Here is a 52224-nt window from a genome sequence, read left to right on the forward strand (position 1 = left end):
GTCGGTGATGTCGTCCAGCGTCCGGGTGTGGATCCGGACCGCGCTGCCCTCCCGGTGGACCTGGACCCGGATGCCGTCCAGCTTCTCCTCCACCGCGCACGAGCCCAGCTTCTCGACCGCCTCGGCCACCGAGGAGGCGCTCTGCGCCAGCATCGGCAGCACCGGGCGGCCGACCGTGAGCCGGAACCGGTCCAGCGTCCCGGGCCCCTGTGCCAGCAGGGCCTGTGCCACCGTCTGCAGCGACCCGGCGAGCATCACCGCGCGCCGGACGTCCGCCGGATCCGCGCCGGTCGCCTGCGCCAGACCCTCCACGGCGACCGCGTCCAGCGCGCCCTGCCGCACCTCACCGGTGAGCAGGCCGCGCAGGAAGTGCTGCTCCGCCCCGGTGGCCGCGCCCATCAGCTCGCCGACGATGCGGGCCCGCTCCGCCTGGGAGCCGGCCCCGGACACCTTGCCCAGCCCGCCGAGCCGGGCGTCGACCTCCCGCACGGTCAGCGAGGGCTCGGCGGCCGGCGGGACCGGTCGGCTCAGCACCTTCCAGCCGACGCCGAGCCGCCCCTGCGGCAGCCGTCCGGCCAGGTAGGGGATGACGATCGGCACGTCGTCCGCCTCCGCTTCCCGGAACAGTTCCGCGAGCAGCGCGGTCTTACGGGACCGGGCGGCCGTCGCGGCGACCTCCCGGGACACCTCGGCGAGCCGGGACAGCAGCATGCAGTCATGGTTGCACCGCGGGTGCGGTCTCTACACCCGCACGGCCGCGTCGAGATCCGCGAAGAGCAGCTCGCCGTTGATCGCCGCCCCGGCCCGGTAGCCACGGCTCGCCGCGTTCACCACCTGCTCGGCGAAGCCGCCGGCGTTGCCCGCCGCCCACAGGCCCGGCACGGTCGTCAGGCCCCGCTCGTCGAGCACCGGGAAGCTGCCGAAGGGAGTCTCGCGCAGTTCCGCGCCCAGCCGCACGAGCAGGGCGTTCTGCGGAACGGCACGCGGCGCGACATACAGCACCTCGCGGTCGTGGACCATGCCGTCCGCGAGCCGTACTCCGGTGAGTCGGTCCTCCTCGGCGAGCACCTCCGCGACCGGACCGGGTACGACGGTGACCCCGGCGGCGGCCAGCCTGCGCCGGTCCTCGTCCGCCAGCTCCGTCTCGCGCACCTCGTGCAGGAAGAACCGCACGTCCTTCGACCACTGCGTCACCATCAGCGCCTGGTGCACGCTCGTCGGGCTGCTCGCGAGCACGCCGGTCGCCCGGTCGCGGGCCTCCCAGCCGTGGCAGTACGGGCAGTGGATCACGTCCCGGCCGAACCGCTCGGCGAGCCCCGGGACCGGCGGCAGCTCGTCCTTCAGGCCGGTGGCGACCACCAGCTGCCGCGCCCGTACGGTCCGGCCGCTCGCGAGCACCACGGTGAAGTCCTCGGCCCTGGTCGCGTCCACGGCCCGGTCCCGGACCAGCTCCACGCCGTACCGCGCGATCTCCTCGCGCCCCACGGCCAGGAACTCGGCGGGCGGCATGCCGTCCCGGGAGAGATAGCCCTGCAGGTGCGCGGACGGCTCGTTGCGCGGCTCGCCCGCGTCGACCACCAGCGTGCGCCGCCGGGCCCGGCCCAGCACCAGCGCGGCGGACAGGCCGGCCGGGCCGCCCCCGACCACCACCACTTCGTACGTCTCGGTCACGGTGACCACCTCCGCGTCCGACGGTCGCCCACCCGCTGCCGCATTGACAAACTTCTTTGCCGAATCTGCAATACGGGCATGAGTACCGAGAACACCGACGACGTCCTGGCGGGCGTGGGCCCGAGGCTCCGGCGGATCCGCAAGGAACGGGAGGTGACCCTGGCGGCGCTGTCCGAGGCGACCGGCATCTCCGTCAGCACCCTGTCCCGGCTGGAGTCCGGTCTGCGCAAACCGAGCCTGGAGCTGCTGCTGCCCATCGCCCAGGCCCATCAGGTGCCGCTGGACGAGCTGGTCGGCGCCCCGCCGGTCGGCGACCCCCGGGTGCGTGCGAAGCCCCTGGAGCGGCACGGCCGTACCTTCTGGCCGCTGACCCGCCAGCCCGGCGGCCTCCAGGCCTTCAAGGTCCGCGAACCCGAGCGCAGGCAGGAGCCGGAGCCGCGCACCCACGAGGGCTACGAGTGGCTGTACGTGCTCTCGGGCAGGCTCCGGCTGGTGCTCGGGGAGCACGACGTGGTGCTGTCGGCGGGGGAGGCGGCGGAGTTCGACACGCGGGTACCGCACTGGTTCGGGTCGACGGGAGAAGGGCCGGTGGAGTTCCTCAGCCTGTTCGGTCCGCAGGGGGAGCGGATGCACGTACGGGCGAGGCCGGCGCGCAAGTGACGTGCCCGGCCTGTTTCCCGAATGGCAAGCGACCGCTTAGTATGCGATCGGACCCGGTCAGACGAAGCAGTCCCGTGGAGGCCCCGCATGCAGGCATGGCAAGTGCACGAGAACGGTGAGCCGAGCGAGGTGATGCGCCTGACGGAGGTGGAGCGGCCCACGCCCGGCGAGGGCCAGGTGCTGCTGCGCGTGCGCGCCGCCAACATCAACTTCCCGGACGCCCTGATGTGCCGGGGGCAGTACCAGATACGGCCGCCGATGCCCTTCACACCCGGTGTGGAGATCTGCGCCGAGACCGAGGACGGCCGCCGGGTGATCGCCAACCCCGCGCTGCCGTACGGCGGCTTCGCCGAGTACGCGCTCGCCGACGCCCGCGCCCTGCTGCCCGCCCCCGAATCCCTGGACGACGCCGAGGCCGCCGCGCTGCACATCGGCTACCAGACGGGCTGGTTCGGCCTGCACCGCCGCGCCCGCCTGGAAGCGGGGGAGACCCTGCTCGTGCACGCCGCCGCCGGCGGGGTCGGCAGCGCGGCCGTACAGCTCGGCAAGGCGGCCGGAGCCACCGTGATCGGCGTGGTGGGTGGTGCCGACAAGGCCGCCGTCGCCCGGGAGCTGGGCTGTGACGTGGTCGTCGACCGCCGCACCGAGGACGTGGTCGCCGCCGTGAAGGAGGCCACCGGCGGCCGGGGCGCCGACGTGATCTACGACCCCGTCGGCGGCGCGGCCTACGCCCAGTCCGCCAAGGTCGTCGCCTTCGAGGGCCGGATCGTCGTGGTCGGCTTCGCCAGCGGCACCATCCCGAGCCCCGCGCTCAACCACGCGCTGGTGAAGAACTACTCGATCCTCGGCCTCCACTGGGGCCTGTACAACACCAAGAACCCGAAGCTGGTCCTGCACTGTCACGAGCAGCTCACCGAGCTGGCCGCACGGGGCGCGATCAAGCCGCTGGTGAGCGAGCGGGTACCGCTCGCCGACGCCGCCGCGGCCGTGCAGCGGGTCGCCGACGGGGTGACCACCGGCCGGGTGGCCGTGGTCATGGACAAGGGAGCCGCCGCGTGATCGACGCCGAAGAACTGCGCCGCCGTACACAGGAGTTGCTGGCCGCGCATCCGCCCGCTGCCACCGACCGCCTCGACTTCCTCAAGGCCCGCTTCGACGCGGGGCTGGCCTGGGTGCACTACCCGGGGGGCCTCGGCGGACTCGGTGTCCCGCGCTCCCTGCAGGTCGTCGTGGACGCCGAGCTGGAGGCGGCCGGCGCTCCCGACAACGACTCGCGCCGCAACGGCATCGGGCTCGGCATGGCCGCCCCGACGATCCTCAAGTACGGCACCGAGGAGCAGAAGCAGCGCTATCTGCGACCGCTGTGGATCGGCGAGGAGGTGTGGTGCCAGCTGTTCAGCGAGCCCGGCGCCGGCTCCGACCTCGCCGCGCTCGGCACCCGGGCCGTGCGGGAGGGCGACGAGTGGGTGGTCAACGGGCAGAAGGTGTGGACGTCCGGCGCGCACAACTCCCGCTGGGCCATCCTCATCGCCCGCACCGACCCGGACGTGCCCAAGCACGCGGGCATCACCTACTTCATCTGCGACATGACCGACCCGGGCGTCGACGTGCGGCCGCTGCGCCAGATCACCGGCGAGGCCGAGTTCAACGAGGTCTTCCTCACCGACGTCCGCATCCCCGACTCCCGGCGCCTCGGCGCGGTCGGCGACGGCTGGCGGGTCGCCCAGACCACGCTCAACAACGAGCGCGTCGCCATCGGCGGCATGCGCCTGCCCCGCGAGGGCGGCATGATCGGCCCGGTCTCCAGGACCTGGCGGGAACGCCCGGGACTGCGCACCCACGACCTGCACCAGCGGCTGCTGAAGCTCTGGGTCGACTCCGAGGTCGCCCGGTTCACCGCCGAGCGGCTGCGCCAGCAGCTCGTCGCGGGCCAGCCCGGCCCCGAGGGCGCCGGCATGAAGCTCGCCTTCGCCCGCCTCAACCAGGAGATCAGCGGTCTGGAGGTCGAACTCCGGGGCGAGGAGGGGCTCCTCTACGACGACTGGACGATGAGGCGCCCCGAACTGGTGGACTTCGTCGGCCGCGACGCCGGCTACCGCTACCTGCGTTCCAAGGGCAACAGCATCGAGGGCGGGACCAGCGAGGTCCTGCTGAACATCGTCGCCGAGCGCGTCCTGGGCCTGCCCGCCGAGCCGCGCACCGACAAGGACGTCGCATGGAAGGACCTGGCCCGATGAGCACACAGCCGGATCTGCTCTACTCCGAGGAGCAGGAGGCGCTGCGCGCCGCGGTCCGCGACCTGCTCACGGACCACTGCGACGCGGCCGGCGTGATCGCCCGCACCGAGTCGGACGCCCCGCACGACCTCGCCCTGTGGAAGTCCCTCGCCGACGGCATGGGCCTCGCCGGGCTGCTCGTGCCCGAGGCACAGGGCGGCCAGGGCGCCACCCACCGTGAAGTGGCCGTCGTCCTGGAGGAGCTGGGCCGGGCGGTCGCGCCCGTCCCGTACCTCACCAGCGCGGTGGTGGCCACCGAGGCCCTGCTGGCCTGCGCGGACGAGGAGCTGCTGGGCCGCCTGGCCTCCGGGCGCGCCATCGGCGCCCTCGCGGTCGGGCTGCACTCGGCCGCCGGCGCCGCCGTCAGGACCGTACGGCTGGAGAACGGCACCCTGCACGGGGAGCTGACGGGCATCGCGGACGCGGCCGCCGCCGACGTCCTGCTCGTCCCGGCCGACGACGGCGGGCTGTACGCGGTCTCCTCCGACGCCGTGACCGTCACCCCGCAGACCTCCCTGGATCTGACCCGCCCGCTCGCCACCGTCACCCTCGACGGCGCGCCCGGCCGCCGTATCGGCGACGCGGAACCCGCCGTACGACGGGCCCTGCGCAGCGCCGCCGGACTGCTCGCCTCCGAGCAACTCGGCGTCGCCGACTGGGCGCTGACCGAGACCGTCCGGTACCTGAAGGAGCGCAAGCAGTTCAACCGGCCGGTCGGCGGCTTCCAGGCGCTCAAGCACCGGCTCGCCCAGCTGTGGCTGGAGGTCGTCAACCTCCGGGCCGCCGCCCGCGCCGCCGCCGACGCGCTCTCCTCCGGCGACGACGCCGACGTCACGGTCGCCGTCGCCCAGGCGTACGCGGCGCCCGTCGCCGTCCACGCGGCCGAGGAGGCGGTGCAGCTCCACGCCGGTATCGGCATGACCTGGGAACATCCGATCCACCTGTACCTGAAGCGGGCCAAGGCGGACTCGATCGCCTACGGCACCGCGGGCGCCCACCGGGAGGCCCTGGCCGAACTGGTCGACCTCCGGGCGCCCTGACCCACGGCGCGTGAAGCCTGCCCCACCTGGGGCGGGCTTCTTCGGGCGCACCCCCACCGCCAAGTGAACAGAGGGCAGCGGTCCGGCCAACTCAGCGCAGGACAGGGCCATTTGAGCGGAGTGCGCACGCATACTCTCCCCGGTCCCCTCCGGCCCCTCAAGGGAGGCAGCGCATGGCCCTCATCACCCGTCGCAGAGCCCTCACCACCTTCGGCGCCGCCCTCGCGGGCGCGGGCGCCCTGCCCGCCGGCCAGGCCCGGGCGGGTGGCGGCGGCCGTGGCCCGCGCCCGTTGTGGCACGCGCACGCCCACAACGACTACGAGCACTCGCGGCCCCTGTTCGACGCCCTCGGTCACCGCTTCGGCAGCGTCGAGGCCGACATCTTCCTCGTCGGCGACCAGCTGCTCATCGGGCACGACAGCTCCGAGCTGGACCCGACCCGCACCCTCGAGTCCCTCTACCTCGACCCGCTCGCCGCCCGCGTCAAGGCCAACCACGGCTGTGTGTACCGGGGTTGGCGCAAGCCGCTGCAGCTCCTCATCGACATCAAGACCGAGGGTTCCTCGACGTACGTCGAACTCGACCGGCACCTGCGGCGCTACCCGCAGCTGTTCACCCGCTACGCGCACGGCCGGGTCCACCACGGTCCGGTCACCGCCGTCGTCTCCGGTGACCGCGCGGCCCGTGTCCCCATGGAGGCCCAGACCGGGCGCCGGGCCTTCTACGACGGCCGGCTCACCGACCTCGGCGGTCCGGCCCCCGCCTCCTTCGTCCCGCTGATCAGCGACAACTGGACGCTGAACTTCACCTGGCTGGGCGAGGGCCCGTTCCCGGACGCCGAGCGGGAGAAGCTGCGCGATATCACCGGTGCCGCCCACGCGCGAGGGCAGCGGATCAGGTTCTGGGCGACCCCGGACGCGGCGGGTGCTTCCCGGGACGCCCTGTGGACGGAACTGCTCGCCGGTGGCGTCGACCACCTCAACACCGACGACCTCACCGGTCTCGAGGTCTTCCTGGACGCACACCAGTCCGGGTAAGACCACTCGATCGGAGGACATGTCAGCCGCCCGGACGAACCCCCCGCTACGCCACACTTGCGGCCGAACGCCGCTCATGGGGCGTGGCGGAGGAGGTTCCCGATGGCCGTTTCCATCTCTGTGGTGCTGCTGCTCCTGATCATTGTCGTGATCTTCATGCGCAACGGCGCCCTGAAGATCTCGCACGGCCTGGTCTGCATGCTGCTCGGCTTCTACCTGGCCAGCACCAGCATGGCGCCCACGATCCACAGCGGCCTCACCGCGACCGCCGACCTGGTGGGCAGCCTGCGGCCTTAAGGCCTGTCCGGCAGGCCCTGGGGCCTGTGCGCCGTCGCGCTCAGGACGAGAAGACCCCGATGCCGTTCGGGACCGGGCGCTCGGCGCCGCCGCTCGGGTGGTTGCGGACCGTCACGCTGCTCGCTCCCGTGTCCCGGGTGGCCATCTCGGTCGAGCCGCCGCCGTCGAGGTTGAACGCGTCGGACGCGCCCAAGTCGGCCATGAGGTCGGCCTCTTCGGCGATGGTCATGCCCGTGCGGTAGGCCGCCGCCCCGTCCAGCGCGAGCAGCAGCATCCTGTGCCCGTCGTCCGCGAGGCCCACGACGGTGCGCACGGCCGAGGTGCTGTCGTCCAGGCCGGACAGCGGCCTGCCGTCCCGCAGGACCGGGTAGCCGCCGATCGCGAACCTGTACGGGACCTTGGCCGTGGCCGCCACCAGGTCGTGCGTGACGGTCACCTCGTCACCCACGGACAGCTTGCGCAGCTGCTGCGCGCCCTCCTCGCGCCCCACCAGGACCGTGGTGTCCGCGGGGATCGGGCCGCTGCCCGGGGCATCGGAGGCGGAGACCACCTCACCGTCCCGCACCTTCACCTCGTGGGTGTCCTTGCTGCACGCCCCCGCCCGGTCGGTGTCCGTGCCGCAGGTGGCACGCTCCCGGGAGACGCTGCCCCACCGTGAGGTGAAGGCGCCGACGGAGTTCTGCGGCAGCGCGTACTGATTGAGGCCCCTCAGCGGGATCCGCCCGTCCGGCGTGCCGACCGAGCCGCTGAGGGTGAGGCGGTCCAGCCGGGCCCGTCTGTCGGTGCCCACGCCGAGGACGTCCGTCGTGGTCGTCCCGGGCGGCAGCGAGGGCCCGAACCGCTGCCCCTTCGGCACCGCCGCCTTGAGCACCTGCCCGCCCGCGATCGCCGGTCCCACGGTCGCGCCCGTCGCCTCCACGCCCGGGTGCTGCGTCTCGCTGATGTTGAAGAAGTCGCCGTTGACCCCCGCGACCGCGCCGGCCGAGTCGGCCAGCTTGGAGACGGTCGCCCGGGCCGCCACCGACCCCGGGTACAACAGATCCAGTCGGACATGAGGATTGTTCAGATCGACGGTGAGCAGGTGGGCGTGTGCCTTGCCCGCCGCCTCCTCGATGTCGAACTGCCGGTAGGCGACACCGGGCGCGACCCGTCTGCCCAGCGGTACGGCACCGGCCGGTGCCGCCCCCGCCAGGGCCGCACCGGCCAGTACACCGAACGCCGTGAGAACCGTGAGAACCGATCTGCCTGCCGTCTTCTGCCGCCGATCGTGCGCCACTGCGCCCCCTGATGTCTCGTCAACTGTCCCAGAACTCAAGGGAAGTGCAGCAGACGGCGATGGCGCGCGGGGGAGCTAGGCGTCGACTACGCGAGAACGGGTGAGAAAACGCACCCCCTCGGGTGCCTCCAGCGAGAATCCACTCCCCCGTCCGGGTACCACGTCGACGATCAGCCGGGTGTGGCTCCACACCTCGTACTGGCTCCTCGACATCCAGAACGTCACGGGCTCCTCGACGCCCTCCACCGCCAGTTCCGCCAGCAGCACGTCGGAGTCGCCGGTGCGGAACTCGCCGTCCGGGTAGCACATGGGCGCGCTGCCGTCGCAGCAGCCGCCGGACTGGTGGAACATCAGCGGACCGTGCTCGGACCGCAGCCTGCGCACCAGCTCGGCGGCCTGCGGGGTGAGTTCGACGCGGGGGACTTCCACTTCCATGGTCACCGTCCTGGAGAGCCGGGGCGTCTCGGGTGCCCAGTCTCACGGCTCGTCAGCGGTGCGTCCAGCACGCGTTCTTCGAGCGGGCCGTGGGTCAGCCGCGGCCGGGGACCTCGTCGGTCCGGCCCCATCCGGGCGTCGGCGGCTGCGGCCACCGCGGGGGAGCGGGCAGGGTCGCCGGACCGTCAAGGACCAGGCCCGTGGCCGGAGTCCGCCCGCTGAGCCAGCCGAGCAGGAGGTGCCCGGGCCCGGCGACCGAGGGGCCGCCGGGGGACAGGCACCAGCGACGGCCCAGGTCGACCGCCTCGACACGGGAGAGGGGATGACCCTGGGTCTGCAGAGCGGCGAGGGTCTCGTCGAGCGCCCAGGACACGTACGACGTCGGCCAGTCGGCGGTTCCGTACCCCAGGCCCAGGTCGAGATGGTGGTGCTCCAGTTCCCGCTGACACCGCAGCAGGGTGTACCAGGCGGGGTGCCGCCAGCCCGCGAGTGCCGACACCAGCGTGTCCCACCTGGCTGCGGGCATCTCCCGGGCCTCCGCCACGACCAGATCCAGGGCCCGCAGGGTCCGGTCGGCCAGGGCGCCGGCGGGCAGGGCGGCGGTCCGCCCGGCCGCCTCGGCCAGGGCGGCCGCATCCTGCCGGGGTCCCGGCGCGGAACCCGTACGTGCCAGCCGCAGCAGCCACACGTAGGCGTCCGCACCGCCCGCGATGTGCGCGAGCACCTGGCCCCGGCTCCAGGGAGCGAGTCCGGAGGGCGCCCGGTACTCGGCGTCGCCGAGGCCGTCCACGGTCTGCGCGAGCCGGGCCGCCGAGCGGACGACGCCATCGATCAGGGCGTCGACGCCGGCCGCGCCCATCGCGGGGGAAACGTTCATGCACACTCCAGGGCCCAGACGTCCGCCAAGGGCATCCTAGACATGGGGAGATGCCGGGTGGGCGGGTGCCTGGGAGAGGATGCCCCCATGCGCTACCACTCGCCCTTCGACCGGCCCGAACCGCGCCTCGTGCACGCCGGTGAACACCCTCTCTGGGACGAGGCCCTGGCGGCGGTCAACCGCGACCTGGCGGTGACGCTGCCGGAGCAACGGCCCCTGTGCCTCTTCGCCATACCCTGGGAGGAGGGTGAACCGGACCAGGTCTACGTCGCCCTCGCCAACGGCGAGTGGCACGGGAACCCCCTGTGGGCCGACCCGCGAACCGCCGCCGACGTCCTGGTGTCCGTGGCCGAGGCCGCGCAGGAGACGGTCTCGGAACTCCTGTGGCAGGCGTGGCCGGTCTGCTCCGTGCACGACCTGGGGATGCACGTACGCGAGGTGTCCGGCCGGCCCTCGTGGTGGTGCGCCGGTACGACGGACCCGCAGGACCCGCCGCACATCCGTGCGGCCGTGGGCGAGTTGGACACGCTCCGGCGCCCGCACCGGCCGAACCGGAAGCGCCGCGGGAACAGCGGTCGGGGCTGACCGGGGGGCGGCCGGGGCCAGGCTCCCCGGGCGTGCCATGATCCCCGGATGCGCGAGATCGACGAACTGGCCCAGGTGGACGACCCGGCCTGGCCGGAGCTCCAGGAACAGCTCGCGGCCAGTGCCGTGCCGGTCCGTGTGCTGCCGGGCGACCCCGGCGAAGGCCGCCGGTGCCTGCTGCAGATGCAGGTCACCGCGCGCTCCACGCTCGGCGCGCTCGCGTTGAACTGCGGTGGGCTCGTCCTGGACGACGGGTGGCTGCGGGTGTACGGCGGCGGCTCGTCGGCGACGGGCGGTCTGCCCGGTCTGGGCCGGGTCAACGGCTTCCCGCAGGAATTCGATCCCGCCTGGCGCCCCGCCTCGGGTCTGGTCGTCGGGCACGACGTGCTCGGCGGGGTGTTCGCGCTCAACGGCCACGACCCCGCCGGAGCGGGCCGCCCGGGCGATCCCGGCCAGATGACGTACTTCGCTCCCGACACCCTGGAGTGGGAGGCCCTGGACATGGGCCACTCCACCTGGGTGTGGTGGCTCCTGTCCGGTCGGCTGGAGACGTTCTACGAGGGGTTGCGCCCGCCGGGCTGGCGCGAGGAGGCCGCCGCCCTGGACCTCTCGCAGGGCATCACCGTCTACCCGTTCCTGTGGTCCGAGGAGGCGCAGGACGACCTCGCGGCCACGACCCGGCGGGCCGTGGCGATGCGCGAAGTCCTGGGGGTGGCGGCGGACTTCGCCCGGCAGCTGGGCCCGGCCGATCCGGGCTTCCTCGGCGAGGTCTGAGACACCGCCACCCGACCGCTCACCCCGGCCGGCGCAGGGCGCGCATCGACACCGCGTACACCCCGGAAGCCATCAGAAGCCCCACGGGCAGGGCGAGGTCGATTCCGCCCAGGGCGGCGGCCACCGGCTCGCTGTACACGGTGTCGGCGCACGCGGCGGAGGCGGCGACGCCCGCCGCGAGGGCCGGCGCGCCGGACCGGTTGACCCCGCCGGTGTACCAGAAGGGGCTGCTGGTCGAGGCCGTCGTACCCCGGCCCACCGGGGCCGAGGTACGGGCCCGCACCGCGGAGGTCCTGAACGCCATGGCGGCGGCGGGCCTCACCGGCGGCCACGCCATGGACGCCAACGGGGAGAGCCTGTCCGTGTACGCCGCTCTGGAGGCCGAGGGCGCCCTGCCTCCGCACGGGCCCGGCCAGGCCCTCACCGCGCTGCAGGGCATCACCGTCAACGCGGCCTGGGCCGCCGGGGAGGAGCACCTCGCCGGCCGGCTCGCCGTCGGCCGGCGCGCCGACCTGACGGTGCCGGCCGAGAACCCGCTGGAGGTCCCCGACACCGAGCCGGCCCGTCTGCCGGTCGTCCGCACGGTGCTGGCCGGCCGGCCCACGCACCGGGCCGCCGGCCTGTAGCCGACGGCCGGGGTGCCCTTCGGGTCAGCGCTGGGGAACGGGCGCCGCCTGTCCGGGCGGGCCCGCCGCCGCGGACGCCGACTTGATCACGTCGACGTCACTCGCCCGGACATAGGCGAGCCGGTGGCCGATCTGGATCTCGTAGTACTCCTCCTGGCCCTGCACCACGGGGGACGGGGAGTCGTCGGAGGAAGGTTTCTGCAGGTAGGAACCGAGGACGCGGGACTGCGTCACGTACCGCTGGCCCGCACGGATGGTGTATGGGAGCGGCGACTCCTCGGGCTGTTCGTCCGTCCCCTCCGGATAGGCGTCCTCCTCCGGCAGGGCGCGGCCGAACACCTCGACCTCCCTCAGACCCTCCTTCGGGGTCACCATCCGGCCGCGCGCACCGACCGCCGTCGGGTGACTCTTCGGGTTCCTGAACCAGGCCTTGTGCCCCTGGAACCAGATCGCCGTCCAGTCGCCGCTGCGGCCGGCGACCGCGAAGGTCTGGCCCGCGGAGACCCGCGACCCCAGGTCGTTCACGTCCACGGTGGAGTCCGCGCCGTCGGGGTGCCGGCCCGGGTCCTGGATCAGCGGAGCGTTGTCGTACGGGTCGGTCCGCAGGCGCACCGCGCTGGAGCCGTGCGGCGCGCACTTCACACCGCTCTTGGTGCAGCCGGTGAACAGCGGGTTGTGCGTGGGGTAGTCCGGCAGGATCATCACGACGTCGCTGTCCGGCCCGGCCGTCGCCTTCAGCGGCGCGCCGAGCAGGTCGAAGTAGTGCCGCCAGTCCCAGAAGGGGCCCGGGTCGTCGTGCATGTCAGGGATGGAGTCCTCGGTCGGCGCCGGCACGTTGTCATGGCCGAAGATGTGCTGCCGGTCGAGCGGAACCCCGTACTTCTTCGCCAGGTACTTCACCAGGCGGGCCGAGGACCGGTACATCGTCTCCGTGTACCAGGCATCGGGATGCCGCAGGAATCCCTCGTGCTCGATCCCGATCGAGCGGGCGTTCACGAACTGGCTGCCCGAGTGCCAGGCCGCGTCCTTGATCTTGATGTGCTGGGTGATGTGGCCGTCCCGGGAGCGGATGGAGTAGTGCCACGACGCCTCCTCCGGATCCTGGATCGTCTGCAGCATCGACGCCAGCGGCGCCTCGGTGTCGTGGATGACGATGTAGTCGATCCGCTGGTCCTTGGGCCGGTCGGCCAGCTGGTGGTTGCCGTACTCGTCGTCGTCGATCCGGACGTACGGCGCGCTGAGCCAGGAGCAGGCCAGCTCCGGCGGGCAGTCGACCTCCTTGGGGTGCGGCGCGCCGGTGGTGGCGGGGCGGTGCGGTCGGACACGGGGGCTCGCCGCGAGGGTGACCCGCTGGCCCACGTCGGTGATGCGGTGCGCGCCCCGGCGGATCACGTCGAAGACGTCGTCCGCAAAGGTCTCCGCCGAGGCCCGGTCGGCGGCCCCCGGGAAGGTGGACACGGTCTCCCACCAGTCCGCGGGATTGGGGCTGAGCGGCTTGCCGAGCTGTCGCTGGGTGGCCGCGAGGAGCGCCGCCCCGCCGCGTACGTTGGCCGCGTCGTCCGTCCGCAGCTCCTCGGCCGGAAGCCCGGTCAGGCGTGCGGCCCGGCGCAGGTCCGCCGCGGGGGCCTGCGTGCGCGAGGAGGACGATCCCGCCGTCCCCGCGCGCTGCCGTGCCTTCTTGGGCTGCGCTGTCTGCGGGGGCTGGGGCGCGTCCACCAGGTGCATCGGACCGTAGCCGCCGACGACGCTCGGCGCGCCCTGGTGCGAGTCCCACCTCGACTGCAGGTAGGAGACGCCCATGAGCACGCTCCGGGGGACGTGGTACTCGTTCGCGGCGGCCTTGTAGTCGTCCTGCAGACGTTGGTCGGACGGAGCCACATCCCCTGAGCGGTCGATCAGTAACGGCACCAGCAGCGCCGCCGAAGCGGTCACGCAGATGATCCGCCGGTGCCCGCGTACGGCACTGGAGACGCGGGGGGCGACGCGTTTTTTCATGAAGGTGCCTCCGACGAGGTTCAGCGTGGTGGCCAGGACAGATGCGACCAGGGCACAGTGGACTGCCCTTCAGGGCAAAGGGGGTTGCCCTTCGCGTCACCCCTTGTACGTTTCCGTGCCTCGCGCGCCGCGTCGCGCCGAGCGTCACCGGCGTGGACCAGCCGTCGGGCACAGGCCACCCGGTCGGCGGCACCCTGCCCGCCCCTGCGGAGGGCTCAGTCCTCGACCGGGTCCGCCTGCCAGTCGGGGTGTCCCGGCATGGGCGGCGTGTGCGGCCCGTACAGCCAAGGCGTCAGAAAGGGCGTCAGATCCTCGCCGGCCACGCGGGACGCGAGCCCGACGAAGTCCGCGGTACCGGCGGCCCGGCCCCGGTACGTCGTCACCCAGGAGCGTTCGATCCGGTCGAACGTGTCCTCGCCCACCTTCTCCCGCAGCGCGTAGAGCACCAGCGCCGAGCCGTCGTAGCGCATCTGGCGGAACAGGGTGGAAGCGGTGGGCTCGGCCGGTGCGCCGTCGTCGTGCCGCCACCGGTCGTGCTGTTCGTAGGCGGCACGCATCATGCCCTCCAGATCGATGCCGCCGTGCGTGTCGGAGTAGAGCAGCTCGTAGAAACGGGCGTGTCCCTCACTCAGCCACAGGTCGGACCACCGCCTGATCGCGACGCTGTCGCCGGTCCAGTGGTGGGCGAGCTCGTGCACGAGGTTGCGCTCGGCGCCGACCTGATCCCCCGACAGATCGGCACTCGGAACGACGGACAGCGACTGGGTCTCCAGGGCCACCGGCAGGTCGGTGTCCCCGACCAGCACGCCGTAGCGGCGGAAGGGGTAGGGGCCGAGCCGCTGTTCCAGCCAGGCCAGGTGCTCAGGGGTCAGGGACCGGTACGCCTCGGTGTCCGTGACCAGGTCCTCGGGGACCACGTCCCGGACGGGCAGTCCGCGCGGACCCGTGCCGTCCACGACGGAGAACCTCCCGATGGCCAGCTGGACCAGCTGGGCCGCGACCGGTTCCTCGGAGTCATAGGTCCACCGGGTGCGTCCGTCGGGTTGCCGCACGTGCCCGACGAGCCGGCCGTTGGCCACCGCGGTCAGCCCCGGCGGGGTGGTGATCCGGAAGGTGAACGGGGCCCGCACGCTGGGGTGGTCGTCGGCCGGGAAGACCATCCTGGCGCCGTCGGGCTGGAGCGACAGCAGGGTGCCGTCGGCCGTGGGTACCCAGCCGTAGTCCTGGATCGCGTCGTCGCGGTGGCGTCGCTGCGTCGGATCGGCCGTGTAGGCGACCCGGACGGTGAACGCACCTCCGCGGGCGATCGGCTTCGCCGGGGTGACGACCAGTTCGTCGCCGTCGCGCACGGCCTTCGCCGGTGTGCCGTCGACGGTGACCGCGTGGAGTGCGTTGCCCGCGAAGTCGAGGTCGAAGCGGGACAGGGCCTGCGTGGCGGTGGCCCGGACGGTGGTGGTCGCGGCGAAGGGCGTGCGGGGTGCGCGCCAGTCGAAGTCGAGGGTGTAGCGGCGGACCGTGTAGCCGCCGTTGCCGTCGAGGGGCGCGAGCGGGTCGCCGAGTCCGCGGGCACCGGGGGAGGGGACTTCGCCCCCCGCGCCGGGGGATGCGCCGGGGGCGGGGCGTCCGGCGCGGTCCGGTGCGCGGTGCTCCCCGTTGAGGAGGACGACGGTGAGGACGGCGGCACCCGCGATGCCGACGGCACCGGCCACGGCGAGGGCCGCACGGTGGGTACGGAGGCGGCGTCGGGTGCCGGCAGTCGTGATGTCCATGGCGACACTATGTCAGTAAGAGATTATTAATGCGCTATGTCCATTAATTCCGACATAGGCACATATCGCTTGGTATAAAGATCACATCAAGGTGTGGCCGTCCCCTCCCGGTGGCCGTGCGGCCACGCCTGTTGTCCGAGATCGGGCCTTCTGAAGGTCGGGCCTTCTGAAGATCGGGCTTTCGAAGGAGAGGCATGCGGCCGTTCAGAATCGCGGCATCCCGACAGGTGCCGGTTCCCATGCCGCGCCGGCCCGGCCAACCGGAGGGCGCCCAGGCGCGCTGGTACCGGCCCTTGTCCGTCTGCGCGGATCTGGTCGGCGCGGCGCTGCCCGTCGCGGCCGCGATCGTGGAGGTCCACGAGCCCCATCCGCTGCGGCTGGCGGCCGTGGCAGTCGTGCTGTGGCCGCTGATCAGAGTGGCCGGCAAGCGCTACACGCTCGCTGCCTGGGGTGACGGGGGCGGCCTGCGGGCCGTCCTCAGGGACTGGCTGGTGCTGGTCGGCGCCCTGGCGACGCTGCGCGTGGTGTGCGGACTGGGCAGCGTGCCGGCCGAGGCGTTCACGGCGCTGATCCCCGCCCTCGTCCTCACCGCGGCCTGCCAGAAGGTGATTCACCGTCATCTGCGGGCCGCCCGCCGCAGGGGCCAGGCACTGCGCCACGTCCTGGTGATCGGCGAGGGCCCTACGGTCGACGCGGTGGTCGAACAGCTCGCCCAGCGCACCGACCACGAATACGTGATCGTCGGAACCTGCCCGATCGGGGAGGACGATGTGCTCTCCGGCGTACCCGTGGATCTGAGGCTGCCCTGCGCGGCGCCCGAAATCCCCGAGCAGGACGCCGAGGTGGTGCTCGGGGCGGCCGACAGACTCTCGGCCGACCTGGTCTTCGTGGTGCCGGGCCCGCACATGTCGGGCGAGCGGCTGCGCCGGCTGGCCTGGGCGCTGCACGACCGCGGGTGCGCGCTCGTCGTGCTGCCCGGCATCGTCGACGTCACCCGCCGGCGGGTTCGGCTCACCTCGGCGGCCGGACTCACCATGCTGCACATCGTGCCGCCGCTGCGCCGGGGCACGCCGACGCTGCTCAAGTCCGTCCTGGACCGCGCGGGCGCCCTGCTGCTCGTCGTCGTGCTCGCGCCGCTGCTGCTCCTGCTGGCCCTGGCCGTCCGGCTCGGCTCGCCCGGACCGGCCTTCTACCGCCAGACGCGGGTGGGCCGGAACAACACTCCGTTCCCCATGTGGAAGTTCCGCACGATGGTGGTCGACGCGGACCGGCTCAAGGGCGAGCTGGAGGCCGCGAACGAGAACGACGGCCACATGTTCAAGATGCGCCGCGACCCCCGGGTCACCCCCCTGGGGCGCATCCTGCGCCGCTACTCCCTGGACGAGCTGCCCCAGTTGTTCAACGTCCTCCTCGGCCACATGTCCCTGGTCGGCCCACGCCCTCCGGTGCCCGAGGAGGTCGTCAAGTACAACCCGGTCGAGATGCGCCGGCTCAGCGTCAAGCCGGGCCTGACCGGGCTGTGGCAGGTGAGCGGACGGTCGGACCTGTCCTGGCACGAGACGATCGCCCTCGACCTGCGCTACGTCGACAACTGGTCCCTTGCCGTGGACATGAACGTGCTCGCCCGCACCGTACGGGCCGTGCTGAACGGCCAGGGCGCCTACTGATCCGCCATCCGGGCAGGCCTGCCGTCAACACGCCGTGATCGCGGGCGACGCGGCTCCCGGGACGGGAAGGATCGCGACCATGGCCTGAGTCCTCGGGAAGGGACACTCTCATGGCGCAGACCGTCGTCGCGCGATCCCTGCGCGGCTTCACCGGTGCCGGATACGACAAGGGGCGGCCCCTGCTCGTCCAGGCCGCCTGGTTCGCCGCCCTCCATCTGCTCTTCGTCAAGTGGTGGTTCCCGGCCCGCTGGCGGCCCGTGCTGCTGCGCGCGTTCGGAGCCCGGGTCGGGGAACGGGTGCTGATCCGGCACGGAGTGCGGGTGCACTGGCCGTGGAAGCTGGAGATCGGCGACGACGCGTGGATCGGCGAGGGCGCCTGGATCCTCAACCTGGAACCGGTCACGATCGGCAGCGACTGCTGTGTGTCCCAGAGCGCGCTGCTGTGCACGGGCAGCCATCGCCGCCGTTCCGCCACCTTCGAGTTCGACAACGGCCCGATCCGGCTGGAGCCGGGCAGCTGGGTGGCGGCCCGTGCTGTGGTCCTGCGCGGCGTCACCGTCGGCCGGGGCGGCGTGGTGGGCGCGGGTGTGGTGGCCCACCGGGACCTCCCGGCCGGCGCGGTCCTGACGACGAAGGGGGTCTCCGTATGAGACTGCTCCACGTGGTCACGCTCGTCAGCGACGACGGTGCCTTCGGCGGCCCGCCGAGCGTGGCCCTCGCCCAGGCCGAGGAACTGGTCGCACGCGGACACGACGTCACGCTGATGTCGCTGTGGCGGGGCAGCGGCCGGGGCCCGGACCGCATCGGCCCCGTCCGGCTCCGCTCCCGTCCGGCCCGCACGCTGCTCCCGGGACAGGGCTTCATCGGCCTGCTGCATCCCCTGCTCGTACGCGACCTGTGGCGGGCCATGGGCGACGCCGACGTCGTGCATGTGCACGCCGGACGCGATCTGGTCTCCCTCGCCGCGCTCGCCGTCGCCGCCCTGCGCCGCGTCCCGTGCGTGGCGCAGACCCACGGCATGGTCGAGCCGCGCAGCGCGCTCCCCGTCCGCCTGTTCGACCGGCTCTACCTGCCGTTGCTGCGCCGGACACGCACCTGCTTCGTCCTGACCGGGCAGGAGCGCCGGCTGGTGGCGGATGTGCTCGGGCCGGACGGCCCGCCGCTGCGGATCCTGCCCAACGGCATCCGGCCGGGCCCGCCCGAACCGGGTCCGCGGCGGCAGCGCGACCCGCATGTGCTGTTCCTGGCCCGGCTGCACCCGCGCAAGCGCCCGGAGGCCTTCGTGGAGATGGCCGCGCTGGTCCACAAGGAGCTGCCCGAGGCCCGGTTCACGCTGTACGGCCCGGACGACGGATCGCTCCCCGCCGTACGCCGGCTCATCGCCGACGGGCTGTCGGACGTGGTCCGCTACGGCGGGGCGCTCGATCCCGCCGACGCGCGCGAGGCCTACCGGACGGCGGCCGTCCATGTGCTGGCCAGTGTGAACGAGCCGTTCGGCATGACCGTCATCGAGGCGCTGGCCGAAGGTACGCCCGTCGTCCTCACCGACACCTGCGGCATCGCCGACGAGCTGGCGCGCCGGGGTGCCGCGGTCGTCACCGATGGCAGCCCCGAGGCCATGGCGGAGGCGGTCCGCCGACTGCTGGGCGCCCCGGACCTCTGCGCCGAACTGGCGGAGGCCGGCCGCCGCGTGGTCGAGGACGTGTACTCCATCGGCGCCGTGGTGGACCGGCTGGAGGAGAACTACCGGCGGAGCGGCGCCGGTTCGGATCGGACCGACCACGCCCGACGGGAGACGGAGCCGGCCCCTTCGAGGCCGGCCGTCTGATCGCCGGCTGTCCGATCGTCCACCGTCGGATTGCCGACGGTCTGATCGCGGGCCGTCTGATCGTCGGCCGTCGGACTGTCGGCTGTCTGATCGTCGGCCGTCGGATTCCCGGCCGTCCGATGGCGGTCCTCCGATCGCGGGTCGTCCGATCGCGGCCCAGGGCCGCGCCGCGTATGGACAGCGGCGCGGCCCTGGGCATTCGGCGCGGGTACCTGCACGGCCGGCTCAGCGGGCCGAGGCGGCGCTCACCCTCCGGAGGATGTCCTCGAAGCGGGAGGCGCAGTCCTCCAGGGCGAACTCGCGCTCGGCCAGGGCTCGGCTCTCCTTGCCCAGGCGCTCGGCATGGGCCGGGTCGGCCAGGACCGTCCGGACCCAGGAGGCAGCACCGTCGAGCGCGGACTCCTCCGGCGGCAGGACCGCCGACCCCGCCTGGTGGAGCAGTTGCGCGGCGAGGTTGTCGGCGGGCATCAGACCGAGCACCGGCCGTCCGGCACAGAGATATGACAGGGTCTTGGACGGGACCGAGAACTCTCCCGCGTCCGGCCCCAGGAGGACCACGAGGACATCGCCCGTGCCCAGCACCTCGGGCAGTCGCTCGTAAGGTTGGAAGGGCAGCAGGGTCAACTCGACCCCGCGGGCCGCGGCGGCCTCCCTGAGGACGGGCACGGCGGGGCCGTCGTTGACGACGACGAGCCGTACCGGATCACCCCGCTCCCGCAGCCGCTCGGCCAGCTGCACCAGCAGCACCGGGTTGTGTTTCAGGCCCAGCGTGCCGGAGTACAGCACCGTCCGGACGTCGTTCAGACCGTGCTCCGTCGACCATGCGTTGGTCCGTGCCACCGGGACGATCTCGTCCAGCGGCGCCCAGTTGGGGATGACGGTGACCTTGCCGGCGGTACCCCACCGTTCGTGGACCCGCACGAAGGAGTCGGCGATCACGACGACGGCCGAGGCCTGGCGAGCCGACCACTTCTCGCCCGCCCCGAAGACCTTGGCGGCGAGGCCCATCGACTTCGCGACCCGCGCGGCGGCGAAGGTCTTCAACGCGACCGTGGTGACGTCCTGATGCCACAGCACCCAGGGGATGCGCAGCCTCCCCAGGACGGCCGCGGTCACGACCAGCACCGGGATCGGCAGGTTGGACAGCAGCACCACGTCGGGCTTCTCGCGCCGTACCTGCCGGGCCAGTTCGAGGCCCAGCCGGGTCTCCTGGTGCAGCCGGTGGAAGTAGGCCTCCTTCCTCAGCCGGGTGGTGTCCCCGATGGTGGCGAAGCGGAGGCCGGGGGAGTCTCCGGCGAGGTTGCCCTTGCCGGAGACGTAGGCCGTACACGTCGAGTGGACGACATCGTGGCCACGGCGCGCCAACTCCCGGCTCAGCTGGGCCTGGAAGGGGTGGCCGCTGTAGTCGTGGACGAGGATCCTCATCGGCTCTTCGTGTCCTCGCACGTGGTCGGGGCTCACTGGTGGGAGCGCTTGACCTGGTCGTAGACCCAGGCGTAGGTCTTCTCCAGGCCGTCGGCCAAGGAGATCGACGGTTCCCAGCCGTGGATCTCGCGGATCAGGGTGTTGTCGGAGTTGCGGCCCCGCACGCCCTGCGGAGCGTCGAGCCGGTGGCTGCGCTCGCAGCGGACACCCGCGATCTCCTCGACGATGTCGACGAGTTGATTGATGGTCACCAGCTCCGAGGAGCCGAGGTTGACCGGTACGTCGCTGCTCCCGTTCATGATCATCTGAGTGCCGTGCAGGCAGTCGTCGATGTACATGAAGGAACGGGTCTGCAGACCGTCGCCCCAGATCTCGATGCTGTGGTCCCCGGAGAGCACCGCCTCGGCGATCTTCCGGCAGACCGCTGCCGGTGCCTTCTCGCGGCCGCCGTCCCATGTGCCGTGCGGGCCGTACACGTTGTGGTAGCGGGCGATGCGCGAGAGGAACCCGTAGTCCTCCGCGAAGTGGCGGCACATGCGCTCGGAGAAGAGCTTCTCCCAGCCGTAGCCGTCCTCCGGCTGCGCCGGATAGGCGTCCTCCTCCCGCAGCGCGGTGACGTTCGGGTCGGTCTGCTTGCCGGCGGCGTAGACGCAGGCGGAGGACGAGTAGAAGTACCGTTCCACACCCTGCTCGTGCGCGGCCTTCAGCATGTGCGTGCTGGTCAGCACCGACATCATGCAGGCGGCCTTGTTGTTCTCGATGAAGCCCATGCCGCCCATGTCGGCGGCGAGCATGTACACCTGCCGCGCGCCCCGGACGCCCGCGCGCGCGTTCTCCAGGAGCGATAGGTCGGCGATCACATTCTCCGCGGCGTCGTGGACCTGGTACCACTCCTGCCGGGGCTTGATGTCGATGGAGCGGACGGTCAGCCCCTGGTACAGCAGGGCGCCCACTAGATGGCCGCCGATGAATCCCCCGCCACCGGCAACGACGACGTCCACCTGCTTGCTCATCGGCAACTCCTCTGTCCCGGATTCTGGTCGGATAAGCAATACACATTTGTCACGATTTGCGGTAAATGGCGCGCCGCTCCGAATGCCCTCGTCACCCGATGACTGGGCTCGCGCACGGCTTTGCGGAGCCGTCGATTCGCGCGCGCCTGTGAGGAATACGGGGAAATGAGCGTTATAAAGCTGTTGATGAAGGTTCAGTTGAAATGTGCGAGCGACGCAGAAGTCGGGACGGGGGGCGCCGACGTGCGCAGCGTGGCTGCGGTCGCGCTCTGGACCGTGGCGCTGGTCGTCCTGCTGCCGGGCCTGATCCTCCAGTCGTACGGGGCGCATCTGTCGGCGGCCCTCGGCCTGCAGGCCGTCGTCGTGACGCACACCGGTGTGACGCTCACCCGCGTGCTCACCGCGACCACGGTGCGCCTCGTCGCCCTCGGCTTCTGGGTGTTCGCCTACATCTGGCTCGGCCTGGCACCCCTGGCCATGCTCGCCACCGACACCTACCCGTGGGCCTACCGGGCCGGTGAAGGCACCGCCCTCACGGCCGTGGCCGTCATCGAACTCGGGCTTCTCGCCCACACCGCGGGAACGGCCTTCGCCGCCCGCCGGGAGCGCTCGCTCGCCGCCCGTCCGGAGGTCACCTCACCAGGCGTGGTGGAACGACTGCTGTCCCGCCGCCTGGCGCCCTGGCGCCTCATCGCGCTCTGCGGACTCGCCCTCGTTCTCGCGGCGCTGCTGGTCCCGGCCCAACCAGGCGGTCTGAACGCCTATTTCACGAGCCGTCAGGCGCTGCGCGAAGCCGGCGCCATGGACAACGCGCAGGACGCCTTTGTGATGGCCCTGCGCAACTGGTCGCTGTCCGTAACCGCGTTCTGGGCCCTGCTGGGTCTGCTGCACGTGCCCCGGCTGCGGGGCGGCGACCGACTGCTGCGAGGTGTCCGCCGGCTGCTGCTGCCGCTGCTCCTGGCCCTGAACGTCGTCGTCAACAACCCTGTCAGCAAGCCGAGGTTCTGGGCCGGCACGGTGGTGCTGACCCTGCTGTTCACCGTGCCCCGGCTGTGCCGGCCCCGCGCCTTCCGCGCCGTCGCGGCGACCCTCATGACGGCCGTGCTGCTCGTCTTCCCCTACAGCGACTACTTCCGCTACAGCGACCGGGAACAGATCGCCGTCGTCTCCCTCGCCGAGCAGTTCACCACCAACGGCGACTACGACGCCTTCCAGCAGGTGCAGACCGGCATCGACTACGCACGGGGAAAGGGGTTCTCGCCCCAGAGCGCGCTGGGGCCCCCGCTGTTCCTGGTCCCGCGCTCGGTGTGGCCGGACAAGCCGGAGGACACCGGAATCACCCTGGCCCAGTACGCGGGCTACGACTTCCTCAATCTCTCCGCGCCGTTGTGGATTGAGAGCTACCTGTGGGCCGGACCGCCCGCGGTGGCCGTCGTGTTCTTCCTGCTCGGCGCGGCCGGCCGCCGGATGGACGACGTACGGCACCGGCTCCGCGACCGGCCGGGCACCCTCGCGGCGCTGCTGGTCCCGGCCTTCGCCTTCTACCAGATGGTCTTCCTGCGCGGCAGCCTGCTCGGCATCGTGGGCCCGCTGATGCTGCTGATGACCATTCCACTGCTCATCACCACCCCCACGGCCCGGGCATCCCGATTCCGCTCAGCGGCGATGTCGACCGCGCCCACCCGTCACGCATCGATTCCCGGAACAGGAGGGCACTCGTGACCGGCCCCTTCCACTTCGACGACCGGTACGACGAGCCGGACCAGCTACGCGACCAACTGCGCCGACTCCTGCGCCACCGCGCCGTCATCGCGTTGGGGATCGTCCTGGGACTGCTCGGCGGAGCGGCCCTGGCGCAGGCCCGCGCCCACACCTACACCTCCACCAGCGAAGTCCTCGTGCGCTCCACCACCGACCCCTTCGGCACGGTCGCCGTGGCCGCGGACAACCAGGTCAGCATGGGCACCGAGCAGCAGATCGCCGCCAGTGCCGCGGTCGCCATCCGCGCGGCGCACACCCTGGGACAGCCCGCGAGCCATGCGGGCGCGCTCCAGGACCGGCTGCGGGTCACCAACCCGGCCAAGTCCCAGGTCCTCCGCTTCGAGTTCACCGCCAACAGCCCCGGGCGCGCGGCGCGCGGCGCGAACGCCTTCGCCGACGCCTACCTGGCCGACCGCAAGGGCCGTAACGACGCCGCCGTGCAGCGGGCCACCCAGGGCGTGGAGCAGCAGATCGCCGCGGTGACCAAGCAGGCCAAGAAGCAGACCGACGACGGCGAGTCCACCGACTCCGCCGCACAGAGCGAGATCACCACTCTGCACAAGCGGGTCTCCGACATCAACTCCCGGGACACCACCGGGGGTGACATCGTCCGCAGCGGCGAGGCCCCCACCAGGCCCTCGGGGCCGGGCATGTCTACCCTGCTCGTGCTCGGACTGGCGAGCGGTCTCGCCCTCGGCATCCTGCTGGCCTGGCTGCGCTCCGCCCTCGACTCCCGGGTCCGCTCGGCCGACGAGGTCAGGGCCGCGCTGCGCGCTCCGGTCCTGGGCATGCTGCCCACCAGGGCCCGCGGGGACGCCCTGCTGACGGTCGGCCGCACCAGTAGTGACCGCACAGAGGCCTACCGCGCCCTGGCCTACCGGCTGCGCCGGACCGGGCTCCCGTCCGGCGCCGGCCGCCTGCTCGTCGTGGCCCCCCGGCGCGGTGCGGCCACCGGGGAGGTCGCCGTGAACCTGGCCGCGGCCCTCGCCGAGTGCGGCGACGAGGTGCTGTTGGTGGACGCCGACCCCGGCACGCCCGGCCTGGCGACCCGAATGCCGCTCGTGCCGGACGATGCCCGCACGACCGAGGAGGAGGCCCTGCCCGAAGGGAGCCTCGTCGTCGATGCCGGAACCGCCGGGCGGTTCGTCTGCCGCTCCGGCGGCAGCACCGGTTCGCAGGTCCAGGCGGGCGTGTCCGCCGCTATCCACCGGGTACTGCCCGCTGCCGATTCCGGCTCCGGCTCCGTGGTCGTCGTCACCCGGCCGCTCCTGGAGCACGCGGACGCCCTCGCGGTCGCCCAGCGGGTCGACGGCGTCCTCCTGGTCACCGACCTCGACGCCACCCGGCGCGACGACCTCAAGCGGGCGCACGAGCTGATCGACTGCTCGGGCGGGAACCTCCTCGGCGCCGTCCTCGACTGCCGCGCACGCGGCCGCCTCCGCGCCGCCCTGCGCCGTCGTCCCGAGCGCCGTCCCGCGGTGGAGCCCGCGATGCCGATCGTGGAGCTCCCCGCACAGGACGACACCCTCACGGTCTCCCGCGGGTGACCGCCTCCGATGCGACCGCTCCCACCCCCGCCGGGGCCACCGCCCCGAGCGGGGTCGCCGCTGCCGCACGGGGCGGCTGGTGGGGTGTGGCGGGTTCCGCCGCGAACGCCGTCTTCGCCTTCCTCCTCGTCGGCCTGATCACCCGCTCCGCCGGAGCGCACGGCGCGGGAGCGGTCTTCACGGGCGTGGCCTTGTTCACGATCCTCAGCAACACCTGCAAGCTCGGCTCCGACACCGGGCTCGTGCGCTACGTCTCGCGCGACCTCGCCGTCAACGGCGGCCGATCGGTGGGCGCCCTGCTGCGTGCCGCCGTCGTGCCGGCGGCCCTGGCCAGTACCGCGGCCGCCCTGCCACTGCTGCTGTTCCCGGCGGTGGCCACCACCCTCCTGCCCCACCTGCGGCCGGCCGACGCGGTCACGCTGGTCCGGCTCTTCGCGCTGTTCCTGCCCGTCGCCACCGTCGGACTGGTCCTGCTCGGAGCCACTCAGGGGCACGGCACGGTGGTGCCGTTCGTCGGCGTCGAGCAGATCGGCAAGCCCGTGCTGCGGGTGCTGATCGCCGTCCCGGTGGCGTACTACGCCCCCGGGATGCTGCCCCTGGCCGTGGCCTGGCTGCTGCCCGCGCCGGCCGGCACCGTGGCCGCCTGGCTGTCGCTGCGCCGCTGCCGTGCCCTGCGCGGCGGCGCCCTGCGCGGCGCGGAACATCGCGCAGGGCACGGGGCCGCGCCCTGGCGTTCCTTCTGGAGCTTCGCGGCACCCCGCGCGGTCTCCTCCGTCTTCGACATCAGTGCTGTCTGGGTCGGTGTCATCCTGCTGTCGGCCCTGGCCACCAGCAACGAGGCGGGCATCTACACCGCCATCGGCCGCGTGGTCACCGCGGGCACCCTGCTGCAACTCGCCGTCCGGCTCGCCGTGGCACCCGAGATCAGCCGGCTGCTCGCCGTCGACCAGGTCTCCGAGGCCCGCCATCTGCACCGCGTCTCGACCTGCTGGATCGTGCTCTTCTCCTGGCCGCTGTTCGTCCTCGTCGCCGGCTTCCCCCGGACCGTCCTCTCGGTCTTCGGACCGGAGTTCGTCGACGGCGCACCCGCCCTGGTCGTGCTGTGCGTGGCCTCGTTGATCAACGTCGCGGTCGGTAACGCCCAGACCGTGCTCCTCATGGCCGGCAAGAGCTCCTGGCACCTGGCCGTCACCGCCCTGGCGTTCATGGTGCAGCTGACGGTCGGCATTCTCGCCGTGCCGCTGTGGGGCGTCCTCGGTGCAGCCGTGTCCTGGGGTGCGGCCATCATCGTGGAGAACCTCTCGGCCGCCCTGCTCATCCGTCTGTGCCTCGGTTTCAGGACCGTCGACCGCGGCTACACCACCGCCCTCGGTGTCGCCCTGGTCGTCTCGGTGGTGCTGGCGGCCGTGCGCATGCTGGGTGGTGACACTCCGTCAGGACTCGCCGTGGGGATGATCTTTGGAATGTGCGCATTCAGTACTACTTTGTGGTGGTATCGAAGATCGCTGGGAGTGAGCGAGCTGGTCGGAGTGCTGCGCCGTCGCGCCGCATGAGCCCAGGCAGGGTCGAACGGTCCGGGCTCGCGAAGCCACGCCCCATTCCCCGCGTGCCGCCCACAGCACTGCTATCCGGGGTGTCCCTTGCGCCTGAGAAAGCTCCCGACCAAGGCGGCCACCAGGGCTGTCGCCGTCACGATCTGCTGCTCCACCGCCCTGCTCGACCCCTCCTTCGCCGTGGCCGCCGGCAGAGCGCCCAAGCCCGCGTTCAGCGCCGATCCGCTGACCACCTGGCAGACGAACGGCATCGTCTGGTCACTGGCCTCCGTGGGCCGTGTCGTCTACGCCGGGGGAACCTTCACCTCGGTACGGCCGCCCGGTGCCGCACCCGGAACCAAAGAGGTCCGGCGCCGCAACTTCGCCGCCTTCGACGCGGTCACCGGGGCCCTGCTGCCCTGCGCGCCGTCGTTCACCGGCGGCGAGGGAACCGTACGCGCCCTCAAGGCCTCGCCCGATGGCCGAGTGCTGTACGTGGGCGGCTCCTTCAGTCATGTCGGGGCCACCGGTGTGGCGAGCGCCGTAGCCCTGAACACGGCGGGCTGCACCCTGCGCAAGGACTTCCGGCCGGCGGTGTCCTCGACCGTCCGGGCGATCGACACCACGAACCGGACGGTGTACCTCGGCGGTGACTTCGATGTGGTCGACGGCCGGACCAGGAAGCATGTCGCGGCCTTCACGCCCGGGGGCACCCTGTTGCCGTTCGAGGCGGACATCGATGCTCCGGTGCGCGCCCTGTCGGTCGTACCCGCACACCAAAAGCTCTACGTCGGAGGCGAGTTCGAGCGCGTCGACAACCAGTTGGTCCACTCGCTGGCCGCTCTGAACCCCACCACCGGCGAACTGACGCACACCTATCCGTTCTGGCTGCCGCCCAAGTCCGCGGTGAAGTCGATCGCGCACGACGGCACCAACTTCTACGTGGCCGCCGAAGGCAGCGGCCAAGGCGTCTTCGACGGCCGCATCGCGGCCCGGCTCAGTGACGACACCATGGTGTGGAAGGACACCTGCTTCGGCGCGACTCAGGCCGTCCTGCCCTACAAGGGCGTCCTCTACAGCGCCTCGCACGCGCACAACTGCGCCGCCACGCCCGGTGGCTTCCCCGAGCGGCACGACCGGCAGCACCTGCTGGCCCAGTCGCCGAAGGACAGCACGATCCTGCACTGGTTCCCCGACACCGACGAAGGGGCGGGGAAGGGCGTGGCGGGGGTCGGGCCCCGAGCCCTGGCGGTCGCGCGCGGAATCCTCTGGGTGGGCGGCGAGTTCGGCCAGGTCAACGACCGGCCGCAGCAGAGTCTCACCCGCTTCGGGGCCGGTCCCGGCACCGTCGCGCCGGAGACACCCGCCCTCTCGGCCTTCGCCGAGAGCCCCGGAACGGTCACCCTCCGCTGGCAGGCCTCCTGGGACCGGACCACCGCGGCGCTGACCTACCGGCTCTACCGGGACGGACGGATCGTCTCGCGGCGGACGTCGTCGTCGACCTACTGGAACCGTCCGTGGATGAGCTACACCGACTCCGTGGCCGCCGGTACGAGTCACCGGTACCGGATCGAGGTCACGGACGGGACGAACACCTCGCCGAAGTCCCACTCCCTGAAAGTGACCGTCCCCGCGAAGGCCGAGACCAGGGCGGCGGGTGACGCGCGCACATGACACGCATCGGATACGCGCCCGGCGTCTACGACCTGTTCCACATCGGGCACCTCAACCTGCTGCGGAATGCGCGCCGGCACTGTGACCACCTCGTCGCGGGAGTCACCTCCGACGACCTGACCATGCGTCTCAAGGGCAGGTCGCCGGTCATCCCGGTCTCCGAACGCGTGGCGATCGTGCGCAGCCTGCGCTGCGTCGACGCGGCCGTCGTAGAGCTGGAGGAGGACAAGCTGGAGGTGTGGAAGCGGATCGGCTTCCACGTCATCTTCAAAGGCGACGACTGGCGGGGAACGCCCAAGTGGGAAGTGCTCGAGCGGCGCTTCGCGCAGGTCGGCGTGGAAGTCGTCTACTTCCCGTACACCATGCACACCTCCAGCACCCTGCTGCGTGGTGCCCTGGAACTGCTCACCGCGAAGCCGCCGCCCGCGATCCCCTCAGCGCAGCTCGCGAAACCACTTGACCAGGAAGGCTGCCATGAACAGGACATGGGCCAGCAGCAGAGTGCAGTACACCGCAAGGAAGATGTGCTGACTTCCCAGGAATAGGAAGCTGATGCAGGTCACGCCGTAGTCGACCGGCAGGAGCAACACGGACCACAGTGCCCGGGCCGGCCTCGGCGGTCCCGGGTCCGCCGTCCGCAGCTTGAGCTTCTCCGTCAGGATCCCGGCGAAGAAGATCACCACGGCTGCCAGCTGGAAGATCATCGGCGCCAGCAGGAAGGCCGGACCGGGCAGCGTGAAGAACCGGTAGAACGACACCAGCACCACGAGGTGCAGGGTGACGAGCTTGACGCAGTCCAGCACATGGTCCAGCCACTCGCCGGACGCACTGCCCGAACACTGGCCGCGCGCGAGCTGACCGTCCGCCGCGTCCAGGGCGAACCCGAAGGCCATGGCCGTACCGACACAGGCCGCCATCACCGGAGCCGGCGGCAGCAGAGCCACGGCGGCCAGGGCCGGAAAGGTGAACAGGGCGCCGAGCACCGTCAGCTGATTCGGCGTCGCCCCGATCCGGTAGGCCACAGCGGCCAGTACCCGGCCGGCCGGACGGTTGACGAACTCGGTGTAGACCGACGTTCCCTTCGTGGGCTTCTGTGCCGACGACAACTGCCTGAGCACTTGGGCGAACTCGGTCATTTCCCACCTTGTTGGTGTAAGTACTTGGAAAGAAGGAGATTATGACAGAAACGGGTGGCGAAAGACCCCGTGTCAGCCGTCGGCATCTCCTGCGTGGCGGAGCGTCGGTGCTGGCCGCGACGGCTCTGTCCACCCCCACCCCACCCGCCGTCGCCGGCCCGCGGGGCAGGGCCGAGGCGACCGCCTCCGGCGCCCTTCCGGGGCGCGGACGTTCCAGGTCCGACACGGCGACCGTGGTCAACGTGGCCGACCTCGGCGCGGTGGGTGACGGGCGGACCGACGACAGTGCGGCGTTCGAGGTCGCCTACTCCTTGGCCGCCGCGCGCGTTTCCCAGGGTGTCGGCCGCGTGGTGATCGAGATCCCCGCCGGCGACTTCCTCATCACGCGTCCTGACGCACTGCTGAACGGCGTCGCTCCGCCGCGGCCCGCGAACGGCCTGCGCTTCGCCGGAGCGGGCAAGCGGATGACGACCCTCGTGTTCCGCCCGGACACCGGCCCCGGCTCCTATCTCTGCCGCAACGAGGACGCCTGGTCGAATCTCTCCTTCGAACGCATGCAGTTCCGCTCGGACACGCCCGGCGCCTCCTTCTTCAGCTCGTACTCGACCGGGCAGGCGCAGGACTACCGGTTCTCCGAGTGCGAATGGATGGGGGAATGGGAGTACGGGCTCGCCCTGGACGGCACGGACACCAACTCGGAGATGCGGTGGGAGGCGTGCCGGGTCGGCGGCAGCTATCGCCGGGCATTTCTGTATTCCGGACTCTCGGAGCGCGGGAAAGGCCATCCGAACGACCAGGACCAGTTCCTCAACTACTGGTTCACCGACATGAAGGTCGAATACGACTGGGGCAACTTCCTGGAGTTTCCCTACGGAGGTTCGATCACCTGCCGCGGCGGTTCGTACATCATCACCGGCAAACGCCCCGAGAGCACCCCGGAATACGGCACCACCAGTACGTTCTTCCGCTTTCCCGTCAACGTGCACCATGACTCCGTGCAGCGGTTCCACGCCGAGGACATCCGCTTCGAGGTGCGCAATCCCGATGTGCGGGTCATCGACTGCCTGTGGAACAGCGGAACGGTCCACTTCAGTGACTGCGACGACACCGCCTTCGGCTACCGGGACTTCTCCGCCGAAGTCCGCGCGCACCGTTACGCGGTGGGTCCGCGGGGACCGCTGATCCGTTACGACTCCTGCCAGTTGGTGGGCCGCCACGAGTACCGGACCACCGCCTCGCAGGACACCCTCCCGCCACTCGCGCGTTACGACATGTGCCTGCTCCGCAGTCACGCGGCCGGTGACTTCGCGGTGCCCGCCGACGGCACCGAGCGGCCCCGTTTCGTGCGCTTCGTCGACTGCGTCGACCATCTCGACGCGGGTGACTCGCCCCGGCCGGCATCCCCCACGACCGCGCCGCCCTGCATCGGCCCGACCTCCTCCCCGGCCCCCTCTCCGACCTCGTCCCCGAGCCCGACGCCCACCGCGACGCCCGAGCCGAGCCCCGCGGCGACTCCTTCGGAGACTCCTGCGTCCCCGCACTCCCCGGCCCGTTCCGACAGCGACCCGGCCGGCTGCGCCAAAAGGTAGATCCGGCTGCGGCGGCTTAGGCAGCCCCGCCACCTGCCATGACGACGGGTCACCCGTGGGAGGGACTTTACGGACCTTCAGCAGGATGGGGGGATCCGGGTGGCCAGAGATTCCGTGAGCGTCTGATACTCCAGAAAGGAGTCATTGCCACGCTTCGGTCCCGCCCTTTTCACCGGGTTCACCACGCTGCGGCGCAGTAATGAGCACCACCCCGTGTATCGCAGTCGGGCGCGCCGTTCTCCGTGGGCAATCACGCGGTCGCGTCCCACGACAGGAAAGGCATGTGGATGTCACGCTTGGCGCATTCGGCGCTGCATCGGGTCCGTCCGGGCCTGGTCGCGATCACCGCTGTCGCCGCTGCGGCGGCTGTCGGCGTGGGCCAGTCGACCGCGACCGCCGCGGTACCGCCGTCCGTCCCCCGTGCGCAGGAAGGCGGATCCGGCGCGCACCGTCAGGGCGCGGCACCGTCGGGTATCAGCACGCTCTCGGACAAGCTGACGACCCCCTGGGGGATCTCGTTCCTGCCGGGCAGGAACTCCGCGCTGGTGACCGAACGCGACACCGGAGCGGTCTGGAAGGTCGCCCTGGACGGGTCCAAGAAGAAGGTCGGCACGGTCCCGAAGGCGGTGTGGAGCCAGGCGACCCAGGACAAGGGCGGCCTGCTGGGTGTCGCCGCGTCACCCGGGTGGAACGGGACCACGGACAAGGCCGTGTTCTTCATGGAGACCACGTCCGTCGACAACCGCGTGGTCCGGATGAACTTCAACGGCACCTCGCTGAGCGGCTACACCCCGATTCTCACCGGAATCGTCAGGGACACGCAGCACAACGGCGGAAAGATCGCCTTCGGTCCGGACGGCTACCTCTACGTCACCACCGGCGACGCGCAGCAGTCGCAGCTGGCCCAGGACAAGAAGTCGCTCAACGGAAAGATCCTGCGGATCACCAAAACCGGTGCCGCCGCTCCCGGAAACCCGTTCGGAACCCGCGTCTACAGCTACGGCCACCGCAACCCCCAGGGCCTGGCCTGGGACCGCAACGGCCGCTTGTGGGAGACCGAGATCGGCCAGGACGCCTGGGACGAACTCAACCTCATCAAGCCGGGCGGGAACTACGGCTGGCCCAAGTGCGAGGGCAACTGCTCCGTCGCGGGCATGAAGAACCCCAAGATGGTCTGGAGGCCGGACCAGGGCGGCGTGCCCGCCCAGATCGCGATCGTCAAGAACGTCATCTACGCCGCGACGCTCAGCGGCAAGAGGCTGTGGCGCATCCCGATCGACTCCACCGGCGAAGGCGTCCTGCCGGCGACGGCGTACTACAACGGCGCCTACGGCCGGTTGCGGGCGCTGGCCAAGGTACCCGGCGCCGACCAGCTCTGGCTGGGCACGAGCGACCGAGGCATCGCGAAGGACCTCCTCCTCAAAGTGACCATCAAGTGACGACCCCCTCCTGAACGAAGGGGGCGAACTCACCTCTGCCGAAAGGAAGGCACACACCATGAACGAAGCCGTCGAACACATCGAACAGCCGGCCACGACCACCACCGAGGAAGCCGGCCGGACCGAGTGGCAGACGCCCGGGTACACGATCGTCGACACCGCGCTCGAGGTCACCGCCTACTCGCTCAGCGTCCGCTAACCGCCGGCATGCTGCTGCAGGTACTCGGCACCGCCGCCGGCGGCGGCATCCCCCAGTGGAACTGCGCGTGCCCCGGGTGCTCCGGGGCACGCGCCCACTGTGTGCGGCGCCGCAGGCACGCCTCGCTGGCCGTCCGTGCCGACGAGGGCCGCTGGTACCTCGTCAACGCCACCCCCGACATCGGTGACCAGATCGAGGCCCACCCGGCCCTCCACCCCGGGCCCGGACCCCGGCAGACGCCGATCGCCGGAGTGGTCCTCACCGACGCCGAACTCGACCACACGCTGGGCATCTGGCGGCTGCGCGAGGCGGAGGGCCTGGAACTCCTGACGACCGCTCCGGTCCGCCGGGCACTCGAGGACCGCCTGCACCTCGGCGAGGTGCTCGCCCCCTACACCACCCTGACCTGGTGGGAACTGGAACCCCGGGGCGCGCAGCCGCTGCGCGCCGACGCCGCGGGCCCGTCCGCATCCGGTGTACGGATCAGTGCCGTACCCGTCTCGGACAAGCGTCCGAGATACGCCGCCGACGACCCCGCGCACGACGCCTGGGTCGTCGCGCTGCGCCTGTACGACTCCGCCACCGGCAGGTCGGCCCTCTACGCCCCCGCCGTGGCGACCTGGTCCGACGCCCTGCACAGCGCCGCCGCCGAGGCCGACTGCGTCATCGTCGACGGCACCTTCTGGGACGACGAGGAGCCCCGCCGTACCGGCATCTCGGCCCGCACCGCGACGGGCATGGGCCACCTGCCCGTCGACGGACCGGACGGCACCGCCGGCATCCTCGCCACGCTGTCCGCCCGCTGTCTCTACACGCACCTCAACAACACGAACCCCCTCGTCGACCCCGCCGCGCCGCAGCACAAGCAGCTCGCCCGGCTGGGCATCGAGGTGGCCGACGACGGAATGGTGATCGAGCTGTGACCACGACACTTGCCCCGCTGACGGAACCCTGGAGCCCCGCCGAGTTCGAGGCCCGCCTGCGCGCGGTGGGTGAGGCGCGCTACCACGACCGCCATCCCTTCAACGTCCGTATGCACCAGGGCGACCTGACCCGGGCCGAGGTGCGCTCCTGGATCACCAACCGCTTCCACTACCAGCGCCACATCCCGGTCAAGGACGCCCTGATCACCGCCAAGCTGGACTCGCCGCGGCTGCGGCGCATGTGGCTGCGGCGGATCGAGGACCACGACGGACGCAGCGAGGGCGAGGGCGGCATCGAGCGCTGGCTGCGGCTCGGCGAGGCGGCCGGCCTGGACCGCCGGACCCTCCTGTCGGGCGAGGACGTGCTGCCCGGCGTACGGATGGCGGTGGACGGCTACGTCAACTTCTGCCGTCTCCGCCCGACCCTGGAGGCCGTCGCCGCCTCGCTCACCGAACTGACCGCCCCGGACCTCATGCGCCGGCGCATCGAGGCGTTCGAGCGGCACTACCCCTGGATCTCGGCGGAGGGGCTCGGCTACTTCCGCACCCGCGTCGACCAGGGCCGGCGCGACAGCACCGAGGCGCTCGACCTGGTTCTCCAGTGGGCCCGCACCCGCACGGACCAGGAGAAGGCGCTGGCCGCGCTCTCCTTCAAGTGCGACGTGCTGTGGTCCCTGCTCGACGCCGTGCAGCACGCGGGACGGTCCGAGCAGGCGGGCGGCCCCGGCCGGCTCGGGCAGGACGACCGACGGGAGCCGAAGTGATCCCGGAGCCCGAGAACACCTGGTGCCCCGCGCTCGCCCCCTCGCTGATGCTGCGGCACGACACCGTGCGCGGCGCCGACCTGCTGGTCCTGCCGGAACGCGTGGTCGTCCTGGAGGGCCACGCCGGCATGGTCGTCGGCCTGTGCGACGGCACCCGCACCGTGCCCGGCATCGTCGACGAGCTGGTCGAGCGGTTCCCCGGCGCCCCGGTGGCCACCACCGTCCCCTCCTTCCTCGGCCGGCTGCGACAGGAGGGCTGGCTCAAGTGACCGGTGCCACGAATCCCGCCCGCCCCTGGGCCCTGCTCGCCGAACTCACCCACGCCTGCCCGCTGCACTGCCCGTACTGCTCCAACCCGCTGGAGCTCGCCCGCCGTTCGAGCGAGCTGAGCGGCGAGGAGTGGGCGGACGTGCTGCGTCAGGCCGCCGGGCTGGGCGTCGTACACACGCACCTCTCCGGTGGCGAGCCCCTGCTGCGAACCGACCTGGAGCAGATCGTCGCCGCCGCGGAGTCGGCCGGGATCTACACCCAGCTGGTGACGAGCGGCACCGGCCTCGACGAGGCCCGGCTGGCCGCGCTCACCACGGCCGGGCTGCGCAGTGTCCAGCTCTCCGTCCAGCACGCCGACCCGCGGGCCAACGACCGGATCGCCGGCCGCCGGTCCTCGTTCGCCGCGAAGGAACGGGCCGCGGCCCTCGTCCGCCGGGCCGGGCTCCCGCTCGGCCTCAACGTCGTGCTGCACCGCGACAACCTCGACGCCCTCGACGCCCTCGTCGAACTGGGCGTGGACTGGGGTGTCGACCGCATCGAGCTGGCCAACACGCAGTTCTACGGCTGGGGCCTGCTCAACCGCACCGCGCTGCTGCCCACCCGCGAGCAGCTCGCCCGCGCCCGGGAGTCCCTCGAACAATGGCGGGAGCGGCTCGCCGGCCGCGTCGACCTGGTCTGGGTCGTGCCCGACTACTTCGACGGCGTCGCCAAGCCCTGCATGGGCGGCTGGGGAGCGGTCTCGCTCACCGTCGCACCCGACGGCACCGCCCTGCCCTGCCCGGCGGCCGCCTCCCTGCCCGACCTGGACCCGCCCAACGTCCGTGACCACCCACTGGCCTGGATCTGGGAGCAGTCCCCGGCCTTCGACCGCTTCCGCGGCACCGAGTGGATGACGGGCCCCTGCAGCGGCTGTCCCCGCCAGGAGGAGGACTTCGGAGGCTGCCGCTGCCAGGCGTTCGCGCTCACTGGCGACGCCGCCCGCACCGACCCGGCGTGCGCGCTGTCGCCGGACCACCACCTCGTCCGCGAGCTGGCCGACGGCGGCACGGTGGAGCCGCCGCCGTACGTCTACCGGCGGCCCGGGGCGGCACCCGCACGTGCGGGGCTCCCAGGACCGGGCTCCGGCGAAAACCTGCCGACCTGCTCCCACTAGGGAGGTACGGGGCGTAAACCGACCGGACGGGGGAAGAGGGTCATACGGCAAGCCGCGGGGAGTGGTCTGCCGTGCCCGGGATGCCGGGCCTGGGTTCGGGGGGAGGCACCAGGCATGGGCGGGCAGCCCCTGTTTCTCCGTCCGCGGCTGGAACCACGGCTGCGGTCACTGGCGGACTCCGGCGAGCTGCTGCACACGCTCGTCGGCGCGCTCGGGTCGCCGCTGCACGCGGTCGTTCCCGACCAGATCGCCGCGAATCTGGAGCGGTTCCGATCGGTGTACCGCAGCCACCACCTCTCCGGCCAGGTCTTCTTCGCCCACAAGGCCAACGGGTCCAGCGCCCTGCTGAGGCGGCTGGCCGCCACGGACGCGGGCGTGGACGTCGCCTCCCTGGGCGAGCTTCAGCACGCGCTCGGCGCCGGATTCACCCCCGAGCGCATCACCGCCACCGGACCGAAGAACAGGGAGTTCCTCTGGCTGGCCGCCCGAACGTCGGTCACCGTCAGCGTCGACAGCCGTGACGAGCTGGAGCAGCTCGCCGCCCTCGTACGCCGGCACGCCCTGCCACGGGCTCGTGTCCTGCTGCGGCTGTCGGGGTTCGAGACCGCCGGGGTGCGGGTGCTGAGCCGGCGCAGCCGGTTCGGCTCACCCGTGCGGGAGCTGGATCCGCTGCTGAAGGCGGTCGAGCGGCACCACGACGTCGTCGACCCGGTAGGAGTGGCGTACCACCTGGACACCACCAGCCTCGACGAGAAGGCCACGGCGCTCGTTGGCTGCCTGCGCGTACTGGAGGAGTGCCGGGAGCGGGGACTGCGGCCGACGGCCGTGGACATCGGCGGCGGATTCGGTGTCAACTACCTTGCCGAGCACGAGCAGTGGGAGCGGTACACGACCGAACTGACCGCCGCGGTCCTCGGCACCCGGGCACCCCTGACCTGGGGCGGGCACGGCTACGGGCTGCGCAACGAGGCCGGCACCCTGCGTGGCGCGCTCGGGCTCTACCCCGCGCACCGGTCGGTCGCCGGGGCGCGGTACCTGGACGAACTCCTCGCGCACCCGGCCGCGCCCTTCGACGGCCGCCCGCTTGCCGACCTGCTGCTGGAGCACCTCTACGACCTGCACACCGAACCCGGTCGGGCGCTGCTGGACCAGTGCGGGCTGACGCTCGCGACGGTGCTGGAGGTCCGCACCCAGGAGGCCGGCGGCGAGCTTCTCGTACGGCTGGAGGCGAAGGCCGACGACATCGCCCTGGAGGAGCACGGGGTCCTCATGGACCCCCTGGTCCTCCCGCGGGACCCGGCCCGCGCCGGCCCCGCCGCGGAGCCGGTCGCCGCCCATCTCTTCGGCAGCCTGTGCCTGGAGGCCGACCTGATCACCCGGCGGACGGTGTTCCTGCCCCGCCGCCCCGAACCGGGCGACCTGCTGGCCTTCGTCAACACCGCCGCCTACTGCATGGACTTCCACGCCACCCGCGCCCAGCGCCGGCCCGTCGCCCGCAAGGTCGCCGCCTGGCAGGACGGCGGTTCGTGGCGCTGGTGCCTGGACGATCAGTACTGGCCGACCACCTCCGTGGGAGGAGCGCAGTGAGGTACGACAGCATCACCGAGGCCATCGGCAACACTCCGCTCGTGCGCATCGACCCGGCCGTACACGGTCTCGCCCACATCGACCTGTACGCCAAGCTGGAACTGCTCAACCCGTTCGGATCGGTCAAGGACCGGGCCGCCTGGAACATGGCGCGCCCCCACCTGCGGGCCGCTGCCGCGAACGGCAGGCAGATCGTGGAGCTGTCCAGCGGCAACACCGCCAAGGCGCTGGCCGTGCTCGCGGGGATGCACGGCCTGACCTTCAGGAGCGTCACCAACCGGATGCGCATCCCGGAGATCAAGGACCTCCTGCTGCTGCTCGGCGCCGAGATCGAGGAGCTGCCCGGCCAGAGCGAGTGCCTGGACCCGACCGCCACCGACGACCCGCTCACCCTCTTTCACCGGACGCTGTCCGAACCCGGCGGCGCCTTCCTGCACACCGACCAGTACTTCAACCCGCGCAACACCGAGGCCCATCTCACCGGCACCGGCCCGGAGATCGTCAAGGACCTGGACGGCCGGGCCCCGGACTGGTTCATCGCCTGTGTGGGCACGGCCGGTTCCTCCACCGGCGTCGCCCGCGCACTGCGCGAACACGACCCCGCCGTACGGGTCGTCGGACTGGTCGCGGACAAGTCCGACTTCATCCCCGGCATCCGCACCATCGACGAGGCGCGCGAGGTCGGGCTGTTCGATCCGGGCACCTACGACGCGATCGAGGCGGTGAGCGCCGACGACGCGATCGAGGGCATGCTGACGCTGAACCGCCGGTGCGGCATCCTGGCCGGCCCCACCGGCGGAGCCGCCTACTTCGGTGCCCTGCGCCGACTGCGGTCAGCCGACGAGGAACTGACGGGACGTCAGTCCGCGGTCTTCATCGTCTGCGACCGCGTCGAAAGCTACCTGAGTTACGTCCGCCGGCGCCGCCCGGACCTGTTCGGCCGCCCCAGCCGCAGGAACGCACCGGCCGATGTGTCCGACACAGAGGTGCACGAGGCTCCGGCCATCGGCGTCGCCGAGGCCCAGGCATGGATCGCCACCGGCCGGCCTCTCGTGGTCGACCTGCGCAGCCCTTCCGCCTATGCCGCCCTGCACATCGACGGCTCGGTCAACATCGTCGACGAGCTGTTCGAGGAACTGGTCCATGGCGGCCTGCCCTTCAGTCGCAACCGCCCGGTGCTGCTCGCCTGCCCGGTCGGTGAGAAGTCCGCCCGCTACGCCGCGCTGCTGACCCGTATGGGGCACCCGGAGGTCCGCAGTCTGACCGGCGGCATCATCGCCTGGCGCGACGCCGGCGCACCCCTGGTACGGGACTGAGCGGCATGACGGCGCCCGGGATCGTGCCTCAAGGGGAGTCGGGCAGTGCGGAGTTGAGCGCCCTGCGCGCCCAGTTCCCCATCATCGCGGGGCACCCGGAGCTGGCCTACCTGGACAGCGCGGCCACCGCGCAGAAGCCACAGGCCGTACTCGACGCGGTCCAGGCCTACCTGACCACGACCAACGCCAACGCCGGGCGCGGCACCTACACCTGGGCCAACCGGACCACGGCCCTGGTCGAGGAGACCCGGGACCGGGTCAAACGGTTCCTCGGCGACCCGGATCCGGCGGAGTCCGCCGTGCACTTCACGAGCGGCACCACCGAGGGACTGCGAGCGGTCGCCCGCGACTGGCTTCCCCGGCTCCTCGCCGACGGCGACGAGATCGTGGTCCCGGTCGCCGACCACCAGGCCAACATCTCGCCCTGGCTGGAGGCCCGGCAGCAGCTGTCCGGCCAGGGCGTGCGGGTCCGCGTCCTGCCGATGCCGTACCAGCAGGCATCCGGGGACTACGACCACACGGCGCTGGCCTCCCTCGCCGGGCCGCACACCCGGTTCGTCGCCGTGACCCATGTGCACCACGTCTACGGCGGGAACATGAACATCCACCGCATCCGCGAGGCGGTCGGCCCGGACGCCGTCATCTGCCTGGACGCGGCCCAGAGTGTCGGTCATCTGCCGGTGTCCGTGGCCGAGCTGGACGTCGACTTCGTCGTCTTCTCCGGTCACAAGGCGATGGCCCTGCCCGGCTCGGGGGCCCTCTGGGCGCGCCAGGCACGCGGACCGGCGTTCGCCCCCGGCGGCTGGCCGGGTACGCCCAACACCGTCGGCATCGCCTCCCTGCACGCGGCGCTGGACTGGCTGGAGGCGGCCGGGCCCGACCGGATCGAGCGGTGGACCGTGGCCCTGGCGGCCCGGCTCACCGACCGGCTGCGCCACCTGGACGCCTACGAGATCCTCGGCTGCCGGACGAGCGTCGCCGCCGGCTCACCCGTGCAGCAGCGCCAGGGCATCGTCACTTTCCGGCACCGTGACATCGACTCGGGAGACCTGGGGTTCATCCTCTTCAGCCACGGCTTCATGGTCCGCTCCGACAGTCACTGCCAGGGCGGGGCGGGGGAGAAGGCCGACTCGGTACGGGTGAGCCTGCACGTCTACAACAGCATGGAGGAGATCGACAGACTCCTGTCGGTCCTTGCCACCCTCGGGTGATACCGGCCCCCGATCAGGGAATGGAAACCGTTGTCAGCTGTAGCCTCGGCGAAGGAACCAGGGGCGAGACGGCAAGGTGGCACGACCGTATGGGGCTGAGTCTGGCAACGGCCGAGCGATGGGTGGAGCGGTGGGAGCGGCAGCAGGAGCGGTACGCCGTCGACCGTGAGGAGCGCTTCACGGTGATCGCCGACATGGTCGAGCACATCGCCGCGAGCGCCGCCCACCGGCCGCTGATCGTCGACCTCGGCTGCGGCCCCGGATCGCTGGCGGCCCGCCTGGCCCGGCGGCTCCCGGAAGCGGACATCGTGGCGGTGGACCGGGACCCGCTCCTGCTGGAGCTGGCCCGCGCCCACCACGCGGACGCGGCGCGCTACGTGGACACGGTCATCGGCGAGCACGGCTGGACCGAGGCTCTCGGCCTCGACCGCCCGCTCGACGCGGCCGTCTCGACGACGGCCCTGCACTACCTGACCCCGGAGAACCTGCGCCGCACCTACGGCCGGCTGGCCTCGCTCCTGCGCCCCGGCGGCATCCTCGTCAACGGCGACCACCTGCCCCAGGACGACGCCCGACTCGCCGAGATCGCCGGACACATCGGACACCGCCGGGCGGAACGCCGGCGGGCATTCGCCCACGAGGACTGGTCCTCCTGGTGGACGGCGATCGCCGAGGACCCCGAGATGGCCGACCTCTACACCGAACACCGGGCCCGTCGTCCCCCGACGGGAACGGACAGCGCCGCCCGGCTCTCCCTGTCCGCGCACCTGCGACTCCTGGGCCAGGCGGGCTTCGGCCACGCCGGGCCCGTCTGGCAGTACGGCGACAGCTATGTGGTCGTGGCGATCCGCTGATCAGTCCGGTCCGGCTTGACTTCGAGTGTGCTCCAATTCGTAGCGTTTCGGGCATGAGCACTGCACAGCACAAGATCGGTTCGGGTTTCGGGGCCGACAGCACGGCCGACGACGTTCTCGAAGGCATCGGCCTCGGCGGAAAGCTCGCGATCGTCACCGGTGGCTACTCGGGGCTCGGGCTGGAGACCACCCGGGCGCTCACCAGGGCGGGGGCCGAGGTCGTCGTGCCGGCGCGGCGTCCGGACAGCGCGCGGGAGGCGCTCGCGGGTCTGGACGGGGTGGAGGTGGACCAGCTCGATCTGGGCGACCTGGACAGCGTGCGGGCGTTCGCCGAGCGGTTCCTCGACTCCGGACGCACCGTCGACTTCATGATCAACAACGCCGGGATCATGGCCTGCCCCGAGACCCGGGTCGGACCCGGCTGGGAGGCGCAGTTCGCCACCAACCACCTCGGCCACTACGCCCTGGTCAACCGCCTGTGGCCGGCGATCGAACCCGGCGGCGCCCGCGTGGTCTCCGTCTCCTCCCGCGGCCACCACTTCTCCGGCATCCGTTGGGACGACGTCCACTGGCAGCGGGGTTACGACAAGTGGGAGGCCTACGGCCAGGCCAAGACCGCGAACGTCCTGTTCGCCGTCCACCTGGACAGGCTCGGCAGGGGGCAGGGGGTGCGCGCCTTCGCACTCCACCCCGGCGGCATCCTCACCCCGCTCCAGCGGCACCTGCCCAAGGCGGAGATGGTGGAGCGCGGCTGGATCGACGAGCAGGGCAACGCGCTCAACCCCGAGGGCTTCAAGTCCCCGCAGCAGGGTGCGGCCACCCAGGTGTGGGCGGCGACCTCGCCCCAGCTCGAGGGCCTGGGCGGCGTCTACCTCGAGGACTGCGACATCGCCGAGCCCGCCCCCGAGGGCGAGCGCCTGGGCGTGCGGGACTGGGCGACGGACCCGGAGCAGGCGGCCCGTCTGTGGGCCCTTTCGGCGGAGCTGACGGGCGTCGACGCGTTCGCGGCCTAGATCCCTAGCGGGCCCGCCTCGCGGTCGCCACCGGACCGGTCAGGAATGGAGAAGCGCCGGTCGCGGAGCCGCGGCTACCGTGGCCGCCACGGGTGCCGTCCGAGGCAGGAAAATCGGACGTTACGCTCGAAGCCGGTCGGATCCGGCCAGGCGGCACCGGTGGAGACCGTGAAGGCGGGCCCGCCCGAGGGATGGAGTGACGAGAAGCATGACCAAGAGGACGGACACGCAGTCGCCTGCGCCGCACGTTGCCGACAGCCACGAACTGATCCGCGTGCACGGCGCGCGCGAGAACAATCTCAAGGACATCACCGTCGAGATCCCCAAGCGCCGGCTGACCGTCTTCACCGGCGTCAGCGGCTCGGGCAAGAGCTCCCTGGTGTTCGACACGATCGCCGCCGAGTCGCAGCGGCTGATCAACGAGACCTACAGCACCTTCGTGCAGGGCTTCATGCCCACGCTGGCCCGCCCCGACGTCGACGTACTGGAAGGGCTGACGACCGCGATCATCGTCGACCAGCAGCGGATGGGCTCCGACCCCCGCTCCACGGTCGGCACCGCCACCGACGCCAACGCGATGCTGCGCATCCTCTTCAGCCGGCTCGGGCAGCCGCACATCGGTTCGTCCCGGGCGTTCTCCTTCAACATCCCCTCGATCAGCGGCGCGGGCGCGGTCACGGTCGAGCGCGGCGGCAAGACCGTCAAGGAGCGGCGCAGCTTCAGCATCACCGGCGGCATGTGCCCGCGCTGCGAGGGCCGGGGCACGGTCACCGACATCGACCTGACCCAGCTGTACGACGACAGCAAGTCGCTCAGCGAGGGGGCGCTGACGATCCCCGGCTACAGCATGGACGGCTGGTACGGCCGCATCTTCAAGGGCTGCGGCTTCTTCGACCCGGACAAGCCGATCCGCAGGTTCACCAAGAAGGAGCTGCACGACCTCCTGTACAAGGAGCCCACCAAGATCAAGGTCGAGGGCATCAACCTGACGTACGAGGGTCTGATCCCCAAGATCCAGAAGTCGATGCTGTCCAAGGACGTCGACTCACTGCAGCCGCACATCCGCGCCTTCGTCGAGCGGGCGATGACGTTCACCACCTGCCCCGACTGCGACGGCACCCGACTCAGCGAGGGAGCCCGGTCCTCGAAGATCGAGGGGATCAGCATCGCCGACGCCTGCACGATGCAGATCAGCGACCTGGCCGCATGGGTCCGTGGTCTCGACGAACCCTCGGTCAAGCCGCTGCTGGCGGCGCTGGGGGAGACCCTGGACTCGTTCGTGCAGATCGGCCTCGGCTACCTCTCGCTGGACCGGCCTTCGGGCACGCTGTCGGGCGGCGAGGCCCAGCGCGTCAAGATGATCCGCCACCTCGGCTCCTCGCTCACCGACGTCACGTACGTCTTCGACGAGCCCACGACGGGCCTGCACCCCCATGACATCCAGCGGATGAACGACCTGCTGCTGAGCCTGCGGGACAAGGGCAACACCGTGCTCGTCGTGGAGCACAAGCCCGAGGTGATCGCGATCGCCGACCACGTCGTCGACCTCGGCCCCGGCGCCGGCACGGCGGGCGGCACCGTCTGCTTCGAGGGCACCGTCGAGGGGCTGCGGGCCGGCGGCACCGTCACCGGCCGCCACTTCGACGACCGGGCCGCCGTCAAGGACACGGTGCGCGCGGCCACCGGCACGCTGCGGATCCGCGGCGCGCGGGCGAACAACCTGCAGGACGTCGACGTCGACATCCCGCTCGGGGTGCTGACGGTCATCACCGGCGTCGCCGGCTCCGGCAAGAGCTCGCTCGTGCACGGGTCGATCCCGGCCACCGAGGGTGTCGTGTCGGTCGACCAGGGCGCGATCCGCGGCTCGCGGCGCAGCAACCCGGCGACGTACACCGGGCTGCTCGACCCGATCCGCAAGGCGTTCGCCAAGGCCAACGGCGTCAAGCCGGCCCTGTTCAGCGCCAACTCCGAGGGCGCCTGCCCCACCTGCAAGGGCGCCGGCGTCATCTACACCGACCTGGCGATCATGGCCGGCATCGCCACCACCTGCGAGGAGTGCGAAGGACGGCGGTTCGACGCCTCGGTGCTCGAGTACCGCCTCGGCGACCGGGACATCAGCGAGGTGCTGGCGATGCCGGTGACCGAGGCCGCCGAGTTCTTCGCGGACGGCGAGGCCCGTACGCCGGCGGCGCACCGCATCCTCGGCCGGCTCGCCGACGTCGGCCTCGGCTACCTCACCCTCGGCCAGCCGCTGACGACCCTCTCCGGCGGCGAACGGCAGCGGCTCAAGCTGGCCACCCACATGGCCGAGAAGGGCGGTGTCTACGTCCTCGACGAGCCGACCACCGGCCTCCACCTCGCCGACGTCGAGCAACTCCTCGGCCTCCTCGACCGGTTGGTCGACTCGGGCAAGTCGGTGATCGTCATCGAGCACCACCAGGCGGTCATGGCGCACGCCGACTGGATCATCGACCTCGGCCCCGGAGCGGGCCACGACGGCGGCCGGATCGTCTTCGAGGGCACCCCGGCCGACCTCGTCGCAGCCCGCTCCACCCTCACCGGCGAACACCTCGCGGCCTACATCGGAGCCTGACCGACGCGTGCGCCCCGGGGCTTTGCGCGGCCCGGTTGCGGTCCTGTGTGCCGGGCACGGCCGCCGTGTACGACGTCGTGAAACGCGCCTACGGACCTGGTCCGTAGGCGCGTTCGCGGCGCCGCGCGGGGTACCGGCGGAACGCCTTGGCGCGCCCTCGACGGTCCGCTGCCCGTGGCCCCGACGACATGGACGCCTACGATGTCCGCGACGGAGAGACCGTGGCCCGCGCCGTCCTCGGACGAAGCTTCGGCGCCGGCCGTCTGCACGAGAGCAGCTGCTGCGCGCGGTCCAGGAGCGCTGCCACCACGAACCGGGCGAGCTGCGTGTGATCGTTTCCCAAGTCCCAGCCGATGCGACGGCAGTGCCGGCACTGCCGCCCGTGGACGGCCACAGGGCCGATCGAGGAGGGCGGTGCGACCGTCACTCACATGACGGTCCGCGAGCCCTGGCCTGCCGAGCACGAGCCGGCCGTCCCCGTACGCCGGCACGGCGCGGCGGCGACTCCCGCACCGGCGGCGGCTCATGAGTGAGGCGATCGTGGTGGGCGCCGGCCCGAACGGGCTGGCCGCCGCCGTCACCCTGGCCCGGTACGGGCTGCGGGTCACCGTCCTGGAGGCCGCCGACGAGATCGGCGGCGGCACCCGCAGCGGCGAGGCCGTCCTGCCCGGACTGCTGCACGACCACTGCTCCGCGGTGCATCCCATGGCGGTGGGATCGCCGTTCCTGCGCGAGCTGGACCTGGGCCGCTACGGCCTTCGGTGGCGGCTCCCGGACATCGACTGCGCGCATCCGCTCGACGGCGGGGCGGCCGGTGTCCTGTACCGCTCCGTCAGCGACACCGCGGCCGCGCTGGGACGCGACGGAGCGCGGTGGCGGCGGCTGTTCGACGGACCCTCCGCCGCCTTCGACATCCTGGCCGAGGACGTCATGGGTCCGCTGCTCCGGATGCCGCGGCACCCGGTCCGGCTCGCCCGGTTCGGGCTGCCGGCCCTGCTTCCCGCCGCGGCGCTGGCCCGCACGTTCGCGACGGAGGAGGCCCGCGCGCTGTTCGGCGGAGTGGCGGCCCACGCCTTCCAGCCGCTGCACCACCCGATGAGCTCCAGCATCGGCCTCGGCATCCTGACCGCCGGGCACCGGCACGGCTGGGCGGTCGCGGCGGGCGGCTCCCGTGCCATCACCGACGCCCTCGCGGCCCTGCTGGCCGATCTCGGCGGCAAGATCGAGACCGGGGTGCGGGTCCGGTCGGCCACGGACCTTCCGCCCGCCGACGTGACCATGTTCGATCTCGCGCCCGGGGCGGTGGCCGACATCCTCGGCGACCGCCTGCCGCCGCGCGTCGCCCGCGCCTACCGGCGGTTCCGGCACGGCCCGGGCGCCTTCAAGGTGGACTTCGCGGTCGAGGGCGGGGTGCCCTGGTCCGCCCTGCCGGCACGCCGGGCGGGCACGGTGCACGTCGGCGGCCCCTTCTCCGAAGTGGCCTTCACGGAACGGGAGATCACCGCCGGACGGATGCCCGAGCGGCCGTTCGTCCTGGTGGGCCAGCAGTACCTGGCCGACCCGCAGCGCTCCGTCGGCGACGTGCACCCCGTCTGGACCTACGCGCATGTGCCGCACGGCTACGACGGCGACGCCACCGAGGCGATCATCGCCCAGATCGAGCGGTTCGCCCCCGGGTTCCGGGACCGCGTGATCGGCATGAGTACCCGCCCCACCTCAGCGTTCCCCGCCCACAACCCGAACTACGTCGGCGGTGACATCCTCACCGGCGCCAAGAACATCCCCCAACTCGTCTTCGGCCCCCGCCTCGGCCTCGATCCGTACGCCACCGGGCTCCCCGGTCACTACCTCTGCTCGGCGGCGACCCCGCCGGGCCCCGGGGCGCACGGCATGTGCGGCCATCACGCCGCCAGACGCGCCATGCACGACGTCATCGGCCACGCATGACGCCATCGCCAATACATGACGCCGCATGTCAGGTATTGCCCTGAGACTGGGCTCCTCCGAACGGCAGTCCCACGGCTTCAGGAGGGCCCATGAACAGTCACCCGACGCTCTTTTCCACCGAGGGCGAAGACCTCTCGCGCAACGCGTCCGGCTCGCCCGGGCGGGCCTGGCTCGGCGTGGTGTCCGCCGAGCACGCCCGGCATGCGAGCAGGCACGGCTGGATCCAGCTCAACCACGGCGACCGCCGCAATCTCGCCCGGATGCGCCGGGGCGACGGATTCGTCTTCTACTCGCCCACCGAGCGCATGGGCGACAGGGCGAGACTGCGCGCCTTCACGGCGCTCGGAGTCATCGCCGACGACGAGCCCCATCTCGCCGACGAGGTCATGAACATGGGCGCCAGAGGGACCGTACGGCCATGGCGCCGAACCGTCGACTTCGAGGACGTGCACGCCGCCGACCTGCGCACCGTCGCCGCCGACCTGCTCCTGACCCGGCAGCCGAACTGGGGATACGGACTGCGTCTCGGCCTGGTTCCGCTGGCCGTCGAGGACTTCGAGCTGCTCCGCGTCGCGATGGGGCGATGAGGGCGAGGGCCCGCAGGACCCCGCACGGCGGCCCGGGCTCGTCCCACGGCGCAGCCGGTCCGTCCGGCGGCCACCCTGGTGAGTAGCAGCATCCGGCAGGGTCCGCAGCGCGGCCCGGTGGCCGAGCCCCCTCCGGTCACCCGATCGGCGCTGTCCCGGCCCGCTGATGCACGGCCGTGGAGACGGCACCGGAGACCACCACCCGCCCCCTCGTCTGTGGCCGGCGAACGCAAAAGGCCTGTTGAGGAGCTGTCCGGGCCGAAGGCTCGGGCAGCCCCTGCGCCCCTTTGGCGGTTGCCCGGCCGCCCCGCATCCTTCCTTCGGGCGACTCGTGCGGCAATCGGCCCATCCGAACGCGATCCTCGTGCCCGGGCTGGCTACAGCAAGGACGTGAACAAGACTTCAAGGAAAATCGGATGAGTCTCGATTCACCTGAGACCATCGCGACCCAGATCCCGCCGACGATCGCCCGGCAGACAGCTCCTCGGTCCGGGCAGACCGGCAACCACGTACTCCCACAACCCCCGGACGACAAGGAGAAGTACTCCTACGTCCGTCGTCACCTCTGGGTGCTCACGACCGCCTCGCTCATCAGCATGGGCTGTCTCGTCTACAGCCAGTTCAGACTGCTCCACTCCTCGCTCTGGCTGATCGTCCTGCTGCCGTGCCTGGGCTTCACCGTCCTGTACTACGTCACCTCGATGCGGGTGAACGCCTTCACCGCAGACTTCGACCTGAAGGCCCACCGCCGGCTCGTCCAGGGCTGGCGTCCGAAGGCACACCCGACGGTCGCGGTCTTCCTGCCCGTGTGCGGTGAGCCCGTGGAGGTACTGGAGAACACCTGGACGCACGTGCGCCGGCTCGCCGACCGCTACCCCGGCAGGGCCACCGCGTACGTGCTCGACGACTCCGCGAACCCGGAACTCGCCTACCTGGCCGAGAGGTTCGGCTTCGTCTACGGGAGCCGGCCCAACCGTGGCTGGTTCAAGAAGGCCGGCAACCTGCACTACGGGCTGGGCATCTCCGACGAGGAGTACATTCTCATCCTCGACGCCGACTTCGCCCCCCGGGCGGACCTTCTGGAGGAACTGCTGCCCTACCTGGAGCACGACCCGGAGGTCGGCATCGTCCAGTCACCGCAGTACTTCCGGGTGCTCGGCCGGCAGACGTGGATCGAGCGCGGTGCGGGTTCCGTCCAGGAGCTGTTCTACCGGGTGGTCCAGGTGTCCCGTCAGCGGCACGGCGGCGCCATCTGCGTGGGGAGCTGCGCCGTGTACCGGCGCAAGGCGCTCGAGGCCAACGGCGGTACCACGCTGATCGAGCACTCGGAGGACGTGCACACGGGCTTCGACCTGCGTCGCCTCGGCTGGAGTCTGCGCTATGTGCCGCTCCCCCTCGCCACCGGCAACTGCCCCGACAACGTGAGCGCGTTCTACCACCAGCAGTACCGCTGGTGCTCCGGATCCATGAGCCTGCTGGGAAGCAGGAAGTTCTGGGACACCAAGCTCCGGCTCACCACCCGGCTCTGCTACGTCTCCGGCTTCTTCTACTACCTCCACACGGCACTGTTCACCTTCGTGGCGCCGCTGATCCCGGTGGTCCTGCTGGTGGCCATGCCCGAGAAGCTCAGAGCCGAGAACGCGCTGCTGGTCCTGCCCAGCGTCGTCTACACGGTGCTGATCTTCCCGTGGTGGCACCGCTGCCGCTACCGGCTCGAAGCCTGGGCCGTGCGCCTGTTGTACGGCTGGGCGCACCTGTTCGCCATCTGGGACGTCGTGCGCGGCAGGCGCCAGTCCTGGCGGCCCACCGGCTCGGCGGCCGCGGGCCGGTCCACCAACCGGCGCTTCTGGATCGGTGTCTGGGTCTGGAACGGCGGCACGGCTGTCGTGTGGGTGAGCGCCGCGCTCTGGCGGACCGTCACCCTGTACCCGCCGGACTTCTGCCTGGTGCTGGCCTCCGGCCTGTTCTACGCCGTGATCGTCGGCCGTGTCCTCGTCCCGCCGCGGACCGTCACCGCGGCGCGTGTGCCCGTCATCGCGCCGAGGAAGCTGATGGAGCCCGCGAAGAGTGCCGGAGGAGCGTGAAACGAGAGTCCCGGGGGAGCGTGCGACACGAAGAGGTCCGTGGAGCCCGGATCCGGGCCCCACGGACCTCTCGTCGTCACCCCGGCGGGGACGGCGGCCTCAGCCTCTGATCCGTTCCCGGATCCAGGCGCCGTTCGGTGTGAGGGAGCCGGAGCGGGAGAAGGTACCTGCTTTGCAGGTGCCCTGCTTGAAGACCGAATGCTCCCGGTCGTTGTCGGACAGGCTCCAGTTCGTCCAACCGATCTTGTCCTTCGCCATGAGGTCGACCCACTTCTGCGCCATGACGCGGTCGCTGCCGTACCCCGTCCAGGACGCGATACCCCACTCGGTGACGAAAACGGGGACCTTGGACGCGGCACGGTGCAGGATTTCCATGTACCCCTCGGCCGCTACTCGCGCGTAGAAGTGAAAGGTGTACATGATGTTCTTCGCGGCCACGGGATCACTGACGACCGTTCGCTCGTCGGAACCCTCGGAGGCGCTGAACGTGGACCAGCCGGGCGTCGGAACGAGGATCACGCCGGCGGGGTCCTGGGAGCGGATCACGGGAATGAGCTTTTCCGCGTAACTCTTGATGGTCGGCCAGTTCACTTCGTGCGGCTCGTTGGCGAGCTCGTAGATCACATTGGGCCGCTTCCTGTTCCGCTCCGCGATGTCCTTGAAGAACTTCTTCGCGTTCTGGAGGTCCGCATAGGGGTCGCCCGGGTTGAGCATGTGCCAGTCGACGATGACGTACATGCCACGGGCGCTCGCCCGGTCGATCAGCCGGTTCACCAGGTCGGTGAAGCGCTTCGGATCGGCCTCGTAACCGCCCTGGCGCGCGTACGTCGCGACCCGCAGGACGCTCGCCTTCCAGTCGTGGGCCAGTACGTCCAGGGCGCGGTCGGTCAGACAGTGGGCGAACCACTGCGTGCCGTGCGAACTCATGCCGCGCAGCTGGACCGGCGTGCCGGACGCGGAGCACAGGTGCGTGCCGCAGACGCGGAGCTTGCCGTACGCCTGGACCGGAGTCCTGGGTCCGGCGGCCGGCCGGACCTCCGCTCCGTGCGCCGTGGTCGCGGTCAGCAGGCCGAGCGTCGCCGCTATGGCCAGTGCGCTTCGGGTGACCCAACGGCTGCGAGAAGGTAGTGAGCGCACCTGTGCCTCCGGTTCCTGGGGATCGTCCTGCACAGCACACTCGACGAAATGGACGCGGTAAGTGACGCAGCGCCAGCGCGCTTCGTCCGAGGGACGGAGAATTTCACCCCCCTGGGCCACGATCGCCCCCGTCACCGGGAGTGGAGCTCTGGTCAGGCCTACCGGTTCCGTACTGCAATCTCTGACCGACTTCTTTCACCTCGGTGGCCAATCACCCGAGTCGGCTTGACGATTGGGCTCGATGAGTGCCCCGTTGATCTGGACACCGCGTTTGCAGTTGCGCAGAGTGATCGAAAGGTGAACGAGGAAATGATTCCCCTGTCGTACGCGCAGCGCCGCATCTGGTTCATCACCCGCTTCGAGGGCCCTTCCTCGACGTACAACATCCCGCTGCTCCTGCGGTTCCACGGAAGCCTCGACACGGCCGCGTTACGCGCCGCGTTCCAGGACGTGATGACGCGCCACGAGGTGCTTCGGACGGTCTTCGGAGAACTGGACGGCGAGCCGTTCCAGCGCGTTCTCGACCCGGCCGAGGTCGAGCTGCCCTGGAAGGACTGGGGGCGGGTGGCTCCCGACCGGGTGCCCGGTGTGATCTCCTCGGTCACGAGCGGCTGGTTCGACCTGTCGGCCGACGTGCCGCTGCGGGGGAGTCTCGTCCAGTGCGGTGACGACGAGTTCCTGCTGGTGCTGGTGATCCATCACATCGCCGGTGACGGCGCGTCGTTGGCGCCGCTGGCACGGGACGTGTCCGTGGCGTACCGCGCGCGGGTGGCCGGCCGTGCGCCGCAATGGACGGAACTGCCGGTGCAGTACGCGGACTACACGCTGTGGCAGCGGGAGGAACTGGGGGACCTGGCAGACCCGGAGAGCCTCCTGTCGGTGCAGGCGGCGTACTGGCGCGAGGAACTCGCCGGGGTCTCGAAGCCGCTGCCGCTGCCGCTGGACCGGCCCCGGCCCGAGGTGGCGAGCCACCGGGGCGGATCGGTGGAGATCGGCCTCTCTGCCGGGACCCGGACGCGGGTCGAGGCGATGGCCCGAGCCCACGGCGCGACGGTCTCGATGGTGTTCCAGGCCGCGCTGACCGTGTTGCTGCACCGGATGGGCAGCGGCGACGACGTGACGGTCGGATCGCCGATCGCGGGCCGCACCGACGAGGCGCTCCACGACCTCGTCGGGTTCTTCGTCAATTCCTGGGTGCTGCGGGTCCGGTTGTCGACGGAGTCGTCGTTCGAGCGGGTCCTGGAACAGGTACGGCAGAAGGCGCTCGCGGCGTACGAGAACCAGGACGTCCCGTTCGAGAGACTGCTCGAGTTGCTGCGGCCGGAACGGTCGGCCGCGCACCACCCGCTGTTCCAGGTGGTACTGGCGTGGCAGAACAACCAGCCGCCGGAACTGGACATGCCCGGTCTGACGGTGTCGATGGAACCCATCCCCACCGGCTCGGCGAAGTTCGACCTGTTCTTCAACCTCGCGCCGGACGAGTCCGACGGGTCGGTGAAGGGGGAGATCGAGTACGCCACCGACCTCTTCGACCGCTCGACGGTGGAGCGGATCGCGGCGCGGTTCGTGCGCGTGGTGGAGCAAGTGGTCGCCGACCCCGGGATCACCGTCGGCGCCGTCGACGTGCCCGCCGTCACGGAGCGGGAGCACACCGTCGCGGCCGCACCGCGCGAGGCCGCGGGCCGCCCGCTCGACGCCGAGGAACGCCACAGGATTCTCGTCGAGTGGAACGACACGGCCCGCGACTTCCCGTGCCCGGGCCCGCTCCATCTGCTGTTCGAGGAGCAGACCGCCCGGAGGCCGGACGCGATCGCGGTGCGCTGGGCCGGCGGAACCATGACCTACGGGGAGCTGAACGAGCGTGCGAACCGTATCGCCTGGGACCTCAAGGAGCGCGGCGTAGGCCCGGAGACCGTGGTCGGCATCGGGGTCCGCCGCGGCCCGGCCATGATCGCCGCCGTGTTCGGCGTGCTCAAGGCCGGCGGCGCCTATCTGCCCCTGGAACCGTCGCTGCCGGCCGACCGCGTCGCCGGCATGCTCGCCGACACCGGGGCCCGTCTCGTCCTGTCCACCTCGGACACCGAACCCATGGCGCTCCCGGCCGGCGTCGAACTCGTCGAGGTGGCCGGTGAGCAGGAGCCGCCGCTTCCTGTCGCCGAGGGCAACCCGGAACCGGTCACCGGGCCGGACAACACCGCGTACGTCGTCTTCACCTCCGGCAGCACCGGAAAGCCCAAGGGCGTAGTGGTCACCCATCGCCCCGTCCACAACCTGCTCAACTGGTGTTATCGGACCTTCGGCTTCGGTCCCGACGACGTGGCCCTGTGCGTCACCTCGCTCGGCTTCGACCTCTCCGTCTTCGACATCTTCGGTCTTCTCGGCTGTGGTGGTGGGCTGTACGTCGCCGACGAGGCCGAGCAGCGCGATCCCGAAGTACTGCTCGACCTGCTGCTCACCGAGCCGATCACCTTCTGGGACTCGGTGCCGACCACCCTCAACCAGCTTCCTCCCCTGCTGTCCCGGCAGGCCGAGTGGGAGGGAACCCACAAACTGCGCCTGGTGTTCCTCTCCGGTGACTACACGCCGTTGTCGCTGCCGGACGAGGTCCGGGGGGTGTTCCGGAACGCGGAGATCGTCAGTCTGGGCGGGGCGACCGA

45 protein-coding genes and 1 pseudogene (1 of these 46 running past the window's edge) are annotated in these 52224 nt (G+C 71.5%); 34 read left to right on the forward strand and 12 right to left on the reverse strand.

Going from position 1 to position 52224, the window contains the following annotated elements; translation table 11 throughout:
- Together FB157_RS36750 and FB157_RS36755 are read right to left on the reverse strand one after the other, a co-directional pair.
- A protein-coding gene (locus FB157_RS36750) for an ATP-dependent DNA ligase (protein WP_145885052.1) crosses the window boundary here: on the reverse strand, positions 1 to 711 show its 5' end (the start). It extends 828 nt beyond the left edge of the window; the window shows 711 of its 1539 coding nt (coding positions 1–711); it begins with the start codon at positions 709 to 711; its stop codon lies beyond the left edge, outside the window.
- A 30-nt stretch (positions 712 to 741) separates the two neighbouring features.
- Positions 742 to 1671 carry an NAD(P)/FAD-dependent oxidoreductase gene (locus FB157_RS36755; RefSeq protein ID WP_145885053.1) on the reverse strand — a complete coding sequence of 310 codons (930 nt, stop codon included), beginning with the start codon at positions 1669 to 1671 and terminating at the stop codon, positions 742 to 744.
- 78 nt (positions 1672 to 1749) lie between these two features.
- On the opposite strand from FB157_RS36755, the gene FB157_RS36760 reads away from it, so the two are divergent.
- The 6 genes from FB157_RS36760 to FB157_RS36785 all read left to right on the forward strand — a co-directional run bounded on the left by FB157_RS36760 (position 1750) and on the right by FB157_RS36785 (position 6981).
- A complete protein-coding gene (locus FB157_RS36760; RefSeq protein WP_145885054.1) occupies positions 1750 to 2331 on the forward strand; it encodes a helix-turn-helix domain-containing protein in 582 nt (193 codons plus the stop codon).
- An 87-nt stretch (positions 2332 to 2418) separates the two neighbouring features.
- Entirely contained in the window at positions 2419 to 3390 is a 972-nt protein-coding gene (locus tag FB157_RS36765; protein ID WP_145885055.1) for an NADPH:quinone oxidoreductase family protein, read from the forward strand.
- Positions 3387 to 4568, forward strand: a complete 1182-nt coding sequence (locus tag FB157_RS36770; protein ID WP_145885056.1) for an acyl-CoA dehydrogenase family protein — start codon at positions 3387 to 3389, stop codon at positions 4566 to 4568. Before FB157_RS36765 ends, FB157_RS36770 begins: the two co-directional genes overlap by 4 nt.
- A complete protein-coding gene (locus FB157_RS36775; RefSeq protein WP_145885057.1) occupies positions 4565 to 5647 on the forward strand; it encodes an acyl-CoA dehydrogenase family protein in 1083 nt (360 codons plus the stop codon). Before FB157_RS36770 ends, FB157_RS36775 begins: the two co-directional genes overlap by 4 nt.
- Before the next feature lie 173 nt (positions 5648 to 5820).
- On the forward strand, positions 5821 to 6684 hold the full coding sequence (locus FB157_RS36780; RefSeq protein WP_145885058.1) for a phosphatidylinositol-specific phospholipase C/glycerophosphodiester phosphodiesterase family protein: 864 nt from the start codon (positions 5821 to 5823) through the stop codon (positions 6682 to 6684).
- 102 nt (positions 6685 to 6786) lie between these two features.
- Entirely contained in the window at positions 6787 to 6981 is a 195-nt protein-coding gene (locus tag FB157_RS36785) for a hypothetical protein (protein WP_097256038.1), read from the forward strand.
- A gap of 40 nt (positions 6982 to 7021) precedes the next feature.
- Here the strand turns inward: FB157_RS36785 and FB157_RS36790 are convergent, their stop codons facing one another.
- From FB157_RS36790 to FB157_RS36800, 3 genes are all read right to left on the reverse strand, one after another.
- Positions 7022 to 8188, reverse strand: coding sequence for a phosphodiester glycosidase family protein (locus tag FB157_RS36790; RefSeq protein ID WP_398947845.1), 1167 nt, complete (start codon positions 8186 to 8188; stop codon positions 7022 to 7024).
- 144 nt (positions 8189 to 8332) lie between these two features.
- Entirely contained in the window at positions 8333 to 8692 is a 360-nt protein-coding gene (locus FB157_RS36795; protein ID WP_145885060.1) for a DUF779 domain-containing protein, read from the reverse strand.
- Between the two features lie 94 nt (positions 8693 to 8786).
- Positions 8787 to 9569 (reverse strand): maleylpyruvate isomerase family mycothiol-dependent enzyme, encoded by a 783-nt coding sequence (locus tag FB157_RS36800; RefSeq protein WP_145885061.1) that lies wholly within the window; start codon positions 9567 to 9569, stop codon positions 8787 to 8789.
- An 87-nt stretch (positions 9570 to 9656) separates the two neighbouring features.
- On the opposite strand from FB157_RS36800, the gene FB157_RS36805 reads away from it, so the two are divergent.
- Positions 9657 to 10154, forward strand: coding sequence for a hypothetical protein (locus tag FB157_RS36805; RefSeq protein ID WP_145885062.1), 498 nt, complete (start codon positions 9657 to 9659; stop codon positions 10152 to 10154).
- Between the two features lie 48 nt (positions 10155 to 10202).
- Positions 10203 to 10928 (forward strand): DUF2625 domain-containing protein, encoded by a 726-nt coding sequence (locus tag FB157_RS36810; protein WP_145885063.1) that lies wholly within the window; start codon positions 10203 to 10205, stop codon positions 10926 to 10928.
- Positions 10929 to 10947: 19 nt separating this feature from the next.
- Here FB157_RS36810 and FB157_RS36815 read toward each other — a convergent pair whose 3' ends face one another.
- Positions 10948 to 11232 (reverse strand): hypothetical protein, encoded by a 285-nt coding sequence (locus FB157_RS36815; protein ID WP_186581854.1) that lies wholly within the window; start codon positions 11230 to 11232, stop codon positions 10948 to 10950.
- Between FB157_RS36815 and FB157_RS36820 the strand changes: the two genes are divergently transcribed.
- Complete coding sequence (locus FB157_RS36820; protein WP_145885064.1) at positions 11231 to 11554, forward strand: amidohydrolase family protein; 324 nt, start codon at positions 11231 to 11233, stop codon at positions 11552 to 11554. The two genes, FB157_RS36815 and FB157_RS36820, sit on opposite strands and share 2 nt — an antisense overlap.
- Positions 11555 to 11578: 24 nt before the next feature.
- On the opposite strand, the gene FB157_RS36825 is transcribed toward FB157_RS36820, so the two are convergent.
- Together FB157_RS36825 and FB157_RS36830 are read right to left on the reverse strand one after the other, a co-directional pair.
- Complete coding sequence (locus FB157_RS36825; protein ID WP_186581855.1) at positions 11579 to 13549, reverse strand: peptidoglycan recognition family protein; 1971 nt, start codon at positions 13547 to 13549, stop codon at positions 11579 to 11581.
- A gap of 215 nt (positions 13550 to 13764) precedes the next feature.
- Positions 13765 to 15318, reverse strand: coding sequence for a M1 family metallopeptidase (locus FB157_RS36830; protein ID WP_261386761.1), 1554 nt, complete (start codon positions 15316 to 15318; stop codon positions 13765 to 13767).
- Between the two features lie 194 nt (positions 15319 to 15512).
- Between FB157_RS36830 and FB157_RS36835 the strand changes: the two genes are divergently transcribed.
- From FB157_RS36835 to FB157_RS36845, 3 genes are all read left to right on the forward strand, one after another.
- Complete coding sequence (locus FB157_RS36835) at positions 15513 to 16985, forward strand: sugar transferase (RefSeq protein ID WP_261386762.1); 1473 nt, start codon at positions 15513 to 15515, stop codon at positions 16983 to 16985.
- 110 nt (positions 16986 to 17095) lie between these two features.
- Complete coding sequence (locus tag FB157_RS36840) at positions 17096 to 17635, forward strand: DapH/DapD/GlmU-related protein (RefSeq protein WP_145885065.1); 540 nt, start codon at positions 17096 to 17098, stop codon at positions 17633 to 17635.
- On the forward strand, positions 17632 to 18813 hold the full coding sequence (locus FB157_RS36845; RefSeq protein ID WP_145885066.1) for a glycosyltransferase: 1182 nt from the start codon (positions 17632 to 17634) through the stop codon (positions 18811 to 18813). Before FB157_RS36840 ends, FB157_RS36845 begins: the two co-directional genes overlap by 4 nt.
- A gap of 225 nt (positions 18814 to 19038) precedes the next feature.
- On the opposite strand, the gene FB157_RS36850 is transcribed toward FB157_RS36845, so the two are convergent.
- Both FB157_RS36850 and FB157_RS36855 read right to left on the reverse strand, forming a co-directional pair.
- Positions 19039 to 20238: a glycosyltransferase family 4 protein gene (locus FB157_RS36850; RefSeq protein ID WP_145885067.1), complete on the reverse strand. Its 1200-nt coding sequence runs from the start codon at positions 20236 to 20238 to the stop codon at positions 19039 to 19041.
- A 32-nt stretch (positions 20239 to 20270) separates the two neighbouring features.
- Positions 20271 to 21251 (reverse strand): NAD-dependent epimerase/dehydratase family protein, encoded by a 981-nt coding sequence (locus tag FB157_RS36855; protein WP_145885068.1) that lies wholly within the window; start codon positions 21249 to 21251, stop codon positions 20271 to 20273.
- Positions 21252 to 21494: 243 nt separating this feature from the next.
- On the opposite strand from FB157_RS36855, the gene FB157_RS36860 reads away from it, so the two are divergent.
- From FB157_RS36860 to FB157_RS36880, 5 genes and pseudogenes are all read left to right on the forward strand, one after another.
- Positions 21495 to 22973 carry a hypothetical protein gene (locus tag FB157_RS36860; protein WP_261386763.1) on the forward strand — a complete coding sequence of 493 codons (1479 nt, stop codon included), beginning with the start codon at positions 21495 to 21497 and terminating at the stop codon, positions 22971 to 22973.
- The gene (locus FB157_RS36865) at positions 22970 to 24559 is read left to right on the forward strand and encodes a hypothetical protein (protein WP_145885069.1); all 1590 of its coding nucleotides are present in this window, start codon (positions 22970 to 22972) and stop codon (positions 24557 to 24559) included. The genes FB157_RS36860 and FB157_RS36865 overlap by 4 nt, the downstream gene beginning before the upstream one ends.
- A complete protein-coding gene (locus FB157_RS36870; protein ID WP_145885070.1) occupies positions 24556 to 26112 on the forward strand; it encodes an oligosaccharide flippase family protein in 1557 nt (518 codons plus the stop codon). Before FB157_RS36865 ends, FB157_RS36870 begins: the two co-directional genes overlap by 4 nt.
- A gap of 87 nt (positions 26113 to 26199) precedes the next feature.
- On the forward strand, positions 26200 to 27765 hold the full coding sequence (locus FB157_RS36875) for a YncE family protein (protein WP_145885071.1): 1566 nt from the start codon (positions 26200 to 26202) through the stop codon (positions 27763 to 27765).
- A pseudogene (locus FB157_RS36880) lies at positions 27762 to 28184 on the forward strand (adenylyltransferase/cytidyltransferase family protein); the annotation flags it as partial. The gene FB157_RS36875 and the pseudogene FB157_RS36880, both read left to right, overlap by 4 nt.
- Positions 28185 to 28199: 15 nt before the next feature.
- On the opposite strand, the gene FB157_RS36885 reads toward FB157_RS36880, so the two are convergent.
- The gene (locus FB157_RS36885; RefSeq protein WP_145885073.1) at positions 28200 to 28901 is read right to left on the reverse strand and encodes a CDP-alcohol phosphatidyltransferase family protein; all 702 of its coding nucleotides are present in this window, start codon (positions 28899 to 28901) and stop codon (positions 28200 to 28202) included.
- A gap of 107 nt (positions 28902 to 29008) precedes the next feature.
- Between FB157_RS36885 and FB157_RS36890 the strand changes: the two genes are divergently transcribed.
- The 16 genes from FB157_RS36890 to FB157_RS36965 all read left to right on the forward strand — a co-directional run bounded on the left by FB157_RS36890 (position 29009) and on the right by FB157_RS36965 (position 48430).
- Positions 29009 to 30490 carry a glycoside hydrolase family 55 protein gene (locus FB157_RS36890; RefSeq protein ID WP_261386764.1) on the forward strand — a complete coding sequence of 494 codons (1482 nt, stop codon included), beginning with the start codon at positions 29009 to 29011 and terminating at the stop codon, positions 30488 to 30490.
- Between the two features lie 287 nt (positions 30491 to 30777).
- On the forward strand, positions 30778 to 31929 hold the full coding sequence (locus tag FB157_RS36895) for a sorbosone dehydrogenase family protein (RefSeq protein ID WP_261386765.1): 1152 nt from the start codon (positions 30778 to 30780) through the stop codon (positions 31927 to 31929).
- A gap of 58 nt (positions 31930 to 31987) precedes the next feature.
- The gene (gene pqqA, locus FB157_RS36900; RefSeq protein ID WP_145885075.1) at positions 31988 to 32128 is read left to right on the forward strand and encodes a pyrroloquinoline quinone precursor peptide PqqA; all 141 of its coding nucleotides are present in this window, start codon (positions 31988 to 31990) and stop codon (positions 32126 to 32128) included.
- Positions 32129 to 32136: 8 nt separating this feature from the next.
- Entirely contained in the window at positions 32137 to 33051 is a 915-nt protein-coding gene (gene pqqB, locus FB157_RS36905; protein ID WP_145885076.1) for a pyrroloquinoline quinone biosynthesis protein PqqB, read from the forward strand.
- Complete coding sequence (gene pqqC, locus FB157_RS36910) at positions 33048 to 33815, forward strand: pyrroloquinoline-quinone synthase PqqC (RefSeq protein WP_145885077.1); 768 nt, start codon at positions 33048 to 33050, stop codon at positions 33813 to 33815. Before pqqB ends, pqqC begins: the two co-directional genes overlap by 4 nt.
- Complete coding sequence (gene pqqD, locus FB157_RS36915) at positions 33812 to 34084, forward strand: pyrroloquinoline quinone biosynthesis peptide chaperone PqqD (RefSeq protein ID WP_385170054.1); 273 nt, start codon at positions 33812 to 33814, stop codon at positions 34082 to 34084. The genes pqqC and pqqD overlap by 4 nt, the downstream gene beginning before the upstream one ends.
- Complete coding sequence (pqqE, locus tag FB157_RS36920) at positions 34081 to 35238, forward strand: pyrroloquinoline quinone biosynthesis protein PqqE (protein WP_261386766.1); 1158 nt, start codon at positions 34081 to 34083, stop codon at positions 35236 to 35238. The genes pqqD and pqqE overlap by 4 nt, the downstream gene beginning before the upstream one ends.
- Before the next feature lie 114 nt (positions 35239 to 35352).
- Positions 35353 to 36825, forward strand: coding sequence for an alanine racemase (locus FB157_RS36925; RefSeq protein WP_145885078.1), 1473 nt, complete (start codon positions 35353 to 35355; stop codon positions 36823 to 36825).
- A complete protein-coding gene (locus FB157_RS36930; protein WP_145885079.1) occupies positions 36822 to 38141 on the forward strand; it encodes a pyridoxal-phosphate dependent enzyme in 1320 nt (439 codons plus the stop codon). The genes FB157_RS36925 and FB157_RS36930 overlap by 4 nt, the downstream gene beginning before the upstream one ends.
- Positions 38142 to 38146: 5 nt before the next feature.
- On the forward strand, positions 38147 to 39352 hold the full coding sequence (locus FB157_RS36935) for an aminotransferase class V-fold PLP-dependent enzyme (RefSeq protein ID WP_145885080.1): 1206 nt from the start codon (positions 38147 to 38149) through the stop codon (positions 39350 to 39352).
- Between the two features lie 89 nt (positions 39353 to 39441).
- The gene (locus FB157_RS36940) at positions 39442 to 40206 is read left to right on the forward strand and encodes a trans-aconitate 2-methyltransferase (protein ID WP_145885081.1); all 765 of its coding nucleotides are present in this window, start codon (positions 39442 to 39444) and stop codon (positions 40204 to 40206) included.
- Between the two features lie 53 nt (positions 40207 to 40259).
- Positions 40260 to 41219: an SDR family NAD(P)-dependent oxidoreductase gene (locus FB157_RS36945; protein ID WP_145885082.1), complete on the forward strand. Its 960-nt coding sequence runs from the start codon at positions 40260 to 40262 to the stop codon at positions 41217 to 41219.
- Positions 41220 to 41427: 208 nt separating this feature from the next.
- Positions 41428 to 43812, forward strand: a complete 2385-nt coding sequence (locus FB157_RS36950; protein ID WP_145885083.1) for an excinuclease ABC subunit UvrA — start codon at positions 41428 to 41430, stop codon at positions 43810 to 43812.
- A 525-nt stretch (positions 43813 to 44337) separates the two neighbouring features.
- Positions 44338 to 45759 (forward strand): NAD(P)/FAD-dependent oxidoreductase, encoded by a 1422-nt coding sequence (locus FB157_RS36955; RefSeq protein WP_145885084.1) that lies wholly within the window; start codon positions 44338 to 44340, stop codon positions 45757 to 45759.
- A gap of 89 nt (positions 45760 to 45848) precedes the next feature.
- The gene (locus tag FB157_RS36960) at positions 45849 to 46346 is read left to right on the forward strand and encodes an EVE domain-containing protein (protein ID WP_145885085.1); all 498 of its coding nucleotides are present in this window, start codon (positions 45849 to 45851) and stop codon (positions 46344 to 46346) included.
- Positions 46347 to 46762: 416 nt separating this feature from the next.
- Positions 46763 to 48430 carry a glycosyltransferase family 2 protein gene (locus FB157_RS36965; RefSeq protein WP_145885086.1) on the forward strand — a complete coding sequence of 556 codons (1668 nt, stop codon included), beginning with the start codon at positions 46763 to 46765 and terminating at the stop codon, positions 48428 to 48430.
- A gap of 99 nt (positions 48431 to 48529) precedes the next feature.
- On the opposite strand, the gene FB157_RS36970 is transcribed toward FB157_RS36965, so the two are convergent.
- Complete coding sequence (locus FB157_RS36970; protein ID WP_261386767.1) at positions 48530 to 49600, reverse strand: glycoside hydrolase family 5 protein; 1071 nt, start codon at positions 49598 to 49600, stop codon at positions 48530 to 48532.
- Between the two features lie 276 nt (positions 49601 to 49876).
- Here FB157_RS36970 and FB157_RS36975 point away from each other — a divergent pair.
- Positions 49877 to 52224, forward strand: a 2348-nt coding sequence (locus FB157_RS36975) for a condensation domain-containing protein (protein ID WP_186581856.1), incomplete at its 3' end; no start/stop codon positions are given.

It is taken from the genome of Streptomyces sp. BK340, from assembly GCF_007827595.1.
Lineage (GTDB): Bacteria > Actinomycetota > Actinomycetes > Streptomycetales > Streptomycetaceae > Streptomyces.

Excerpts from the sequence above, each read along its gene's own strand:
- FB157_RS36760 (WP_145885054.1), top strand. The coding sequence starts at position 1,750 with ATGAGTACCGAGAACACCGACGACGTCCTGGCGGGCGTGGGCCCGAGG.
- FB157_RS36765 (WP_145885055.1), top strand. The coding sequence starts at position 2,419 with ATGCAGGCATGGCAAGTGCACGAGAACGGTGAGCCGAGCGAGGTGATG.
- FB157_RS36775 (WP_145885057.1), top strand. The coding sequence starts at position 4,565 with ATGAGCACACAGCCGGATCTGCTCTACTCCGAGGAGCAGGAGGCGCTG.
- FB157_RS36780 (WP_145885058.1), top strand. The coding sequence starts at position 5,821 with ATGGCCCTCATCACCCGTCGCAGAGCCCTCACCACCTTCGGCGCCGCC.
- FB157_RS36785 (WP_097256038.1), top strand. The coding sequence starts at position 6,787 with ATGGCCGTTTCCATCTCTGTGGTGCTGCTGCTCCTGATCATTGTCGTG.
- FB157_RS36795 (WP_145885060.1), bottom strand. The coding sequence starts at position 8,692 with ATGGAAGTGGAAGTCCCCCGCGTCGAACTCACCCCGCAGGCCGCCGAG.
- FB157_RS36800 (WP_145885061.1), bottom strand. The coding sequence starts at position 9,569 with ATGAACGTTTCCCCCGCGATGGGCGCGGCCGGCGTCGACGCCCTGATC.
- FB157_RS36805 (WP_145885062.1), top strand. The coding sequence starts at position 9,657 with ATGCGCTACCACTCGCCCTTCGACCGGCCCGAACCGCGCCTCGTGCAC.
- FB157_RS36810 (WP_145885063.1), top strand. The coding sequence starts at position 10,203 with ATGCGCGAGATCGACGAACTGGCCCAGGTGGACGACCCGGCCTGGCCG.
- FB157_RS36820 (WP_145885064.1), top strand. The coding sequence starts at position 11,231 with ATGGCGGCGGCGGGCCTCACCGGCGGCCACGCCATGGACGCCAACGGG.
- FB157_RS36815 (WP_186581854.1), bottom strand. The coding sequence starts at position 11,232 with ATGGCGTTCAGGACCTCCGCGGTGCGGGCCCGTACCTCGGCCCCGGTG.
- FB157_RS36825 (WP_186581855.1), bottom strand. The coding sequence starts at position 13,549 with ATGAAAAAACGCGTCGCCCCCCGCGTCTCCAGTGCCGTACGCGGGCAC.
- FB157_RS36830 (WP_261386761.1), bottom strand. The coding sequence starts at position 15,318 with ATGGACATCACGACTGCCGGCACCCGACGCCGCCTCCGTACCCACCGT.
- FB157_RS36835 (WP_261386762.1), top strand. The coding sequence starts at position 15,513 with ATGCGGCCGTTCAGAATCGCGGCATCCCGACAGGTGCCGGTTCCCATG.
- FB157_RS36840 (WP_145885065.1), top strand. The coding sequence starts at position 17,096 with ATGGCGCAGACCGTCGTCGCGCGATCCCTGCGCGGCTTCACCGGTGCC.
- FB157_RS36845 (WP_145885066.1), top strand. The coding sequence starts at position 17,632 with ATGAGACTGCTCCACGTGGTCACGCTCGTCAGCGACGACGGTGCCTTC.
- FB157_RS36850 (WP_145885067.1), bottom strand. The coding sequence starts at position 20,238 with ATGAGGATCCTCGTCCACGACTACAGCGGCCACCCCTTCCAGGCCCAG.
- FB157_RS36855 (WP_145885068.1), bottom strand. The coding sequence starts at position 21,251 with ATGAGCAAGCAGGTGGACGTCGTCGTTGCCGGTGGCGGGGGATTCATC.
- FB157_RS36885 (WP_145885073.1), bottom strand. The coding sequence starts at position 28,901 with ATGACCGAGTTCGCCCAAGTGCTCAGGCAGTTGTCGTCGGCACAGAAG.
- FB157_RS36895 (WP_261386765.1), top strand. The coding sequence starts at position 30,778 with ATGTCACGCTTGGCGCATTCGGCGCTGCATCGGGTCCGTCCGGGCCTG.
- pqqA (WP_145885075.1), top strand. The coding sequence starts at position 31,988 with ATGAACGAAGCCGTCGAACACATCGAACAGCCGGCCACGACCACCACC.
- pqqB (WP_145885076.1), top strand. The coding sequence starts at position 32,137 with ATGCTGCTGCAGGTACTCGGCACCGCCGCCGGCGGCGGCATCCCCCAG.
- FB157_RS36925 (WP_145885078.1), top strand. The coding sequence starts at position 35,353 with ATGGGCGGGCAGCCCCTGTTTCTCCGTCCGCGGCTGGAACCACGGCTG.
- FB157_RS36935 (WP_145885080.1), top strand. The coding sequence starts at position 38,147 with ATGACGGCGCCCGGGATCGTGCCTCAAGGGGAGTCGGGCAGTGCGGAG.
- FB157_RS36940 (WP_145885081.1), top strand. The coding sequence starts at position 39,442 with ATGGGGCTGAGTCTGGCAACGGCCGAGCGATGGGTGGAGCGGTGGGAG.
- FB157_RS36945 (WP_145885082.1), top strand. The coding sequence starts at position 40,260 with ATGAGCACTGCACAGCACAAGATCGGTTCGGGTTTCGGGGCCGACAGC.
- FB157_RS36950 (WP_145885083.1), top strand. The coding sequence starts at position 41,428 with ATGACCAAGAGGACGGACACGCAGTCGCCTGCGCCGCACGTTGCCGAC.
- FB157_RS36955 (WP_145885084.1), top strand. The coding sequence starts at position 44,338 with ATGAGTGAGGCGATCGTGGTGGGCGCCGGCCCGAACGGGCTGGCCGCC.
- FB157_RS36960 (WP_145885085.1), top strand. The coding sequence starts at position 45,849 with ATGAACAGTCACCCGACGCTCTTTTCCACCGAGGGCGAAGACCTCTCG.
- FB157_RS36965 (WP_145885086.1), top strand. The coding sequence starts at position 46,763 with ATGAGTCTCGATTCACCTGAGACCATCGCGACCCAGATCCCGCCGACG.